The sequence below is a fragment of the Cypionkella sp. TWP1-2-1b2 genome (assembly GCF_049896245.1).
Taxonomy (GTDB): Bacteria; Pseudomonadota; Alphaproteobacteria; order Rhodobacterales; family Rhodobacteraceae; genus Cypionkella.
This window is the reverse complement of sequence record NZ_JAFCTX010000018.1, coordinates 1-55,403: the sequence shown is the minus strand read 5'-3', so window position 1 is coordinate 55,403 and position 55,403 is coordinate 1. Positions and strand designations below refer to the sequence as shown.

Annotated in this window: 54 protein-coding genes and 1 pseudogene (1 of these 55 running past the window's edge); 19 read left to right on the top strand and 36 right to left on the bottom strand. The window is 61.2% G+C overall.

Annotated features, from left to right (window positions below):
* Nucleotides 1-517 carry the 5' portion of a helix-turn-helix transcriptional regulator gene (locus ACP7AP_RS13290; protein ID WP_426034690.1) on the bottom strand. It extends 194 nt beyond the left edge of the window, so the window shows 517 of its 711 coding nt (coding positions 1-517); it begins with the start codon at nucleotides 515-517; its stop codon lies beyond the left edge, outside the window.
* A gap of 72 nt (nucleotides 518-589) precedes the next feature.
* On the opposite strand from ACP7AP_RS13290, the gene ACP7AP_RS13285 reads away from it, so the two are divergent.
* Nucleotides 590-1,204 (top strand): glutathione S-transferase family protein, encoded by a 615-nt coding sequence (locus ACP7AP_RS13285; protein ID WP_426034689.1) that lies wholly within the window; start codon nucleotides 590-592, stop codon nucleotides 1,202-1,204.
* Between the two features lie 105 nt (nucleotides 1,205-1,309).
* Here ACP7AP_RS13285 and ACP7AP_RS13280 read toward each other — a convergent pair whose 3' ends face one another.
* Together ACP7AP_RS13280 and ACP7AP_RS13275 are read right to left on the bottom strand one after the other, a co-directional pair.
* On the bottom strand, nucleotides 1,310-1,597 hold the full coding sequence (locus ACP7AP_RS13280; protein WP_426034688.1) for an HU family DNA-binding protein: 288 nt from the start codon (nucleotides 1,595-1,597) through the stop codon (nucleotides 1,310-1,312).
* Nucleotides 1,598-1,818: 221 nt separating this feature from the next.
* The gene (locus ACP7AP_RS13275; protein WP_426034687.1) at nucleotides 1,819-3,297 is read right to left on the bottom strand and encodes an AMP nucleosidase; all 1,479 of its coding nucleotides are present in this window, start codon (nucleotides 3,295-3,297) and stop codon (nucleotides 1,819-1,821) included.
* Nucleotides 3,298-3,429: 132 nt separating this feature from the next.
* Between ACP7AP_RS13275 and ACP7AP_RS13270 the strand changes: the two genes are divergently transcribed.
* The 4 genes from ACP7AP_RS13270 (at nucleotide 3,430) to ACP7AP_RS13255 (ending at nucleotide 6,694) form a co-directional block, all read left to right on the top strand.
* Nucleotides 3,430-4,260 carry an SDR family oxidoreductase gene (locus ACP7AP_RS13270; protein ID WP_426034686.1) on the top strand — a complete coding sequence of 277 codons (831 nt, stop codon included), beginning with the start codon at nucleotides 3,430-3,432 and terminating at the stop codon, nucleotides 4,258-4,260.
* Nucleotides 4,261-4,377: 117 nt separating this feature from the next.
* Nucleotides 4,378-4,944: a DUF1349 domain-containing protein gene (locus ACP7AP_RS13265; RefSeq protein ID WP_426034685.1), complete on the top strand. Its 567-nt coding sequence runs from the start codon at nucleotides 4,378-4,380 to the stop codon at nucleotides 4,942-4,944.
* A complete protein-coding gene (locus ACP7AP_RS13260) occupies nucleotides 4,945-5,559 on the top strand; it encodes a TetR family transcriptional regulator C-terminal domain-containing protein (RefSeq protein ID WP_426034684.1) in 615 nt (204 codons plus the stop codon).
* Nucleotides 5,560-5,731: 172 nt separating this feature from the next.
* Nucleotides 5,732-6,694 carry a TerC family protein gene (locus ACP7AP_RS13255; protein WP_426034683.1) on the top strand — a complete coding sequence of 321 codons (963 nt, stop codon included), beginning with the start codon at nucleotides 5,732-5,734 and terminating at the stop codon, nucleotides 6,692-6,694.
* Here the strand turns inward: ACP7AP_RS13255 and ACP7AP_RS13250 are convergent.
* The 8 genes and pseudogenes from ACP7AP_RS13250 to ACP7AP_RS13215 all read right to left on the bottom strand — a co-directional run.
* The gene (locus ACP7AP_RS13250; RefSeq protein ID WP_426034682.1) at nucleotides 6,691-7,188 is read right to left on the bottom strand and encodes a flavin reductase family protein; all 498 of its coding nucleotides are present in this window, start codon (nucleotides 7,186-7,188) and stop codon (nucleotides 6,691-6,693) included. The two genes, ACP7AP_RS13255 and ACP7AP_RS13250, sit on opposite strands and share 4 nt — an antisense overlap.
* A 3-nt stretch (nucleotides 7,189-7,191) precedes the next feature.
* Complete coding sequence (locus ACP7AP_RS13245; protein WP_426034681.1) at nucleotides 7,192-8,535, bottom strand: glutamine synthetase family protein; 1,344 nt, start codon at nucleotides 8,533-8,535, stop codon at nucleotides 7,192-7,194.
* Nucleotides 8,532-9,191, bottom strand: coding sequence for a TetR/AcrR family transcriptional regulator (locus ACP7AP_RS13240; protein WP_426034680.1), 660 nt, complete (start codon nucleotides 9,189-9,191; stop codon nucleotides 8,532-8,534). Before ACP7AP_RS13240 ends, ACP7AP_RS13245 begins: the two co-directional genes overlap by 4 nt.
* Nucleotides 9,188-10,468, bottom strand: coding sequence for an alpha/beta fold hydrolase (locus ACP7AP_RS13235; RefSeq protein ID WP_426034679.1), 1,281 nt, complete (start codon nucleotides 10,466-10,468; stop codon nucleotides 9,188-9,190). The genes ACP7AP_RS13240 and ACP7AP_RS13235 overlap by 4 nt, the downstream gene beginning before the upstream one ends.
* Nucleotide 10,469: 1 nt before the next feature.
* Nucleotides 10,470-11,777, bottom strand: coding sequence for an acyl-CoA dehydrogenase family protein (locus ACP7AP_RS13230; protein WP_426034678.1), 1,308 nt, complete (start codon nucleotides 11,775-11,777; stop codon nucleotides 10,470-10,472).
* Between the two features lie 113 nt (nucleotides 11,778-11,890).
* Complete coding sequence (locus ACP7AP_RS13225; protein WP_426034677.1) at nucleotides 11,891-12,943, bottom strand: peptidase M29; 1,053 nt, start codon at nucleotides 12,941-12,943, stop codon at nucleotides 11,891-11,893.
* A gap of 173 nt (nucleotides 12,944-13,116) precedes the next feature.
* Nucleotides 13,117-13,668, bottom strand: a complete 552-nt coding sequence (locus ACP7AP_RS13220) for a flavin reductase family protein (protein WP_426034676.1) — start codon at nucleotides 13,666-13,668, stop codon at nucleotides 13,117-13,119.
* Nucleotides 13,668-14,027 (bottom strand): annotated as a pseudogene (locus ACP7AP_RS13215) (nitrilase-related carbon-nitrogen hydrolase); the annotation flags it as partial. The gene ACP7AP_RS13220 and the pseudogene ACP7AP_RS13215, both read right to left, overlap by 1 nt.
* A gap of 494 nt (nucleotides 14,028-14,521) precedes the next feature.
* Here ACP7AP_RS13215 and ACP7AP_RS13210 point away from each other — a divergent pair.
* Nucleotides 14,522-15,199, top strand: a complete 678-nt coding sequence (locus tag ACP7AP_RS13210) for a GntR family transcriptional regulator (RefSeq protein WP_426034675.1) — start codon at nucleotides 14,522-14,524, stop codon at nucleotides 15,197-15,199.
* Between the two features lie 13 nt (nucleotides 15,200-15,212).
* Here ACP7AP_RS13210 and ACP7AP_RS13205 read toward each other — a convergent pair whose 3' ends face one another.
* From ACP7AP_RS13205 to ACP7AP_RS13190, 4 genes are all read right to left on the bottom strand, one after another.
* A complete protein-coding gene (locus ACP7AP_RS13205) occupies nucleotides 15,213-16,091 on the bottom strand; it encodes a transglutaminase family protein (RefSeq protein ID WP_426034674.1) in 879 nt (292 codons plus the stop codon).
* A gap of 110 nt (nucleotides 16,092-16,201) precedes the next feature.
* A complete protein-coding gene (locus ACP7AP_RS13200; protein ID WP_426034673.1) occupies nucleotides 16,202-18,598 on the bottom strand; it encodes a circularly permuted type 2 ATP-grasp protein in 2,397 nt (798 codons plus the stop codon).
* A complete protein-coding gene (locus tag ACP7AP_RS13195) occupies nucleotides 18,598-21,900 on the bottom strand; it encodes a DUF2126 domain-containing protein (RefSeq protein ID WP_426034672.1) in 3,303 nt (1,100 codons plus the stop codon). The genes ACP7AP_RS13200 and ACP7AP_RS13195 overlap by 1 nt, the downstream gene beginning before the upstream one ends.
* Before the next feature lie 130 nt (nucleotides 21,901-22,030).
* Entirely contained in the window at nucleotides 22,031-22,948 is a 918-nt protein-coding gene (locus ACP7AP_RS13190; RefSeq protein ID WP_426034671.1) for a LysR substrate-binding domain-containing protein, read from the bottom strand.
* A 125-nt stretch (nucleotides 22,949-23,073) separates the two neighbouring features.
* On the opposite strand from ACP7AP_RS13190, the gene katG reads away from it, so the two are divergent.
* Nucleotides 23,074-25,302 carry a catalase/peroxidase HPI gene (gene katG, locus ACP7AP_RS13185; RefSeq protein WP_426034670.1) on the top strand — a complete coding sequence of 743 codons (2,229 nt, stop codon included), beginning with the start codon at nucleotides 23,074-23,076 and terminating at the stop codon, nucleotides 25,300-25,302.
* 186 nt (nucleotides 25,303-25,488) lie between these two features.
* Here the strand turns inward: katG and ACP7AP_RS13180 are convergent, their stop codons facing one another.
* The 10 genes from ACP7AP_RS13180 to ACP7AP_RS13135 form a co-directional block, all read right to left on the bottom strand.
* Nucleotides 25,489-25,779, bottom strand: a complete 291-nt coding sequence (locus ACP7AP_RS13180; protein WP_426034669.1) for an HdeA/HdeB family chaperone — start codon at nucleotides 25,777-25,779, stop codon at nucleotides 25,489-25,491.
* Between the two features lie 322 nt (nucleotides 25,780-26,101).
* Nucleotides 26,102-28,015 (bottom strand): 1-deoxy-D-xylulose-5-phosphate synthase, encoded by a 1,914-nt coding sequence (gene dxs, locus ACP7AP_RS13175; protein WP_426034668.1) that lies wholly within the window; start codon nucleotides 28,013-28,015, stop codon nucleotides 26,102-26,104.
* Nucleotides 28,016-28,019: 4 nt separating this feature from the next.
* Nucleotides 28,020-28,889, bottom strand: coding sequence for a polyprenyl synthetase family protein (locus ACP7AP_RS13170; protein ID WP_426034667.1), 870 nt, complete (start codon nucleotides 28,887-28,889; stop codon nucleotides 28,020-28,022).
* Nucleotides 28,886-29,125 carry an exodeoxyribonuclease VII small subunit gene (locus ACP7AP_RS13165; protein ID WP_426034716.1) on the bottom strand — a complete coding sequence of 80 codons (240 nt, stop codon included), beginning with the start codon at nucleotides 29,123-29,125 and terminating at the stop codon, nucleotides 28,886-28,888. The genes ACP7AP_RS13170 and ACP7AP_RS13165 overlap by 4 nt, the downstream gene beginning before the upstream one ends.
* An 11-nt stretch (nucleotides 29,126-29,136) precedes the next feature.
* On the bottom strand, nucleotides 29,137-30,063 hold the full coding sequence (locus ACP7AP_RS13160) for a histone deacetylase family protein (protein WP_426034666.1): 927 nt from the start codon (nucleotides 30,061-30,063) through the stop codon (nucleotides 29,137-29,139).
* Nucleotides 30,064-30,228: 165 nt separating this feature from the next.
* A complete protein-coding gene (locus ACP7AP_RS13155; protein WP_426034665.1) occupies nucleotides 30,229-30,525 on the bottom strand; it encodes a PRC-barrel domain-containing protein in 297 nt (98 codons plus the stop codon).
* Between the two features lie 340 nt (nucleotides 30,526-30,865).
* Entirely contained in the window at nucleotides 30,866-31,276 is a 411-nt protein-coding gene (locus ACP7AP_RS13150; RefSeq protein ID WP_426034664.1) for a PaaI family thioesterase, read from the bottom strand.
* Nucleotides 31,277-31,373: 97 nt separating this feature from the next.
* On the bottom strand, nucleotides 31,374-31,871 hold the full coding sequence (locus tag ACP7AP_RS13145) for a hypothetical protein (RefSeq protein WP_426034663.1): 498 nt from the start codon (nucleotides 31,869-31,871) through the stop codon (nucleotides 31,374-31,376).
* A 68-nt stretch (nucleotides 31,872-31,939) separates the two neighbouring features.
* A complete protein-coding gene (locus ACP7AP_RS13140) occupies nucleotides 31,940-32,641 on the bottom strand; it encodes a response regulator (RefSeq protein ID WP_426034662.1) in 702 nt (233 codons plus the stop codon).
* Nucleotides 32,638-33,138 (bottom strand): MarR family winged helix-turn-helix transcriptional regulator, encoded by a 501-nt coding sequence (locus tag ACP7AP_RS13135; protein ID WP_426034661.1) that lies wholly within the window; start codon nucleotides 33,136-33,138, stop codon nucleotides 32,638-32,640. The genes ACP7AP_RS13140 and ACP7AP_RS13135 overlap by 4 nt, the downstream gene beginning before the upstream one ends.
* A gap of 138 nt (nucleotides 33,139-33,276) precedes the next feature.
* On the opposite strand from ACP7AP_RS13135, the gene ACP7AP_RS13130 reads away from it, so the two are divergent.
* Nucleotides 33,277-34,143 (top strand): branched-chain amino acid aminotransferase, encoded by an 867-nt coding sequence (locus ACP7AP_RS13130; protein WP_426034660.1) that lies wholly within the window; start codon nucleotides 33,277-33,279, stop codon nucleotides 34,141-34,143.
* Nucleotides 34,144-34,324: 181 nt separating this feature from the next.
* Here the strand turns inward: ACP7AP_RS13130 and ACP7AP_RS13125 are convergent, their stop codons facing one another.
* Nucleotides 34,325-34,969 carry an NYN domain-containing protein gene (locus tag ACP7AP_RS13125; protein ID WP_426034659.1) on the bottom strand — a complete coding sequence of 215 codons (645 nt, stop codon included), beginning with the start codon at nucleotides 34,967-34,969 and terminating at the stop codon, nucleotides 34,325-34,327.
* Between the two features lie 330 nt (nucleotides 34,970-35,299).
* Here ACP7AP_RS13125 and ACP7AP_RS13120 point away from each other — a divergent pair, with 330 nt between their 5' ends.
* Entirely contained in the window at nucleotides 35,300-36,358 is a 1,059-nt protein-coding gene (locus ACP7AP_RS13120; RefSeq protein WP_426034658.1) for a DMT family transporter, read from the top strand.
* Nucleotides 36,359-36,424: 66 nt separating this feature from the next.
* On the opposite strand, the gene ACP7AP_RS13115 is transcribed toward ACP7AP_RS13120, so the two are convergent.
* Complete coding sequence (locus tag ACP7AP_RS13115) at nucleotides 36,425-36,616, bottom strand: hypothetical protein (protein ID WP_426034657.1); 192 nt, start codon at nucleotides 36,614-36,616, stop codon at nucleotides 36,425-36,427.
* 250 nt (nucleotides 36,617-36,866) lie between these two features.
* On the opposite strand from ACP7AP_RS13115, the gene ACP7AP_RS13110 reads away from it, so the two are divergent.
* Nucleotides 36,867-37,361, top strand: a complete 495-nt coding sequence (locus tag ACP7AP_RS13110; RefSeq protein ID WP_426034656.1) for a hypothetical protein — start codon at nucleotides 36,867-36,869, stop codon at nucleotides 37,359-37,361.
* Between the two features lie 3 nt (nucleotides 37,362-37,364).
* On the opposite strand, the gene ACP7AP_RS13105 is transcribed toward ACP7AP_RS13110, so the two are convergent.
* The 4 genes from ACP7AP_RS13105 to ACP7AP_RS13090 form a co-directional block, all read right to left on the bottom strand.
* A complete protein-coding gene (locus ACP7AP_RS13105) occupies nucleotides 37,365-37,805 on the bottom strand; it encodes a DUF1294 domain-containing protein (protein WP_426034655.1) in 441 nt (146 codons plus the stop codon).
* Nucleotides 37,806-37,872: 67 nt separating this feature from the next.
* Entirely contained in the window at nucleotides 37,873-38,871 is a 999-nt protein-coding gene (locus ACP7AP_RS13100) for a dimethylarginine dimethylaminohydrolase family protein (protein WP_426034654.1), read from the bottom strand.
* A gap of 20 nt (nucleotides 38,872-38,891) precedes the next feature.
* Nucleotides 38,892-39,656, bottom strand: a complete 765-nt coding sequence (locus tag ACP7AP_RS13095; RefSeq protein ID WP_426034653.1) for an SDR family NAD(P)-dependent oxidoreductase — start codon at nucleotides 39,654-39,656, stop codon at nucleotides 38,892-38,894.
* A gap of 251 nt (nucleotides 39,657-39,907) precedes the next feature.
* Entirely contained in the window at nucleotides 39,908-40,336 is a 429-nt protein-coding gene (locus ACP7AP_RS13090) for an organic hydroperoxide resistance protein (RefSeq protein WP_426034652.1), read from the bottom strand.
* 170 nt (nucleotides 40,337-40,506) lie between these two features.
* Between ACP7AP_RS13090 and ACP7AP_RS13085 the strand changes: the two genes are divergently transcribed.
* Nucleotides 40,507-40,944 carry a MarR family winged helix-turn-helix transcriptional regulator gene (locus ACP7AP_RS13085; protein ID WP_426034651.1) on the top strand — a complete coding sequence of 146 codons (438 nt, stop codon included), beginning with the start codon at nucleotides 40,507-40,509 and terminating at the stop codon, nucleotides 40,942-40,944.
* Between the two features lie 140 nt (nucleotides 40,945-41,084).
* Here ACP7AP_RS13085 and hutU read toward each other — a convergent pair whose 3' ends face one another.
* The 3 genes from hutU to hutI are packed head-to-tail and all read right to left on the bottom strand — an operon-like array spanning nucleotide 41,085 to nucleotide 45,502.
* Nucleotides 41,085-42,782, bottom strand: coding sequence for a urocanate hydratase (gene hutU / locus ACP7AP_RS13080; protein WP_426034650.1), 1,698 nt, complete (start codon nucleotides 42,780-42,782; stop codon nucleotides 41,085-41,087).
* 12 nt (nucleotides 42,783-42,794) lie between these two features.
* On the bottom strand, nucleotides 42,795-44,327 hold the full coding sequence (gene hutH / locus ACP7AP_RS13075) for a histidine ammonia-lyase (protein WP_426034649.1): 1,533 nt from the start codon (nucleotides 44,325-44,327) through the stop codon (nucleotides 42,795-42,797).
* The gene (hutI, locus tag ACP7AP_RS13070) at nucleotides 44,324-45,502 is read right to left on the bottom strand and encodes an imidazolonepropionase (protein WP_426034715.1); all 1,179 of its coding nucleotides are present in this window, start codon (nucleotides 45,500-45,502) and stop codon (nucleotides 44,324-44,326) included. The genes hutH and hutI overlap by 4 nt, the downstream gene beginning before the upstream one ends.
* 126 nt (nucleotides 45,503-45,628) lie before the next feature.
* On the opposite strand from hutI, the gene ACP7AP_RS13065 reads away from it, so the two are divergent.
* Both ACP7AP_RS13065 and ACP7AP_RS13060 read left to right on the top strand, forming a co-directional pair.
* Nucleotides 45,629-46,987: a formimidoylglutamate deiminase gene (locus tag ACP7AP_RS13065; protein ID WP_426034648.1), complete on the top strand. Its 1,359-nt coding sequence runs from the start codon at nucleotides 45,629-45,631 to the stop codon at nucleotides 46,985-46,987.
* Nucleotides 46,988-47,005: 18 nt separating this feature from the next.
* Nucleotides 47,006-47,731 carry a UTRA domain-containing protein gene (locus tag ACP7AP_RS13060; RefSeq protein ID WP_426034647.1) on the top strand — a complete coding sequence of 242 codons (726 nt, stop codon included), beginning with the start codon at nucleotides 47,006-47,008 and terminating at the stop codon, nucleotides 47,729-47,731.
* Between the two features lie 145 nt (nucleotides 47,732-47,876).
* Here the strand turns inward: ACP7AP_RS13060 and ACP7AP_RS13055 are convergent, their stop codons facing one another.
* On the bottom strand, nucleotides 47,877-48,869 hold the full coding sequence (locus ACP7AP_RS13055) for an MDR family oxidoreductase (RefSeq protein ID WP_426034646.1): 993 nt from the start codon (nucleotides 48,867-48,869) through the stop codon (nucleotides 47,877-47,879).
* Between the two features lie 64 nt (nucleotides 48,870-48,933).
* Nucleotides 48,934-49,647 carry a GntR family transcriptional regulator gene (locus tag ACP7AP_RS13050; RefSeq protein WP_426034645.1) on the bottom strand — a complete coding sequence of 238 codons (714 nt, stop codon included), beginning with the start codon at nucleotides 49,645-49,647 and terminating at the stop codon, nucleotides 48,934-48,936.
* A 156-nt stretch (nucleotides 49,648-49,803) separates the two neighbouring features.
* Here ACP7AP_RS13050 and ACP7AP_RS13045 point away from each other — a divergent pair, with 156 nt between their 5' ends.
* Genes ACP7AP_RS13045 through ACP7AP_RS13020 form a run of 6 tightly spaced genes read left to right on the top strand, consistent with a single transcriptional unit; the run spans nucleotide 49,804 to nucleotide 55,289 of the window.
* Nucleotides 49,804-50,688 (top strand): dihydrodipicolinate synthase family protein, encoded by an 885-nt coding sequence (locus ACP7AP_RS13045; protein WP_426034644.1) that lies wholly within the window; start codon nucleotides 49,804-49,806, stop codon nucleotides 50,686-50,688.
* 3 nt (nucleotides 50,689-50,691) lie between these two features.
* Nucleotides 50,692-51,924 (top strand): NAD(P)/FAD-dependent oxidoreductase, encoded by a 1,233-nt coding sequence (locus tag ACP7AP_RS13040; RefSeq protein ID WP_426034643.1) that lies wholly within the window; start codon nucleotides 50,692-50,694, stop codon nucleotides 51,922-51,924.
* A gap of 10 nt (nucleotides 51,925-51,934) precedes the next feature.
* Nucleotides 51,935-52,966 carry a proline racemase family protein gene (locus ACP7AP_RS13035; protein WP_426034642.1) on the top strand — a complete coding sequence of 344 codons (1,032 nt, stop codon included), beginning with the start codon at nucleotides 51,935-51,937 and terminating at the stop codon, nucleotides 52,964-52,966.
* Nucleotides 52,963-53,745: an SDR family NAD(P)-dependent oxidoreductase gene (locus ACP7AP_RS13030; RefSeq protein ID WP_426034641.1), complete on the top strand. Its 783-nt coding sequence runs from the start codon at nucleotides 52,963-52,965 to the stop codon at nucleotides 53,743-53,745. Before ACP7AP_RS13035 ends, ACP7AP_RS13030 begins: the two co-directional genes overlap by 4 nt.
* 10 nt (nucleotides 53,746-53,755) lie before the next feature.
* A complete protein-coding gene (locus ACP7AP_RS13025) occupies nucleotides 53,756-54,508 on the top strand; it encodes an SDR family NAD(P)-dependent oxidoreductase (RefSeq protein WP_426034640.1) in 753 nt (250 codons plus the stop codon).
* A 22-nt stretch (nucleotides 54,509-54,530) separates the two neighbouring features.
* Nucleotides 54,531-55,289, top strand: coding sequence for a pyrroline-5-carboxylate reductase (locus ACP7AP_RS13020; protein WP_426034639.1), 759 nt, complete (start codon nucleotides 54,531-54,533; stop codon nucleotides 55,287-55,289).
* Nucleotides 55,290-55,403 lie beyond the last annotated feature (114 nt).

Below are 55,403 nucleotides of genomic sequence, written 5' to 3'. Positions count from 1 at the left end.
CAATCGACAGCGGCCAAATCCGCCGCTCGGTCTGCGTGCCATTCATATCAAGATAGCGCAAGCTGACCTCTTGCTCGGCCCAAGACGCTTCACGCAACAAAGCCACATGCGCGGGCGGTGCTGTGCGGGTTTGAAACTTGATCGAGCGTGACACCGCATGAACTGCATGCCGCTGCACCCGTTCCGGCAGGGTGGCGACGATCTTCGCCATCGCCACTTCTGCCGCCTTTGCCATCGCCGGATCACCCATCTGCCGCACCTCGGCCAGACCCAGCACCAGCGCCTCGACCTCAAGCCGAGTGAACATCTGCGGCGGCAGCGCGGGGTCTTCGGTCAGCGTATAGCCCACACCCGCTTCACCGTTGATCAGTGCGCCGCCCGCCCGCAAGCTGTCCATGTCACGATAAATCGTACGCTCGGATACAGACATTTCCTCGGCCAATCGCGCAGCCGTCACTGGCTGCGGCAACATGCGCAGCGCGGTCAACAGGCGAAACAGGCGATCAGACTTGGCCATACCATCCTGACGGTTTCTGGCAGTAGGGGTATAGCATAAAGAGCCCATCGCAAAACACAACGGAGACGAAAAATGCTGACCCTGTTCCACGCCCCGCAGTCGCGCTCATCCGCCATCGTAACCCTGCTTGATGAGATGGGCATCACCGACAAGGTCGAGATCCGTCACGTCAACATCCTGCGCATGGATGGTTCTGGTGGTGTCGATCCGGCCAATCCGCACCCCGAAGGCAAGACTCCGGCGCTTCTGCACGACGGCCATCTGATCACCGAGCGCGGCGCGATCATGCTGCATCTGACCACGCTGTTCCCCGAAGCGGGGCTGGCACCCGCCGTTGGCTCGCCGTTGTGGGGCGCGTATCTGACATGGCTGTCGTGGTATCAGGGCGTGTTAGAGCCTGTTTTGGTGATCGGCGCGCTTGGCCTTGACCATCCCGGCATCCCGCGCACCTTCCGGGGCCATGCCGAGGCTGCTGCCCGGATCAGCAGCGCGCTGCAGAAAGGTCCGTGGCTGCTGGGCGAGAATTTTTCGGCCGCTGACCTGCTGGTCCATTCGCCCTACGCCTGGTTCCAGGATGTCACGCCCGACGATCCCCTGATCCGCGATTGGGTGGCACGCTGCATGGCCCGCCCCGCGCGGCTGCGGGTGTTGGCTGCGGATGCGACGGCGATGGCGAAAGCCGCCTGAGGCCAATCAGCCAAAATGCAAAAGGGCCGCCCAAGTGGACGACCCTTTCCAAATCTAACCGCAGCCTGAATCAAACTGCAATCCAAATCAAACCGCAGTCTGAATTCAAGCGTTGACGCTGTCTTTCAGTGCCTTGGCGATGGCGAATTTCACTTGCTTGTCGGCGGCTTTGGTCACGGTCTCACCGGTTGCCGGGTTGCGAACCTGACGCTCGGGGCGCTCACGGCAAGCCATCTTGCCCAGACCCGGCAGCATCACCGAACCACCAGCCGCAACTTCGCGCGCAACAACAGCCGCGACGGCGTCCAGTGCTGCTGCCGCGGTTTTCTTGTCCGCACCCATTTCGTCCGAGATCGCGGCAAGCAGTTGCGTTTTGGTCATGGCTTTGTTCATCGTGTTGTCCTTGTTTCCGGCCCTCATGCTTCAGGGGCCCTGATATGGCGGATATAGCGGCTTCTCATGATTTTGCGCCCTATGGCAAGCCCTTTCGGCCTAAAATAAGGGATTTCCTTACATCGGTTCAGGTTTTTACGGCAGCATGGGCATCGGAAAACGCCTTCGAGAGACGCGCGAGGCAGCGATTTCCGATACTTTGTAAACCGGAACCGCTGTGGTCACAGGAAGGCCGTCTCTTCAAAGCTGCGCAACTTGCGGCTGTGTATCCGCTCGATCGGCATGTCGCGCAGGCGTTCCATCGCGCGGATGCCGATTTGCAGATGACGCGAAACTTGGGTCTTGTAGAACTCGCTTGCCATGCCGGGCAGCTTCAACTCGCCATGCAAGGGTTTGTCGGAAACGCACAGCAAGGTGCCGTAGGGGACGCGAAAGCGGAAGCCGTTGGCGGCGATGGTGGCGCTTTCCATATCCAACGCAATCGCGCGGGATTGGGACAGGCGTTGCACCGGGCCGGATTTGTCGCGCAGTTCCCAATTCCGATTGTCGATGGTGGCGACGGTGCCGGTGCGCATGATGCGTTTCAGCTCGTAGCCTTCCAGCTGGGTGACTTCGGCCACCGCCTCTTGCAGCGCGATTTGAATCTCGGCCAGCGCGGGGATCGGCACCCAGACCGGCAGGTCGTCATCCAACACATGATCTTCGCGCAGATAGGCATGGGCGAGACAGAAATCGCCCAAGGACTGAGAGTTGCGCAGGCCGGCGCAATGACCGACCATCAGCCAGGCGTGGGGACGCAGTACCGCGATATGATCGGTCGCGGTTTTGGCGTTGGATGGGCCGACGCCGATATTCACCAAGGTGATGCCGTTGCCGTCGGCGCGTTTGAGGTGATACGTCGGCATCTGCGGCGTTTTGGTCGAGGGCATAATCACCCCATCCGGTGTGGTGATTTCCTGATTTCCGGTGGCGACAAAGCTGGTGTAGCCCGAGTCTTCATCGGCCAGGGTGATGCGGGCATAAGCCTCAAACTCATCAACGTAGAACTGGTAGTTGGTGAACAGCACATGGTTCTGAAAATGCGTCGGATCGGTCGCGGTGTAGTGGGACAGTCGCGCAAGGCTGTAATCCACCCTTTGCGCCGTAAACGGGGCAAGCGGCTGCGAGCCATCGGCGTTATGGGTGCGGGTGCCGTTGACGATATCATCATTGGTGGTGGCGAGGTCAGGCACGTCAAAGACATCGCGCAGGCTGAATTCCAGCACACCCTCTTGCGGCACCGACACCGCCGGGTTGCCTGCCACCGCGAAATGCACCGGGATCGGCGTGTCGGAATAGCCGATCTGTACCGAAACACCGTGGTTTTGCATCAACAGGCTGATCTGCTGGATCAGATAGTTGCGGAACAAATCAGGCCGGGTGATCGTGGTGGCATAGGTGCCGGGGCTGGCGACATGGCCAAAGGCGAGGCGGCTGTCGGTCTTGATATGGCTGCTGACGGTCAACCGGATTTCGGGATAAAACGCGCGGATACGGGTGGCGGGCTTGGCACCTGTGACCGAGGCACTGAAATGCTGGGATAGGAAACTTGTGGCATCATTGTAAAGCACCTCAAGCCGATCTACGGCTTCAGCGGCATCGGTGTAGGAGACTGGGGCGGTGAAATCAGGGATCAGGATCAGAGCGGGTTCGTCGTTCATGGCATTATCTTCTTCTTTTTGATCGGGCATCTAAGGCCGAAGCGGGCGGTTTCGCAAGTGAAGTCTTGATGACGCAGGCCTGCCCGCATCTGGGGTCTTGCGAAGCAGCAGGAGGGCGGGAATAAAGGCGCGATGAAAACCTTGCTTTCCCTTGGACACGGCTATTCTGCGGCGGCTTTGACGGCATTGCTGATCCCGCTGGGCTGGCGGGTGATCGGCACCACGCAAACGCCGGACCGGATTGCCGCTTTGCAGGTTCAGGGGGTGGAGCCGCTGTTGTGGCCTTGCGATATTGGCCCGGCACTGGAACAGGCGACGCATATCTTGGCCTCGGCTGCCCCTGATGGTTCTGGCGATCCATTCCTGCACGCAGCCCGCGATCAGATCATCGCCGCGCGGCCCGAATGGGTGGGCTATCTTTCCACCACGGCGGTGTATGGCGACCATCAGGGTGGCTGGGTGGATGAGGATACCCCGGTCAACCCGCAATCGGCGCGGGCGGTGCAGCGGGTGCTGGCAGAGCGGCAATGGTTGGCCACGGGGTTGCCGGTGCAGGTGTTTCGCCTGGCCGGGATCTACGGGCCGGGACGGGGACCGTTTGAGAAAGTGCGCGATGGCTCGGCGCGGCGGGTGATCAAGGCAAACCAGGTGTTCAGCCGCATCCATGTTGAGGATATTGCCGCGACGTTGCTGGGCTCGATCCGGCATCCTGATCCGGGGGCGATCTATAATGTCTGCGATGATAATCCCGCGCCGCCCGAAGATGTGCTGTCTTATGCGGCGGCTTTGTTGGGCTATCCTGAACCGCCGACGGTGCGGTTTGACGAGGCGGAGATGACGCCGATGCAGGTGAGTTTCTATTCAGAATCAAAGCGGGTTCGGAATGATCGGATCAAGCGGGATTTGGGGGTCAGGCTGGCTTATCCGACCTATCAGGACGGGCTTAGGGGGCTTTTGAAGTGAGGGGCCCGCGTTGGAACCAACCGTTAAGCACTTGATTTAGATATACTCCCTGTTTTCCGTTAAGGGAAAATTTACACTTTTCAGCCGCCTGTTCGCCACAAATCAGAGGAGACTGCCGTGGACTGGAGCGCGATGGATTGGCTTAACCCGCCTGCCAAGGCCAGCCATGATGCGGCGGGGCTGCATGTGACAACGGGGGATCAAACCGATTTCTGGCACGGCACCTACTATGGCTTTCACCACGATAACGGCCATTTCCTGCACCAGCCTGCCAACGGCGATTTCAGTGTCGAAACGGCGTTTAGAGCCGCTTTTTCGCAGCAATATGACCAAGCCGGATTGATGATTCGCGCCGACGCTGTGCATTGGGTGAAATGCGGGATTGAGTATGTTGATGGCACCGCGTTTTTGGCGGTGGTGGTGACGCATGGCATGTCGGATTGGTCGCAAACACCTTTGCCAGAGTATGACGGCCAGTTGCGCCTGCGGCTGACGCGGGTGGGCGATGCGGTTTGGGTGCAATATCTGGCGGGGGAGGTTTGGAAGATGCTGCGACTGGCGTATTTCCCGCCCGATCTGGCTGTTGATGCCGGAGTGATGTGTTGCTCGCCTTCGCGCGCGGGGCTGGAGGTTTTGTTTGAACAAATGGCTCTGACACCGCCGATTTCAACGGAAGCTTATTGAATGACCAAACCGAAGCCACCCCGCAAACTGTCGCGTGAGGCGCGGCGCGGACAGTTGATCGAGGCCACCATCGCAGTGCTGGCGATCAAGGGCTATGCCCGCATCACCATGAGCGATGTGGCCAATCAGGCCGGGCTGTCGCATGGGCTGGTGAATTTTCATTTTCAATCGAAAGACCTGCTGCTGGCGGAAACGCTGACCTATCTGGCCGATGAATATGTGCAGAACTGGCAAAGCGCGCTGGCAGCGGCCCCGCCCGAGCCCAGCGCGCAGTTGGATGCGCTGATCCGCGCCGATTTTCTCCCCGAACTTTGCACCCCGCAACGCTTGGCGGCGTGGTGCGCGTTCTGGGGCGAGGCGCAAAGTCGGCCGCTGTATCAAGAGAAATGCGGCTCTAACAACGCGGAATACGTCACCAAATTAGAGAACTTATGCGCGGCACTGCTCGGGCCCACGGGCAATGCCGAGCGGGTGGCGCGGGCGATCCGGGTGGCCAGTGAGGGGCTTTGGATGGACCTTGTGACGCAAGCCGAGCCCTACACTGTCGATGAGGCGTTGCAGACTTTGCTGGCCGTTGCTGCGGCATTTTTCCCGCAGGCCTTCACACGGGCGTGAGAAATTTCGACCACAGGGGGTTGAAGTGCTGCAATCGCGCCCCATCTACGGGATGCGAGACGGGCCCCTCTGACGATGTTATATCGTGATGTCGGATCGCATCGAGTGCGCTCGATGTCATGCCCGTAGACCTTGGCTGACCTCTGGCGCGATATGCAAAACAGAGGACAGTATGGACATTCTTACTTCAATTTTTTTGGGCACCCCGATCTGGATGTGGCTGACTTTCATCACCATCGTGTTGGTGCTGCTGGCCGTCGATCTGGGGCTGGTCAATAACGGCGATCAAGAGATTGGCGTGTCGAAAAGCCTGCGCTTGTCGGCGGTGTATATCACTTTGGGCATGGCGTTTTCGGGCTTTGTCTATTGGCAGATGGGCTCGGAAGCCACGGCGCAGTATCTGACAGCGTTTGTGGTGGAAAAAACCCTTGCGATGGACAACGTGTTCGTAATCGCGTTGATTTTCAGCAGCTTTGCCATTCCGCGCATGTATCAGCACAGGGTGCTGTTCTGGGGCATTCTGGGCGTGATCGTGCTGCGCGGTATCATGATCGGGCTAGGGGCCACTTTGGTCGCGGAATATGCTTGGTTGCTCTATGTCTTTGCCGCCTTTCTGATCTTTACGGGCGTGCGGATGTTGTTTATCGACGAGAGCAAACACTCGGTCGATGGCCCGGTGCTGCGGTTTCTGAAGAAGCGGATGCGGGTGACGGAAGGACTTGAGGGCAACTCGTTTTTCGTCAAACGCGACGGGTTGCGCTATGTGACACCGCTGTTTCTGGCGCTGGTGCTGATTGAGATCGCCGATCTGGTGTTCGCGGTGGATTCGGTGCCTGCGGTGTTTGCGATCACCACGGACCCGTTCATCGTTTATACGTCGAACATCTTTGCGATTTTGGGTCTGCGGGCTTTGTATTTCGCTTTGTCTGCGATCTTGCACCGCTTTGCCTATCTGAAATACGCGCTGTCGCTGCTGTTGGTGTTCATCGGATCGAAAGTGTTTGTGGCCGACTGGATGGATCTGGAGAAGTTCCCGCCAAGCTGGTCGCTGGGCATAACCTTTGCGATCTTGGCCGCTGGCGTGGGGTTCAGCCTGTATAAGACGCGCGGGCAGGCAAAGGTCGAACAGCACTAAGGAATATGGACAGCGCGTTTATAGGCGCGCTGTCCGTAAAGCAAAGCATCATGGTTGTCGGTCAGCGCTACGGCGGTGACTTCGCCGACAAGGATATAGTGCGTTTCCCAAAGCAGTGCTGTCTTCAGGCTACATTCAAAGCTGGCGGAAGCCTCGGTCAAGATCGGCTGACCCGCCTGCCCCGCGTGCCATTTCACCGCATCGAAACGGTCGCCTTGTGGCTTTTGGCGGCCTGAGAACAGATCAGAGGTGCCGTGTTGCGACGCACTCAGCAGGTTGGCGCAGAAGGCGCGGTTGCGCAGGATGGCTGTTGCCGCTGGCGACAGGTGGTGGACGCAGACCAATAGCGACGGGCCTGCGCCATCGGCAGAAACCGAGGTCATCGACGAGACGGTGACGCCGAAGCGGCCCGCCTCGCCATCGGTGGTGAGGATGGACACGAAGGTCGCGGCGCGGCTCATGCCTTCGATGAAGTCGTGGCGCAGGTCGGTCATGGTCTACCCCAGATCAAAGAAGCGTTGCAGTTCGACATCGGGGACTTTCTTGCGGAATTGGTCGTATTGGCTTTGGCGGGTGGCAGAGAAAGCCTCGACAAAGCGCGGGCCGAGCCAGTCTTTCGCGAAGGCCGAGTTGCGCAGGCGGGTTATGGCCTCGGGCATCGAGCGGGCGAAATCGGGGCGATCACCGGTTAAGGCATGGCCGTTGCCGATGACCTCGGGTTCGGGTTCGATCTGTTCGATGATACCCGCGATGCCCGCGGCGATGGTGGCGGCGGCGGTCAGGTAGGGGTTGGTGTCGGCACCCGGCAGGCGGTTTTCAACGCGCAGGCTTCCGGCATCATGACCTACGACGCGGAAGCAGGTGGTGCGGTTCTCGTAACCCCAGGTCAGGCCGGGGGGTGCGAAGGTGCCGGGGGCAAAGCGGCGGTAGGAATTGACGGTGGGCTGGCAGATCAGGGTCATGTCGCTGATGTAGCGCTGCAAGCCGCCGATGAAATGGCGGAAGGTTTGGGAGATGCCGTTTTTCTCGCCGTCTTGGTAGAACAACGGCTTACCCGCGCGGTCTTTCAGCGAGATATGGACGTGGATCGACTGGCTGTCGGCGTCTTCTGTCCAGCGCGGCATGAAGGTGACGCAGCGGCCTTGACGCATGGCGAGCGCGCGGATGAAATTTTTCAAGAGCATCAGTTGATCGGCAGGCTCCAGACCTTCACCCGCACCGATGCAGGCCTCCATAAAGCCGCCGCCGATTTCTTCGTGCATTTTGGCAAGGTCGATGCGGAGCGGGCCGCACATGTCTGACACCGCCTCGTACCATTCCTGCTGCACGGTTTGATACAGGATCAGATCGTGACTGGGGTGCATCGTTGCGGTTTTCAGGTTGCGATAGCCTTTGTCGCGGGCGGATTCGGGGGACTCGTCGAACAGGGTGTATTCCAGTTCCATGCCGTATTTCGGGGTGAAACCCGCAGCGGTGGCACGGTCCAGCACCGATTTCAGGATCGAACGCGGGCAAAGGGCGGCGGTGTCGCCGGAGTATTGGGTGAGCAGCAGCAGGTCATGGCCGGGACGCGCCCAAGGGATGCGACGGGCGGAAGTGGGATCGACGATCAGCGGGTCGTCGTGGAAGTCCGAAGTGCCATCGGTGACGCCGGGCATTTCCAACATCTGGTCGGTGGGGTCCAGCGCCAGCTGCGCCGGGGCCATGCCCATACCGGATTTCAGGATGCCGTTCAGGCTGCGGGTAGAGACCATTTGGCCACGGAGCAGGCCGTTGGTATCGACGAGGGCGACGGTGGCGAAGCGGCTGTTTTCGTCATCAAGGAAGGCTTGCAGGCTCATAATGTCCCCGTGGTGATATGAAGTTGGGCCAGGTCGCGCGCCGGATCGGTGGAATAGGCTTTCAGGAAAACCTGCAGGCCGTTGTTGATATAGCGGGCCAGTTGCGCGCGATTTGGGATGCGGTCGGGCAGGTGCAGGGCTTGGTTGCGCGGGGCCGACAGGATCAGGCCCCAGAGGTCTTCGGCGGCGAGTTCAGCATCATCGAAGGTGAGTTTCCCGGCGTCGCGCTGCCGCGTCAGGTAGGTGATCATGCCCGCCAAAACGCGATCAGGGCCAGCGGCTTGATAGGCGCGACCGATCTCGGGGAAACGCTGGGCTTCGCCGATGATCAGGCGGGCGAGCGACAGGAATTCGGGGCGCATTACGGTGTCAGCATAGTGCCATGCGAAGTGGTGCAACTCTGCTACCATATCGGTGCCGGGGTGATCGAAGGCCAGCAGCATGGTGTTGCGCTCGGCCAGCATGATTTCGGTGAACAGCTGTTCTTTGGTGCCAAAGTATTGATAGAGCGTGGGTTTTGAGACGGCAGCTTTGGCGGCGATGGCATCCATCGAGGTGCCGGAATAGCCTTCGGCGGCGAAGACCGTCAAGGCGGCGTCAAGGATGCGGCGTTGTTTGGCGAGGCGGTTGAGTTCGCGTTGTGGGATGGCTGTCATGCGATGATCCGGGTCAGGAATTGCAGCAGCGGGCGGTTGTAGGCGCTTGGTTGCGCGACGTTGCAGACATGGCCCGCGTCGGCGATCACCTCAAACCTTACATCGGGGCGCGGGGCGGCATCGGTGATGCGGCCTGCGACGGTGCGGATTTCAGTTGGGGGCGCCAGGCGGTCGTGTTCGCCTGTCATCAACAGGACAGGCATGGTGAGTTTGGCGAAATCGAAGCGCTCTAGTGGGTTGGTGAAGCAGCGCAAAGCGTCACGGTAGGTGGCGGCGGGGATGGCGGACATGGATGCGAGGAGGTCGGCGCGGATGGCGTCGGAGGCGTTGGGGCCTGCGATGACATTGACCACGGCGGGGGCGAAATCTGCCGGGGTTTGGCCTGCGTCGAGGGGGACTTCGCTGCTGACGCGGAAGGCTTCGCGTTCTTCGGGGCCTGCTTCGGACATGCCAGTGCAACCGCCGGAGAGCACGAGGCCCGCGAGTTTGTCGGGGTGGCGCATGGCGAAAGATGTGGCGATCCAAGAGCCGTAGGACAGGCCGCAGAGGATGACTTTCTTGGCATTGAAGGCGGCCATGACGCGGAGAATGTCTTCGCAATAGTCGTCGATGGTGGATTGCCGGAAACCGAGGGTGCTGTCGCCGTAGCCGCGTAAGTCTAGAGCGGCGGCTTGGGTGAAGTTGCCTGCGGCTCGCAGTTGGGCGTTCCAGTTAGTGCGTGCGCCGCCGATGCCATGCAGGAACAGGATCAAGGGGCCGGGTTTGGCGGGCGTGTGGGTCAGGGCGAGTTGCGGGGTGCCTGCGAGGATGCGGGTTTCTAGGGGCGCGTTTGCCAGCGGGGGTTCGGCTTTGCAGCTCTGCGCTGTGGCGGTAGAAAGCGCGTCGATCCCGGCTTCAAAGATCGGTTTTGTGCCGTTGGCGATCTCAGAAGCGCGGGCCGGGGGGGCCACGATTTCCGCGCTCCAGTTGATCACAGAGCCTGCGGGTGAGGCGGAAATCGTCAAGCGGGCGGTGTAGCGATCTGCGCCGTGGATGCCTTCTAGGTGGATATAGGCGATGGTGCGGTCGCTGTCTGATCGGTAGATCAGTTGCTCACGATACACCGTGTCCTCGCCATGGGCGGTGAAGCGGCGGATTTCGGCACCTGTCGGGCTGCGCTCTGCCGTGATGGTGGCAAGGCCGGGGTGCCATGCGCCGCAGAAGTCGCGGGCGATGGCCCAGACGGCATCGGGGGCGGCGGTGGTGCGGCCCATGACATGGACGGTTTCGCGGGCCATGTTAGCGTAGGCCTTTCAGGCTGCCCGCGTCACCGCGCCAAAGCGAGGAACGCGCGCCGCCTTCGTCGCCGGGGGCTTTGTCGAGCTCATCTGTGTCATAAAGCGTGAGGACGGATAGATAATCCTCCATGATTTCAGAGGTATATGGCAACATCAACGCACCACAGCGGCTGTCGCGATACATCCGCTCTAGGGGCATGGATTTCAGCATTGACAGGCCGCCGCAGGTGCGGATCGCCAAAGCGGCGATTTCCTGCACACCTTCCATGACGTTATACTGGGCGGCATACATTCGCAGCACTTGCGCTTTCGACGGCATCCCCTGCGCCTCCATGAACGCCTGCCACCACAGGGCGCGCATCGACGCCAGACGCGCATACATCCGGCCCACGGCGATGCGTTTGGTGCCGAACATGCGGCGGTCAGCGGCGGGCTGGCCTTCGACCTCACCGCGCAGATAGGCGACGGTGAAATCATAGGCACCTTGGGCGAGACCCATGTAGGTGGGGGACAGCGTCGCCATCATATGCGGCCAATGCGGCAGGGTTTTGATGAACAACCCGCGCGGCATCATCAGATCATCTTCGTTGACGAACACATCTTTCAGCACCAGATCGCGGGAATTGGTGCCGCGCATTCCGAGCGGGTCCCATGTGCCTTGCACAGACAGCCCCTTGGCTTCTTTCGGGACGACGAAGATCATGGTGTCTTCGTGGCGGGGTTCCACACCGTCAAAATGTTCGGTGCAGACGATGGAGTAATAGTCGCAATAGCCTGCGAGGCTGGCGAATTTCTTGAAGCCGTTGATCAGCCAGCCGCCATCCACCTTGCGGCAGTTGGTTTGGGCGGGCTTGCTGGTCCAGTTCTGGCCAGCTTCGGAAATGGGTTGTGAATAGATGCCTTGCTCGGCCACCGCGCGGCGGAATTGGCGCGCGCGCAGAGGGGCGAAGGCGGCGCGGTCGGCGTCGGTGAGGTTTGGCAGTTCATACATGAAGCGCGACCACATCATGGATGAGTTGTGCATGTTGAAGGTCAGCGCGGTGGCGCCGCAGTATTTGCCGATCTCGGCGCCGCACATCGCGTATTCGCCTAAGGAGAAACCGTGGCCGCCGAATTCGGTGGGAACCGTGAGGGTCAGGAAACCTTCGGCGGCGAGGTCTTTGTAGTTTTCCACCGGGAACGTGGCATCGACGTCAATGCCTTTGGCGCGGGCGGCGAAGTTGGGGCCGAGTTCGTTGAGGCGGTTCAGCACCGCCTGGACTTCGGGGCGGATGCGGGAAAGGTCGTAGTAATCGGCAATCGTGCTCATGGTGTTCTCCGGGGCGCTAAGGCATGTCAGGTTTGGATGAATCGAACATCGCTGCCGCTCGCAGGGCTCGGACGCGTTTTTCGATGCCGTTTTTTGTCAAAACCTGACACCCTCTAAAGCGCCAGTTCGCCTTGAAGGACGCCCGCTTTGACGACGATGTGGCCGTCAAGGGCAATGGTGCAGTTGCGCATCGGCAGATCAAAATGGCCAAGGGTGTAGCGGCCTGCGTATTGGTTGGCTCCGGTGGACCACAGGAAAGACCCGGCAAGGGCGCGGAATTCGACCGCCTGCATGTCACGCTTGTCGTACATGGCGGCGCTGATCCAATGCGCGTTCGGGTTCATGCCCCAGCCGACATGGCTGAGGCCGTAGGCATTTGGATCGTCCCAAGCGGCCATGTATTCGCGGAAATGCAGGGCGTCTATGCCGTCGCCTTTAATGGCGGTGACGAAATCATTGTCGATAGTGCAGTCGATGCGGCTGGTGAGGTAGGTCTTGAACGTCAGGTTCATGTCGCCGACATCCATCACGATCCGGCCATTCACCGCATCTTTGCCGGGGAAAGCGAGGCAGAGGCCGCCCGGCCAATGTGCTACATCGCCGGGCTTGATGCCGAAGCCTGCGGTGCCGCCACAGGGCGCGCCGCGCAGGTTGATCGTCAGGTCGGTGCCAGCGTCAGAGGTGACGCGCATTTCCGAGGCTTCGCGCAGCATCTGGCTGCCAAGCGCGACCTTGGGGCCGTGTTCGGCGCGTGGTTCGGTGCGTTCCAGAATCTCGGGGTGTTCGTTGGTGATCACCAGCAGGCGGGTGCGGCCTGCGGACTCAATCTCGGGCCATTCGGGGGCATGGATCAGGCCCTCTACCGTGCAATCGACGATGACTTCGACCAGTTTTAGGGCTTCGATCACGGCGCGGTTTTGCTGGATCGCCCAGCTTGTGCCAGTGGATTTGACGGGCACGGGGGCGTTGAGCGGCGGGGTGGGCATGGTGATGATGCAGAATTCCGCACCAAGATCGTAGGCGGCGAGTTCGCAGAGGTGGATCAGCACCGGGCGGGATTGGGTTTCGGCGAGGATGGCGATGGGGGTGCCTTTGCCGATACCGTTCAGCGCCAACACGCGGCGGAAGGCGGCAAGCCATTTGCCCTCAATCCGTTCTTGCATCATCGCGGCTTCTCCTTTGACCCATGGTTCCCGAGTCTAAATATTTTACTGATCGGTTTAGTAATTATCAGACTCATCTTTATGTCAACAGATTTTCGAAAACCCTGCAAAACTGCGATTATTTTAGGTTTTGCGTGGACCACTCGGCCCATTTCGGGCGATCCAACTCGAATGTGTCACGGCTGCGGGCAACGAGGCTCAGGGCGGGTGTCGATATGCGCGCGCTCGGGGTTCAGGATGAAGCGGTCGTCGATATGCACGGCGAGCACGCGGCCAATGACGATGCTTTGATGCGGGCCAGTGACCACCGAGGACAGCATCCGACAGTCAAACGCCACCAGTCTGGCGGTGATGCGCGGCGGGCGGATATGCACCGAAGCCTCGGTTTCCAGGCCCGCGAGGTTAAGTTCACTCATCCTGGTTGGGGCATCAACCGAGGTGGTGTTCATCTGCTGCACGAGGGACTCAGACACCAGATTGACCGCAAATTCCCCGGTGGCGAGGATGTTCGTCGCCGTATCTTTGAAGCCGCGTTTCGGGTCGGCCATCAGGCCCAGCACAAGGGTCGGCGGGGCGGAGCCCATGACGTTGAAAAAGCTGTAGGGCGCGGCGTTGAGCGTGCCATCGGGGCTTTGCGTCACCACCCAAGCAATCGGGCGCGGCATCACGGTGGCGGAGAGCAGTTTGTGGGCGATGGGCTCGGCCACCCTGTCCCGATCCCAGCGCATCAGATCTCTTTCACGGCGCGTTTGGCGCGGGTATCGACGGTCAACTCGAACACATCGGGGCGGGCGTAATGGCCCGTCACGTCGAAATCATACTTGGCGCGCATTACTTCTGTCGGGTCGATTTCGGCGTAGAGGATGGTTTCACCGCTGAAATCAGGGCCAGCGAGGACTTTGCCCAAGGGGCCGATGATGGCAGAGCCGCCGCGCATCATCACTGTATCGGGGGCATCGCCCAAAGCACTTTCGTGGTCGGGGCCGTAAGCGGCGCGGGTGATGTATTGGCAGGCAGTGAACACAAAGATGCGTCCCTCTAGCGCGATATGCTGCATGGTGGGAAGCCACGTGTCGCGGTCATCGGCGGTGGGCCGAGGCGACCTTGCCGGGGTTCATCACTTGCAGGCCGGCATAGATCCAGCCCACCGCTGCGGCAACATCGGTGCGGCCGGGGATGTGAGATAGATCACCCGCCGTCCGGCTTTTTCCGGCGTCACCAGTTGCACCGAGCGCAACACTTTCGCGCGCAGATCACGGTAGCGCCAGACCACGGGAACCGATTGGCTTTTCGGCTGCACAGGGCTCGATCTTGTTAGCCACCGTCCACAAAGCGCCGGTGCTGAGCTTTTCGAGCTGGTCGTAATAGGCCAGCAGTTCCGGTGTGTCTTCGACATTGGCGCGACCGGCCACGTCCTTGCGGTGATTTTCGCTCTGATTGCGTATCGCTGCCCCCAGATGCCGACTCTGTTCGCGTAAAATGTCAGATTTATTTTCGCAAGAAATTCATATTTTCGAGAATGATGAAATTGCCGTCTGATCTGCCTTGCGCCATACTGAAGGCAGCAGAAAGAGGCCCCGGATGACTTTGGCAGAAACCGCCTATGACGCGTTGCGGCGAGACATTGTGCGTGGCGTGCTGGCTCCGGGCAAACCGTTGCGGATGGCGCAGTTATCCGAGCGCTATGGCATGGGGTTTTCACCGCTGCGCGAGGCGTTGAACCGCTTGCAGGCCGAGCGGTTGGTGACCTCGATTGCCCTGCGCGGGTTTTCGGTGGCACCGCTGTCGATGGCGGAAATGTGGGATACCATCAACACCCGCGTGCTGATCGAACAGCGCGCGCTGCGGCTTTCCATCGAACAGGGCGGCGATGACTGGGAGGCCGGGATTGTCGGCGCCCTGCATAGCCTGATGCTGCAATCGGCACGCATGGCTGAGGCAAACGCCGATGAGCAAAAGCTGCTGGAGGACCGCCATCGCGGCTTTCATCTGGCGCTGATCGCGGGCTGTGGATCAGGCTGGTTGTTGGAGTTTTTCCAGCGGCTGTATGTCGAGGCCGAGCGCTATCGCTATCCGATGCTGCAACAGCGCAGTGTCGAGCATCACCGCGATATTCAGGCCGAACATGACGCGCTGTCGCAGGCGGCACTGGCGCGGGATGCCAATTTGGCCTGCGATCTGTTGGCCGAACATTATCTGCGCACCGCGCGGTTCATCGAGGCGCAGATGGCGGCGCCGCCGCAGGTGCAAACCGCATAACAGTTGGCTTGGTCTACCCCGCCAGCGGGATCACATCGACAGCTTGTTTGCTTTTCTGCCCGCCCGAGATTCGCATCGTGCCTTTGATCGGCGAGACATCGGCGTAATCGCGGCCCCGCGCCACGACGATGTGATCTTCGCCTGCCAGCTTGTCGTTGGTGGGATCGAACTCGATCCAGCCCGCCTCTGGGCCACACCAAGCGCGCACCCAAGCGTGCATCGCATCGGCCCCCTCCAGTCGCGGTTTTCCGGGCGGGGGCAGAGTGCGCAGAAAGCCACTGACATAGCCTGCGGGGATACCCACGCCGCGCAGGCAGGCGATCATGATATGCGAGAAATCCTGACAGACACCGTGGCGCTTGGCAAAAGCCTCGGTTGCAGGCGTGTCAACGGTGGTGGCTTTCGGATCAAATTTCAGATGCCGATACAAAGCGCTGCCGATGGCGACAACGGCTTCGCCTACATGCGTGTCGGGGTGCAAAGCGCCATGGGCAAAGGCGGCCATCGCGCGGTCACGCGGGACACGGACCGAGGGCGACAGGAAATGCAGCGGTGAATTCGGACCAAGATCGCGCTCGGCGGCCAAAGCGGCGGGCATGGCGGCCAAAGCGATGGCATTGGCGGGCAGGCTGGGGGTGATCAGCCGCTCGATCCGGGCTTTCATGGTGAACGCCACCGAATCATGCGGGCCGCGAAAGCTGAACTCGGTGATGCGGTTGCCGAAGAAATCCACCCGGTCCAAGCGTTCTTCCGGGCGCGGCGTGATGTCGAGCAAGCTTGCCATCACGCGCTGACCGGGCATGTCGAGCGGCATCACGCAAACCACATGCCGCCCGCCCACTGCCGGATTGGCATATTGATAGGCGATTTGCAGCTTGATGTCGTAGATCATCGCCTGCCCCTCGTGCCTGTCAGGTTCACTTTGAATCGCAAATCGCTGGCTTTTGCATACGCTCGAATGGGTCTTTCGATAAGACTATTTTTATCGAAACGGGGCATGTTTTAATGCATGAACGCGGCGCTGAGCGCGGTGGACAGATCATAGATTTGACCACGGGCTTTCAGCAGCGCTTCGGTGTTCAGGGTTTCGACGGTGTGGACGATGACAGAGGTTTGCAGCAGTCGCACGTTGCGTTCAAACTCGGTCATCTGGCCATGTGGGCCTGTGCTGTGCAACTCATCGACGCATTTGGCGATCACATCGAGATGGAAGCGCACCGAGCGCGGGTTGGATTCGTCAAGGCCCAGCAGGTCAACGACGCTTTCGCGGCTGGTGAACACGGCGTAGCGCTGGCGGTGGACCATGATGCTGTCACCAACCTCAATCGCCATATCGAGGCCGCCGGGCAGAGAAACGGGGCCTGTCACCGCAGCCAACAGATCGGTCATCATCGCGGCACGCTCTAAGGACCGGCCAATCGACAGAAAATGCCAACCCGTCGCGCGATACATGTTTTCATGCACAAGGCCGGAAAAGCCCGCGATTTTGCGCAGCATCACGCTCATCACCTGCGCCGCATCACCGCCGGTTTCGGTGGTTTTGGCGATGCGGGTCATGGATTTCTCGATATCCTGCAAGGCGGACCAGCCATCGACGCTGAAGCGGTCGCGGATTTGGCTGGCGCTGTAGACCGCGGAGCTGAGGGTGCTCAGCACGCCTGCCGGGAAGGCTTCGGTTGCATCGACGCCGTAGGATTTCAGCCGGGCGCGGATGGTGGCAAGCAGGGCTGTGTTGCCCGCCTCATTCACCCTGCCGTTGTAGGCGCGGACGAGGCGCAGCAGACCCTCGGTGCGCTCGACATAGCGGCCGAGCCAGAACAGATTGTCAGCGGCGCGGCTGGGCAAGGGGCCGGGCTGGGCGCGGATGAAGGGGGTGGATTTGGGGGTGCGCAGGGTGACGGGTTCGACGGGCGTGTCGCTGACCACCCAGACATCGGCGACCGAGCCGCCGTTGCGCATAGAAATCGCGGTGGTGTCGGTGCCTGCGCCAATGCGGGCAAAGCCGCCGGGCATGACTTGCCAGCCTTGTTCGGTGCGGGCAAGGAAGACGCGCAGTGACATCGGCCGAGGCACCAAAGCGCCGTTTTCATAGAACGGCGTGGTCGAGAGGGTGACGAGTTCTTTGCCAACCAAGCCGCCTGCGTTGTCGGTCAGCCAGTCGTGCAGATCAGCGTCGTCCTCGCTGCCGCGCATCTGGCCGCCAACGGCATGCGGGGCGGTGGATTCAAAGGCAATGCGGGTGGCCATGGCCGGGCCGATCAGCATCCGGTCGGCATGGGCGCGGACATGGGCAAGCTCTTTGGCCTGACCGCACCACCATGTGGCCACATTAGAGATTTGCAGCGGCTGCCCGGTCAGCACTTTGCAGATTTTGGGCAGAAAGGCCATCAGCGCCTGAGTTTCCAGCACGCCGACTCCCAAAGCGTTCACCATAGTGACATGGCCTTGCCGCACCGCCGACATCAGGCCGGGGGTGCCGAGATGGCTGTCGCCGCGCAGTTCCAGCGGATCAGCCCAGATGCCATCCATCCGCCGCCACAGCACATCGACCGGGGCGAGGCCTTCGACGGTGCGGACATAAAGCTGGCCGTTTTCAACGGTAAGGTCTTCGCCTTCGAGCAAAGCCATGCCGAGATAGCGGGCGATATAGGCCTGCTCGTAATAGGTATCGGTCAAGGGGCCGGGGGTCAGGATGCCGACGCGAGAGGTCGGATCGCTGCGCAGGTTTTCAAGCGCATCGCGGAAGGCGCGGAAGAAGCCTGCGAGGCGATGGACGTTGGTATTGCGGTACAGGTCGGGGAACACGCGGCTGGCTGCCACGCGGTTTTCCAGCGCAAAGCCCGCACCAGAGGGCGCGTCGGTGCGGTCAGACAGTACCCACCAACTGCCATCTGGGCCTCGGCCAATCTCAAACGCCATGAAATGCAGGAAGTGGCCCGAGCGGGGTTTCACTCCCACCATGGGCCGCAGCCATTCGGGGTTCTCGGCGATCAGGCTGGCAGGCAGATGGCCCTCGGTCACCAGTCGGTTTTCGCCGTAAAGGTCGGCTGCCAGCATCTCCATCAGATCGGCGCGTTGGATCAGCCCTGCCTGAATGCCGCGCCAATCGGCTTCGGGCAGCAGGATCGGCACGGCTGAGAACGGCCAGTCGCGGCCCGCGCTGGATTTGTCGCCATATTTTCGGAAGAACACGCCGGTATCGGCGAGATGCTGTTCACCGCGCGCGAAGGCATCCTGCACCCCTGCTGCCGACAGCCCCGACATATGCGCGATCAGGCCAGCCCAAACCGGACGCATCGCGCCTTGCGCGTCCACCAGTTCATCCGGCACGCCGGGAAGGGGCTGATACCGGGCGAAAAGCTGGGTATCGACCGGCTTTGCTGTGGCCTTGCGTGCCATCAGTGCCGGGGTGCGCGGCGCAGATCGAGGGTCATCGGGAACTCGGGGTGCGGGGTTTCGGCTGTGGGTTCATATTGGCCGCCAGTATGCCCGTGTGGTTCAAACCGGGCAAGCCTGCGCGCTTCGGCCTCGTTGCTGTTCACCGGGAACGTATCATAATTGCGCCCGCCGGGGTGGGCGACGTGATAGGTGCAGCCGCCCAAAGCGCGACCTGTCCAAGTGTCGTAGACATCGAAGGTCAGCGGCGCGTTGACGGGGAGGACCGGGTGCAAGGCCAAAGGCGGCTGCCATGCTTTGAACCGGACCGCGGCGACCGAGACGCCCGCGCCTACCGTCTGCATCGGCATTTGGCGCTGGTTGCAGGTGACGGTATAGCGGCCCGGATCACCGCCTGTCAGTTTGGCTTGCAGACGCTCAACGGAACTGTCGGTGTAGCGCACGGTGCCGCCAATCGCCCCGGTTTCACCCATGACGTGCCACGGCTCCAGCGCTTGGCGGATTTCCAAGGTGACGCCTTCGAACGTCGCTTCACCACAGAACGGGAAGCGGAACTCGGCTTGGGCCTTGAACCAGTCGGGGTTGAAATCAAAGCCCTGCTGGCGCAGGTCGGCCAGCACATCAAGGAAATCGGCCCAGACGAAATGCGGCAGCATGAAGCGGTCGGCCAGATTGGTGCCCCAGCGGGTGAGATTGCCTTTGATCGGGCTGGCCCACATGCGGGCGATCAGGGCGCGGATCAGCAGTTGTTGCGCGAGGCTCATGCGCGGGTTTGGTGGCATCTCAAAGCCACGGAATTCGACGAGGCCGAGGCGGCCGGTGGGGCCATCGGGGGAGTAGAGTTTGTCGATGCAAATCTCGGCGCGGTGGGTGTTGCCTGTGACATCGACCAGCAGGTTGCGCAAAAGGCGGTCGATCAGCCACGGCGGGGGGGCTGCCCCCTGCCCCGGCGTCGGGATTTGGGCTAAGGCGATTTCCAACTCATACAGCGCATCCATCCGCGCTTCGTCGATGCGGGGAGCTTGCGAGGTGGGGCCGATGAACAGGCCCGAGAACATATAGGACAGCGACGGGTGGCGTTGCCAATGCAGGATCAGGCTGGCCAGCAGATCAGGGCGGCGCAGGAACGGGCTGTCGGACGGGGTGACGCCGCCGACAACGACATGGTTGCCGCCGCCTGTCCCGGTATGCTTGCCGTCGATCATGAATTTATCGGCACCAAGACGCAGCTGGCGGGCTTCTTCATAGACGATTTCGGTGGTGAGGACAGTTTCGGCCCAGTTGTGCGAGGGGTGAATGTTGACCTCAATCACGCCCGGATCGGGGGCGACGCGGATCACGTTCAGGCGCGGATCATTGGGCGGGCCGTAGCCTTCGATATGCACCGGAAGGCCGAGTTTCTTGGCGGCGGCTTCGGCGGCGGCGATCAGTTCGAGGTAGTCTTCGACCTTTTCCACCGGGGGCATGAACACACACAGCCGACCATCGCGGGGTTCCACCGAAATCGCGGTGCGGACCGAGCCTGCAAGGTCGGAAATCACCTGCTCGCGGCGGTCTTGGGTAGCCTCGGACGCGGTAAAACTGGCGACGGCTTGGGCGGGTTCTGGCGTGAAGTCGGGCAGCGGGCCACGGGTATCGAACGGGTCAGACGGGTGGATATGGGGATAGTCGGCGGGCTTGACATAAGGCAGCGAGCCCAGTGGCAGGCGGTAGCCGACGGGGCTGTCGCCCGGCACAAGAAACAGATGGCCACGCCGCAACGCCCATTTTTCCGACACCCAAGTTTGCGCCGCGCGGGATTGCCAGCGTTGCGCGGGGAGAACAAAGCCAGAGGGTTCGGTCAGGCCGCGCGAGAACACGCGGGCGATGCGGTTGCGTTCTTCGGGGTCTTTCAGCTGCGAGTTTTCGGGGGTGACGTTTTCCGGCAGATTGCCTTCCTTGACGATCCATTCGGCGGGGTCTTCAAAGGCGGGGGTGACGTTTTCGGTCGGCAGGCCAAGCGTTTCCGCGATGTTTTGCAGAAGGGTGCTGGCCTGTTCCGGCGTCGCCCCTTCCAAGACCTCATGCGCGATCAGATCGGGGTTCGCCCAAATCGGTTTGCCATCGCGGCGCCAGTACAGGCTGAACGTCCAGCGCGGCAGGGTTTCGCCGGGATACCATTTGCCTTGACCGTAATGCAGGAAACCGCCCGGCGCGAATTTGGCTTGCAGGCGGCGGATCAGGGCATCGGCGAACACGCGTTTTGTAGGGCCGACGGCATCGGTGTTCCACTCGCCCGCCTCAAAGTCGTCTGTTGAGACGAAAGTCGGCTCGCCGCCCATGGTCAGGCGCACATCGCCTGCGGCGAGGGCTGCATCAACCTTATGACCCAAGGCATTCAGATCATCCCAAGCGGCATCCGAGAACGGCATGGTGATGCGCGGATGTTCGGCGGTGCGGGTGACGGTCATGTCGAAGTCAAACGCGACCTCGGCGTAGCTGGCCATGCCGGAAATTGGGGCGGCGTTGGCGTAATGCGGCGTGGCCGACAGCGGGATATGGCTTTCGCCGGTCAGCAGGCCAGAGGTGGGGTCGAGGCCGATCCAGCCAGCGCCGGGAAGGTAGACCTCGCACCACGCGTGCAGGTCGGTGAAATCTTTGTCGGTGCCTTGGGGGCCGTCAACCGCCGTCAGATCGGGTTTCAGCTGGATCAGATAGCCCGAGACAAACCGCGCGGCAAAACCCAAGTGCCGCAGCGACTGCACCAGCAGCCATGAGGTATCGCGGCAAGATCCAAGCGCCAGTCCGAGGGTTTCTTCCGGCGTCTGCACCCCCGGCTCCATCCGAATGACATAGCCGATTTCCTGCGCAATCTGCGCGTTCAGCCGCACGATAAAGTCGATGGTGCGGAGGGGATCACGGGGCACGCGGTCGAGGAAGGCTTGCAGCAAGGGGCCGGGGGCGTCGCAGCTGCGGTAGATCACCAGATCTTCGGCGATCTCGGCGGGGTAGTTGAACGGCCAGGTTTCGGCGCTGGCCTCAACGAAGAAATCGAACGGGTTATAGACGGTCATATCGGCGGTCAGATCGACCTCGATTTTGAGTTCCGTCACCGGATCGGGGAAGACATAGCGGGCCAGCCAGTTGCCGTATAAATCCTGCTGATAGTTCACGAAATGGTTGGCGGGGGTGACTTTCAGCGCGTGCGACACCACCCGCGTGCGGCTGTGCGGAGCGGGGCGCAGGCGGATGATCTGCGGACCCAAAGTGACCGGGCGGTCGTATTTGTAATGGGTCAGATGGTAGATGCTGGCGAGGATGGACATGATATTTTCTTTCAGGGATGGATAGGTTTTTTCACAGCCAGCGGTGATCCTCTAACACTTTGTGCATCAGGGGGCGGTTTCGGCGCAAGTGATGAAGATTTCCGCGAAAGCCGCCTAAAAAACAAGCAGATCATCGGGCGGCCCCATGTTGGGCGCGCAGAGACTCGGCCGAGAACCGCACCAGTTCAGCCACTTGGCTTAGTTGCTTGGCCAGGGGCGAGGTTTTGCGCCAAACCATGCCAACCACACGCTGCGGTTTCGGATCACCGAAGCGCGCCACCGAAACCGAGGCCGAGCGGGTTTCCACCGCCATCGCCATCTCGGGAATCAGCGTCACGCCGATGCCTGCGCTGACCATTTGCACCAAGGTGGACAGCGAGCTGCCATCCAGAAGCTCGCGCGGTGGGGCGGCGGACATGTTACAAAACGACAGGGCTTGATCGCGGAAACAGTGGCCTTCCTCTAGTAACAACAGCCGCATTTCGCGCAGGCGTTCGCGGCTGGGCACCGGTTTTCCTTCATCCTCGGCAGGGCGGATCAGCACGAAATCTTCGGAAAACAGGGGTACTTCGGTGAGCGAAGGTTCCGAGATTGGCAGCGCCACGATGGCTGTGTCCAAGCGGCCCTCTGCCAGTTCAGTCAGCAGCTTGGGCGTGATGGTTTCGCGCAGTTGCAAATCGAGATCGGCGTTCAGCCGCATCAGATTGCCGATGATGGTGGGCAGCAGATAGGGCGCTACGGTGGGAATCACCCCGATCCGCAGCCGCCCCACCAGTTGCGTCTGCGCCGCCCGCGCAATGTCAGCCAATTCATCGACCGAGCGCAGAATGTCGCGCACCCTGACCGCAAACGCCTCGCCAAAGCTCGTCAGCCGCACCTGCCGCGCGCCACGTTCAAACAGATTGGTGCCCAGCGCGGCTTCCAATTCTTTGATTTGCATCGACAGCGCGGGTTGCGAGATGGCGCAGACCTCTGCCGCGCGCCCGAAATGGCCGTGGCGCGCCAAAGCCTCAAAATAGCGGAACTGTTTCAGGGTAAAATTTATCATAAGGACAGCTTATCGGAACAATCAGTATATTCAACTTAAACTAATGCCACGCAGTTGTTATAGAGGTGCAAGCAAATAGCAAAAGGCCGCTCTAGGGGCGGTTTTCAGCAGAATCGGGGAAAGCTATGGACGGAAACGACAGTGCAAGCGGCGGCAAATGCCCGGTGATGCATGGCGGTGGTCAGCACACCACGCACAAAGCACGCTCCAACCGCGATTGGTGGCCGAACCAGCTTAACCTGCGGATTTTGCACCAGAATGCACCCAGCGCCAGCCCGATGCTGACAGAGTTTGATTATCCCGCAGCGTTCAAGGCGCTGGATTTGGCAGCGGTGAAGCAAGACCTTGTCGCATTGATGACCGATAGCCAGCCGTGGTGGCCTGCCGATTGGGGCCATTACGGCCCGTTCTTCATCCGCATGGCGTGGCACAGTGCAGGCACCTACCGCACCGGCGATGGCCGTGGCGGTGCGGGGTCTGGCACGCAGCGGTTCGCGCCACTGAATTCGTGGCCGGATAACGTCAGCTTGGACAAGGCGCGTCGCCTGTTGTGGCCGATCAAGCAGAAATACGGCAACTCGATTTCCTGGGCCGATCTGATCGTTTTGACCGGCAATGTGGCGCTGGAGTCGATGGGCTTCAAGACCTTCGGTTTCGGTGGTGGACGGGTGGATGTGTGGGAGCCGCCAGAGGATATCTATTGGGGTTCGGAGGACACCTGGTTGATCGCGTCTAACGATCCTGCCAACAAAAACAGCCGCTATTCGGGCGAGCGTGATCTGGAAAACCCGCTTGCCGCCGTGCAGATGGGCCTGATCTACGTCAACCCCGAAGGCCCGGATGGCGTGGCTGATCCGGTGGCGTCTGGCCGCGATATTCGTGAGACGTTTGCGCGGATGGCGATGGATGATGAAGAAACCGTGGCCTTGGTTGCGGGCGGCCATACGTTCGGCAAAGCCCATGGCGCGGGCGATGCGGCTTTGGTTGGCGTTGATCCTGAAGGTGCTTCGATGGCGCAGCAGGGTTTGGGCTGGCAGAATGGGTTTGAGTCCGGCGTGGGGGTTCACACCACCAGCAGCGGCATTGAGGGCGCTTGGAAGCCGAACCCGACCACTTGGGACAACGGCTATTTCAACATGCTGTTCAAGTATGAATGGGAGCTGACCAAAAGCCCCGCAGGCGCGCAGATTTTCCTCGCTCGCGATGTCGAGCCGCAGGACATGATCCCCGACGCACATGATCCGGCGATCACCCATCGCCCGATGATGACGACGGCTGACCTTGCGATGCGGTTTGACCCGATCTATGGGCCGATCTCGCGCCGCTTCCACGACGATCAGGCAGCGTTTGCCGATGCGTTTGCACGGGCTTGGTTCAAGCTGACCCACCGCGATATGGGACCGAAAGTGCTGTATTTGGGGCCGGAAGTGCCTGCGGAAGAACTGATCTGGCAAGATCCGGTGCCGGATGCCACTGGCACGCCGATTGATGCGGCAGATGTGGCCGCGTTGAAGGCGCAGATTTTGGGATCGGCGCTGACGGTTTCGGAACTGGTTTCGGTTGCTTGGGGCTCGGCCTCGACCTTCCGGGGTTCTGATAAACGTGGCGGTGCGAATGGTGCGCGTGTTCGTCTGGCTCCGCAGAAGGATTGGGCAGTGAACCAGCCGGAACAGCTGGCGAAAGTGCTGGCGGTTCTGGAAGGCGTGCAGGCTTCTTTCAACGCGACTTCGGGCAAAACCGTGTCGCTGGCCGATCTGATCGTTCTCGGCGGCTCGGCTGCTGTTGAAAACGCAGCGGCGGCGGCTGGGTATCCGGTTGCGGTGCCGTTTGCGCCGGGACGGACGGATGCTTCGCAGGAACAGACGGACGTGGAAAGCTTTGCGGTGCTGGAGCCGGTGGCGGACGGGTTCCGCAACTATATGAAGGTACAGTATTCGATTTCGGCAGAGGAATTGCTGCTGGATCGGGCGCAACTGCTGACCCTGACCGGGCCGGAGATGACGGTTCTGGTTGGTGGCCTGCGGGTTCTCGATGCCAATGCGGGGCATTCCCAGCATGGTGTGTTCACGGCCCGTCCGGGCGTTTTGAGCAACGATTTCTTCGTTAACCTGCTGGATATGGACACAGTCTGGAAGGCCACATCCCCGGCAGAGACAGAGTTTGAGGGCCGGGATCGTGCCACGGGGGCGTTGAAGTGGACGGCGACGCGGAATGATCTGGTGTTCGGATCGAACTCGCAACTGCGGGCCTTGGCCGAGGTTTACGGGCAGAGTGACGGGCAGGCGGCGTTTGTGCGCGACTTTGTGAAAGCTTGGGTCAAGGTGATGAACGCGGATCGGTTTGATCTGGCGTAACGCTGGTTTGAGAGTTGAAAACGCGCGTGGGTTTTCTCCCGCGCGCGTTTTTATTATAGCTTGTCCACGCGTGGACAGGCTTGCGGTTTACATGATTTCAACGGGTTAAAGCAGTCTCGTTAACCTTGTGTAAAGGTCTGCCGCACGGCAGTGACGCCGATCAATCGCCCTATACCCTGCTGAAAATCACATCTTCAGTGCGTCAGCAACTTTGCCATCGGGATGGGCCTTGCAGGCATCCGCCGCTGCGGTGGCCATGTCTTCATCGCTGAGAGCACTGTATTTCGTGTTCATCGCGGCATCATCCTTCATCGATTCTTTCATCGCGATGCCAACAGCGGTCATGTTCTGCATGTCCATCAGCGCGAAATCGTTGCAGGTGACGGTCGAAGGGTCAACTTTGATATCGGCCTCGGTTTGAGCGAAAGCCGGGGCGGCCAGCAGAGCAACGGCGGCAAAAGCATAGGAAAGTTTCATGGTGTGGTCCTCCTCTAACGCCCGGCATCTTTGCGGGCATTGCAGAGGTAAGCCCGACGCGCAGGCAATCTAGTCTAACACGCCGGATTCACAGCCGGGCGCAACGAGTCAAGCGAAGTTGCGCTGGCGAAAATAAGCTTTTGCGCAGAAACACGCTTGAAGAATTCGTCGGGTGTGTCGCAACACTTTTTTGGCGTCAATTAGCGCAACTGAATAGCGCCGCACGCGTTGACTCGCCCCTCTGAAAAGTGATTTATCGTTTTCTGCTATGGAAAGTGCTTTGCACAAAAATTTATGATTGCCACTCCGGCTTGATCGCCAGCTAAGCCCCCTTGCCCACCACCGCCACGCCCAAGGTTTCCAGCACTTTCGCCTCGATCTGCGCCGGATCCATCCCGGCGCTGCGGTACATCGCTTCGGGGCTGGCGTGGTCGATGAAGGTGTCTGGCAGGACCATGCTGCGGAATTTCAGGCCGTGGTCGAAGATGCCCTCATCGGCCAGCAGTTGTGCTACATGGCTGCCGAAGCCGCCGATAGCACCTTCTTCGATGGTTATTAGCGCCTCGTGGGTGCGGGCGAGGTTCAGGATCAGGTCGCGGTCTAGCGGTTTGGCGAAGCGGGCGTCGGCTATGGTGGGGGTTAAGCCTTTGGCGGTGAGGCTTTCGGCGGCTTTTTGGACTTCGCTTAGGCGGGTGCCGAAGGACAGCAGGGCGACGCGCGCGCCTTGTTGGATTAGGCGGCCTTTGCCGATTTCTAGGGGGATGCCGCGCGCTGGCATCTCAACCCCGGTGCCTTCGCCGCGCGGATAGCGGAAGGCGATGGGGCCGGAATTATGAGCGGCGGCGGTGGCGACCATGTGGACGAGTTCGGCCTCATCGGCTGCGGCCATGACGACGAAACCGGGGAGGTTGGACAGGAAAGCTATGTCAAAGCTGCCTGCATGGGTCGCGCCGTCTGCGCCGACCAATCCGGCGCGGTCGATGGCGAAACGGACGGGGAGGCGTTGGATGGCGACATCGTGGACGACCTGATCGTAACCGCGTTGCAGGAAGGTGGAGTAGATCGTGCAAAACGGCTTCATGCCGCCTGCGGCGAGGCCCGCCGAGAAGGTTACAGCGTGTTGCTCAGCGATGCCGACGTCGAATGTGCGTTTGGGGAAGCGGGCGGCGAACAGATCCAGCCCGGTGCCGTCTGGCATCGCGGCGGTGATGGCGACGATTTTGTCATCGGTTTCGGCTTCGCGGAGCAGGGCTTGGGCGAAGACCTTAGTGTAGCTGGGGGCGTTGGAGGCGGCTTTTTGCTGCACGCCGGTGAGGACATCGAATTTGGCGGTGGCGTGGCCTTTGTCGCGGGCGGCTTCGGCGGGGGCGTAGCCTTTGCCCTTTTTGGTCAGCACATGGATCAGCATCGGGCCGGTGGCGCGGGCTGCCGCCGTGCGCAGGACGGGCAGCAGTTGGTCGAGGTCGTGGCCGTCGATGGGGCCGATGTAGGAGAAGCCGAGTTCCTCGAACAAGGTGCCGCCGACGGCCATGCCTTTCAGCATTTCCTTGGCACGGCGCGCGCCTTCTTGCAGGGGTTCGGGCAGCAGCGACACCATGCCTTTGGCAGCGGATTTCAGGTCTTGGAACGGCTCGCCTGCATACATGCGGCTGAGGTAGGCGGAGAGCGCGCCGACCGGGGGGGCGATAGACATTTCATTGTCGTTCAGGATGACAAACAGACGTTTTTTCAGATGGCCCGCGTTGTTCATCGCCTCAAACGCCAAGCCTGCGGACATCGAACCATCGCCGATCACCGCGATGGCGTCACCAGGATCGCCGCCTAATTCAGCAGCCATTGCAAAGCCCAAGGCGGCAGAGATCGAGGTGGAGGAATGGGCCGCGCCGAACGGATCATAGGGGGATTCGCTGCGTTTGGTGAAACCGGAGAGGCCACCTTCGGAGCGTAAGGTGCGGATGCGGTCGCGGCGTCCGGTGAGGATTTTATGCGGATAGCATTGGTGGCCGACATCCCAGATGATCTTGTCGCGCGGCGCGTGGAAGGTGGCGTGCAGGGCGACGGTGAGTTCCACGACGCCGAGGCCCGCGCCAAGGTGGCCGCCGGTGACGGAAACCGCAGAAATGGTTTCGGCGCGGAGTTCATCGGCGAGTTGTTTTAACTCGCGATCTGACAGCGCCTTCATATCCGAGGGCAGATGCACGCGGTCTAGCAGCGGAGTTTTGGGGCGGTCGGTCATATGTTCAGCTTTCCCGCGCGATGGTGAAACGGGCGCAGTCGATCAGGTTTTGCGCGGATGCGCCGTAGGGGGCGAGGTGGTCGCAGGCCTCTGATACCAAAGATTTGGCGCGGGCGCGTGCGGCATCAAGCCCCAGCAATGACACGAAGGTGGCTTTGCCTGCGGCGGCGTCTTTTTGCAGGCGCTTTCCGGCTTTTGTCGCGTCTCCGGTGACATCGAGAATATCGTCGGCGATCTGGAAGGCGAGTCCGAGAGCGGTGGCATAGGCGCGCAACGGCCTTGGGTTTTGCTGCGCAAGGATGGCACCGGATTCGGCGGCGAAGCGGATCAGCGCGCCGGTTTTGCCAGCTTGAAGGGCGGTGATTTCTTCTAGCGTCAGCGGGCTGGCGGCGGATTCGGCGGCGATGTCCAAGGCTTGGCCCAGCACCATGCCTTGCGCGCCAGAGGCTTTTGCGAGGCCCGCGATCAGTTTCAGCCGCATCTCGGCAGGGCCAAGCGCGGGGTCGGTCAGCAATTCAAAGGCGAGGGTTTGCAGGGCGTCTCCGGCGAGGATGGCGGTGGCTTCGTCCCATTTTATGTGAACGGTGGGCAGGCCCCGGCGCAGGGCATCGTTGTCCATTGCGGGTAGGTCGTCGTGAACCAGGCTGTAGGCGTGAAGCGACTCGACGGCGGCTGCGGCAGAGATGGAGACGATGGGAGAGATGCCCAGCATCCGGGCGGATTCCAAGGTGAGGAACCCGCGCAGGCGTTTGCCTCCGGCGCTGGCATAGGCCATGGCGTAGATTACGGGTTGGTCGGGCAGTTCGGCAAAAGCGGCCTTCAGGCGGGCTTGGATCAGGCCAGCATCGGCGGCGAGAAGGGTGGGGAAGCTCACATCCCCTCCACCGGGGTTACACCAACGGCGCGGCCTTCGGCGGCGCGGATCAATTCGACCTTTTCCTCGGCGGATTTCAACTTGGCGGCGCAGTGAGCTTTCAGCTTTGCGCCTGTTTCGTAAAGCGCGATGCTTTGTTCCAAGGCGACTTCGCCGCGTTCCAACTGGGTGACGACTGATTCGAGGGCCGCCATGGCTTCCTCAAAGGACATATCCGCTACGGCCTTAGATTTCATAGTCGGCTCGGTCATTTCCCGCGCTCCTGCAAAACACCCACATGTGCGCGTACCGAAGCGGTCAGCGCGGGCAGATCATAGCCGCCCTCAAGGCAGGATACCACCCGGCCCGCGCAATGGGCATCAGCCAAATCGCAGATGCGCTGGGTGAGCCATGCATAGTCTTCGGTCTGCCATTCCAAGCCCGCGAGCGGGTCGGCGGCATGGGCATCAAAGCCTGCCGAGATCAGGATAAGATCGGGCTGCCACGCCGCAATGCGAGGGAAGATGAGGGACTCGTAAGCCTCTTGCATCGGGCCGGAACCTGTGTGTTCGCTGAGCGGGACGTTCAAGATTTGGCCATGCGCGCCTGTTTCCGTAGGGCTACCAGTACCGGGATAAAGCGGCATCTGGTGGCTGGAACAAAACAGCGCGCGGGGTTCGTTCCACAGCAAATCTTGCGTGCCGTTGCCGTGATGCACGTCAAAATCGACCACGGCTATACGGCCGAGGTTGTGATGATTTAAGGCTCTAAGTGCTGCGATAGAGACTGTTCCAAAGACGCAGAACCCCATAGCGGTTTCAGATTCGGCGTGATGGCCGGGGGGACGTGCGGCGAGGAAAGCGTTGGTGGCTTCGCCAGCCAGCACGGTGTCAACCGCAGCGCAGGCCCCGCCAACCGCATGCAGGGCGGCGGTAACCGAGCCGGGGGACAGATAGGTGTCGCCGTCAAGTTGCGCCCATCCAGTGACAGGCGATGCGGCGCGGACCTTGGCTAGATAGCGCGCGGGATGCGCGCGCAGGATGTCTGTATCCTCGGCCAATGGCGCACCGCGGTAGAGCAGATCAACGCCCTTGAGACCAGACTGCACAGCGGCGTAACGCGCGACCTGCTCGGGGTGGCCGGGGGGTGTCAGGTGGTTTTCGGACTGGGGGGAGTTGATGAGAAGGGTGGTCACAAGATCGGCCTTTTGCACTTTGGCCAGAATACTATTGCAGTTGTGCCGAAATCGGAACCGCCGATTATGGCCACATTTCCGTGCAAAACCCGGACTCACTCATGGCGAGTCCGGGTTTGCGATAGTGCGGGTCAATGATCAATCATGCGGTCACATCCGCTGCGATCAATGCTGATGTTCTGGCAGTTCTTGCAGTTGCTCTTTCGTCCAAGAGGTGACGCCATGGATGTTGCCATCCTCATCCCGCATCAGATTAAGCTGATCAACGCTGACCAACACGGGTTTCGAGCCGATGCCGAGAAATCCACCGACATCCAGCACAACATCGGTGACGGCACCTGCGCCATGCACATGCGAGATCGTGCCGATTTTGTGGTCATCCGCCCCATAGACGGGGGCGTTTTCCAACAACGCCGTGTTGAATTCGGTGCGGTCCAGCGGGGTATGGTTGCTGTGGTCCATCTTGCTTGTCCTCCAGAGTTATGGGCAAAGTTGCGGGCGCTGATACGGTGAAAACGCTGTCCACAAACGGGATAGAAGCTCGACTGCCATTGCGTTGGCCAAGGTGGGAGATCGGGAAAACCACCCTGTTCTTCATGCCGTTATGCCCGATTGACATGCGGGCCGCGCTTTCATGGTAAAAACACGTAAGGACCGCTACGGTTCCGCCTGCGGATTGTAATGTAAGGCGTCGGCAGGAACGCGCCGAAAGCGAGATGAGGTCGAGCAGTTTTCCAGCTTAACAGCAGGGGCAAAGCGGAGAGCCTTGGCTGGCTGGGCGCGACTCACCGCACGGGTGGCGTCAGAACTTCGGATCGCGCAGCACGATCTGGGTTTGCGTCACCATGGCGGCCATCTTGCCATCGCTGCGGGTCAACGTGGTCTGCCACACCATGGTCTGGCGCCCGCCATGCAACAGCACAGCGACCCCGTGCAGCAGATCGCCCGCCGGAATGGCGCGGAAGAAGTTGGTTTTGCTTTCCACCGTGGCGGTGCTCTCAGTAGGGCCGATGTTCATAAAGGCCCCAAGCCCGCCAAGATGATCGGCCATCCCCATCACGGCACCGCCATGCAGCGTGCCGTTGCGGTTGATCAGCTGCGGCGAGGCCAGCATTTCAGCCTCAATCCGGTCAGGCTGGGCGGACAGGATGCGCAGACCAAGGTGATCGGCAAATGGCGGCTGGACGCCCAGCAGGGGATGGTGCGTGGTCATCGGATGCTCGGATCTCGCGGGCGGCTGTCAGGCGGCTTTACCGCGTTCTGACGATGATACGGGGGTCCGGGGGGTGGCAACCCCCCGGCGTGTTGGCTTAGCCTTTTTCTTGTTCGTCTTGGCAGGCGATGGTTTCGGTGATCGCCTCATCGCTGCCGGAAAGGTCGATCAACATCACATCGGCACCTTCGCTTTGCAGCGTCATAGTGGTTTTCGCGGCAAGGTCAGTCAGGAAATCGACGCTGTCAAAAGTGACCATGACGCCGGGCAGATCATCCAGATGCAGACCCTTGGCGCTGCCGTCGTATTTCTGATCATCCAGCATGAAGCTGATCGGATAATCGGTGCCATCGGTGATCTCGCCCCAAGCGGTGTTGGCGGCGATGACATAGCCATTGCCTGCGGTGCGGTCAAAACCGATGCGGACATGAGAGCCGTCTTCAAAATCCGACGACAGCAGGCAGCCATTGCCCAAAGTCGGATCAACCTGCACATCCCAGCCACCGGCGTCGGAATAGGGTACGAGGTCTTGTGCAAAAGCCGTGGTGGACAGCAAAGCAAAGCCGCAGGCAGCGGCGTATTTCAGCAAGGTCATGGTCTCTCCCAAAGATTGTTATTTGGCCAAACTGGCAGGAAATTGTGAAGGAACTGTGGCTGGCTGCGTTAATCGGTTTGCAGCATGTAGCCCTCACCGCGCACGGTTTGCAGGTAGCGTGGCGATTTCGGATCGTCTTCGATCTTGCGACGCAGACGGGTGATTTGCACATCAACCGCACGTTCCTGGCCCGCACTGTCGTCGCGCGGCATATCGCCGACAAGTTTGTCGCGCGACATCGGCGTGCCGGGTTGCGCCGAGAAGATCCGCATCAGCGCCGCCTCGGTTGAGGTCAGGCGGATCAGATCTTGGCCGCGCCACAGTTCACCCCGATCCATGTCGTAGCGGACGGGGCCCATGTGCAGGATTTTCGGCGCAGGGCTGGAGGCTTTGACGGCAGGCACACGGCGCAGGATGGCATTGATGCGCAGCAGCAGTTCTTTGGGTTCAAACGGCTTGATCAGGTAATCATCGGCCCCCGCCTCAAAGCCTTCGATGCGGTTGTTGGTCTCGCCTTTGGCGGTCAAAAGCAAGATCGGCACGGTGAGAGTGGCGCGTAAGGCACGGGTCAGGCTGATGCCGTCTTCGCCGGGCATCATCACATCCAGCACCAGCAGGTCGAATTCCAGCCCGGCCAGCAGGCGGCGGGCTTGGGCGGCATCGCGGGCGGTCGAGACGAGGAAGCCGTTGCGGATCAGGAATTTCTGCAACAGTCCGCGAATGCGTTCGTCGTCGTCGACGACCAGCAGGTGAGCGGGTAATTCGATCATGTGCTGCCCTCTTTCAGGCCTTGATACTGGCGGCGTTGCTCGGCGTCCATCATTGCCTCTAGCACGGTGCGGAAGCCCTGCACGGCGCTAGGGCCCGCAGCACGGTAAGCGGCGCGCATTCTTGCGCGTTGGGCGTCGGATAAGGCGCGCTCCAGGCTGTGGCCCTTGTCGGTGAGATACAGGTGCCGCTCGCGTTTGTCTTGCTTGCCGACGCGGGCCTCAACCAGGCCATCGTCGAACAGAGTGCGAAGCACGCGGTTCAGCGATTGTTTGGTGACGCCGAGGATGGTCAGCAGATTGCCCACGGTGGTGCCCGGAGAGCGGTTGATGAAATGCACAGCGCGGTGATGGGCGCGGCCATAATCCATGTTTTCAAGGATGCGATCGGGGTCAGCCGTGAAGCCGCGATAGGCGAAGAACATCGCCTCAATGCCCTTGCGCAGGTTCTCATCGGTCAGGAACAGCAGGCTTTCGCCACCGGTACTTTGTTCGGCCATGGAAGTCTCCTCGCTGTGTAAGATACGTCAGGGTTGTTGACATTCCAAGACATAAGGTTTAGCGATTCTTCGATTTCACGCAATATTATGTCCGAATTGGACCTATATAGCGCAACATTCGCAAATATGGAGGCTGCGATGGCTGGGTATGACGATCGGGACGGGTTCATCTGGATGGATGGCAAGCTGGTGGAATGGCGTTCAGCCAATGTGCATATCCTGACCCACGCGCTGCATTATGCGAGTTCGGTGTTTGAGGGGGAGCGGTGCTACAACGGCAAGATCTTCAAATCGGTGCAACATTCGGAGCGGCTGCGGAAGTCGGGTGCTTTGTTGGATATGGAATTGCCGTTCTCGGTGGCCGAGATTGAAGCGGCCAAGGATGCCACGCTGAAGGCCAACGGGTTGACCGACGCTTATGTGCGCGCCTTGGCTTGGCGCGGGGCTGGGGAAGATATGGGCGTGGCCTCAAAACGCAACCCGATCCGGATGGCGGTGGCGGTGTGGTCCTGGGGCAATTACTACGGCGATGCCAAGACCAAGGGGGCGAAGCTGGACATTGCCAAGTGGAAGCGGCCCAGCCCTGAAACCATCCCGCATGAAGCCAAAGCGGCGGGGCTTTATATGATCTGCACGATGTCGAAACATGCAGCCGAAGCGAAGGGCTGTTCGGATGCGATGATGTTCGACTATCGCGGCTACGTGGCCGAGGCGACCGGGGCGAATATCTTCTTTGTGAAGGATGGCGAGGTTCATACGCCGAAGCCGGATGCCTTCCTGAACGGCATCACCCGGCAGACGGTGATCGGGATGCTGCGCGAACAGGGCGTGACGGTGCATGAGCGGCACATCCTGCCCGCCGAGTTGGAGGGGTTCCAGCAGTGCTGGCTGACCGGGACGGCGGCGGAGGTTACTCCGGTGGGGCAGATTGGGGATTATAGTTTTGAGGTTGGAGCGCTGACTTTGGGGATCTCGGATCAATATGAAAAGCTGGTGCGGGCCTGAGGGGTTCGGGTTCCGGGTTTTGGAGAGAAGGAAGGAGGTCCCAACTCGGGACCTTTTTTATGTGTTTGGAGTCAGGGAGTTAGGGGTGGGGATTTAAGGATTTGTTAAGGATTGGGGTATCGGCATGGTTGGATGGGATATCGCGCGCGCACAAGAAAATACTACGATGCAAATCCTATGCCTATGCCTTGACCTTGGGTGCCGCCTCAAATTTTGGCATCAGGGCGCTTACGTCAAGAACACCCCAGCAGTGGCGAGCAAGGTCCTGACCAGCGCCGTTGATCTGCGCATGAATGACCTTGAAGCCGCGCTTTTGTAACTCCTCAGCAACTGGAACGAAGTCGCGGTCGGCTGAGACAAGAACTGCAACGTCATAGCCGCCTGACCACGCAAGGCTCATCATATCCGTCACGATCCGGGTATCGACGCCCTTCTCCTCGGTGCCGCGCATGTCCGCACCACATGACGCGCAGTTAGTTGCAGCCTCGTAGCACTTTGGACATTTGGGCGGTGATTTCTTGAGTTTCCGTTCAACAGCCTCAACTACCACACCGGGCTGCTTGTCGAGAACGCTGGTCAGCCAGTGTTTAAACTTCATATCAACTCCCTGATGCGGCGAGTATGAACTGTAAACATGCATGGCCTCGTAGCTATGGGGAATAGCTTTGTTGACCATCTTGGCAGCTTCTTCGGCAAAGAGCGGCCCTATGTTCGACCAGTCAAATCTGAAATCATTTTTCAGTCCCTTGCAGGCCAGCGTAAAATTCCAATAATCAACGAAGATGCGAACTTTTAGCAAGAGAGCAGGTGCTGCTGGATCAGTCACGGAGTAATCCTGATGGTTTAAACAGAAACGGGGTGCTACTTGAGCACCCCGCAGCCGTATATAATGATACTCGATTCCTGGGTCCACATGCGAGGTGGTCAGTCCACGAGGGGTTTCTATATTCGTTCATATGGAAGCCCAAGCGTTTCGTGTCAAGTAAAAGTTGATTAGAGTTGCAACGTACGGAACCGAGCCGTTACTCTAAAGAGGGCTTAGGGGTCTCTTGACCGCCTACTCAAACTGACCTTTCGAGAGCTTCGTCGCTCCGTTCAAGGCAACTATGGGTGAACCCTGCTTGCAAGCTTGCATCCCCGTGCTAAACTTCACCCCATGACCAAACCTAATTCCCATCTGTGGCCCGGCGTGCCTTTGGCGCTTGGGGCGGCTGTTTTGTTTGGGGCTTCGGCTCCGGTGTCGAAACTGCTGATGGGGGCGGTGGACCCTTGGTTACTGGCGGGGATTTTGTATCTCGGTGCCGGGGTGGGGTTGGCTTTGGTGACCTTTGCGCGGGCTTGGGTTGGTTTGCCGAGTGCTGAGGCCAGTTTGCGGCGGGGGGATTTGCCTTGGCTGGCGGCGGTGGTGTTGTTTGGCGGGATGTTGGGGCCGTTGTTGTTGATGCTGGGGTTGGCGCGCAGCTCGGCGGCCTCGGGGGCGCTCTTGTTGAACCTTGAGGGTTTGGCGACGATGGCGATTGCTTGGCTGGTTTTCCGCGAGAATGTGGATCGGCGCTTGCTGCTGGGTGCTGCGGCGATCCTGTGCGGGGCGGTTTTGTTGTCTTGGAATGGGCAGGGTTTTCGGCTGGATCGTGGCGGGCTGTTGATCGCTGCGGCCTGTCTGTGTTGGGGGATTGACAACAATCTGACGCGCAAGTTGTCGGCGGCGGACCCGGTGCAGATTGCGATGATTAAGGGGCTGATGGCGGGTTGCGTGAACTTTGCGCTGGCGCTGTGGCTGGGGGCGGCGCTGCCGGATGCAAGGTTTTTGGTGGCGGGGGCGGTTGTGGGGTTTCTGGGCGTTGGGGTCAGTCTGGTGCTGTTCATGCTGGGCTTGCGGCATTTGGGGACCGCGCGGACGGGGGCTTATTTCTCACTAGCGCCGTTCATAGGGGCGGTGCTTGCACTGGTGCTTTTCAATGAGGCGCTGACGGTGTCGCTGCTGGCGGCGGGCGGGCTGATGGCTTTGGGGTTGTGGCTTCACCTTTCGGAACGCCATGACCATTTCCATGAACACGACGCGTTGGAGCATGATCATTTGCACAGTCACGATGCGCATCATCAGCATGCGCATGACGGCGTGGTTACCGAGCCACATTCACATTGGCACCGGCATGAACCGCTGCGGCACAAACATCCGCATTATCCGGATTTGCACCATCGGCATGGGCATTAGGATACTGCAGTTTAGGGCAATGCGCGGGCGGTGCGTGAACCCTGCTTTCAGCAGGAACCACACACCCTACTCTGGGTCGGATAGGCCGCGTTCGATGCGCAGGTAATGTTGCAGGCGGGGGTTGTCGTCGCTGCGCAGATGGGGGCGCTGGTGCAGGCTGCGCGGGGCGGTGGCGGATTGGCTGCGCTCAAGGCGCAGGAAGTTTTGCAAACGGCCGCCCTCGGATGCGGTGCGGTGATCGGCGAGGTGTTTGGTCATCGGGGCCTCCTGTTGCGCTGTGACTCGGGTGGGCGGAGTGTAGCACGGATCGTTGGGCGGCCCTAGCGCTTGGGCGGAGGGGGGCGGGGATTGGCCTATGGCGCGGTGGGGTGGAACCTCAACCTACGCTTGCCGATGCTTGATCCGCCCGATTCTGAACGCGCGCGCTGCGGGCGAGGTGGGATGCCTCCGGCGGGGATATTTTTGCCAAGATGAAAGCCGGGGGCCGCGCGGAGGATTGGCGGGGCCGATGAGTTGGCGTGCGCTGGGGCTGAATATGGAGATTTCGCATCCGCTGCCGCGGATCGGGCAGAACACCGGGATGACCTGTTGGGTGGTGGCGGGGGGCTTGGCCTCGGGGCGGATGACCAGCGCCATTCCGGGGCAGGCGCAGTTTGATCCGGGCGACATTCCGAATGGCGGCGGGTTGGGGCCAAGCCGGGCCAATCTGGATCTTTACGCGCAGTCTTTGGGGATGCGATTGCTGGGCAACGTGCCCGCCAATCTGGATGCTTTGGCACCGCATCTGAATCGCGGGCCAGTCATTCTGGTCGATGATTGGGTGAACGGCGGCAAGCATGCGGTGGTCGGTAGCGGTTTGTTTTCGGCGGGCGAGCCTTATCGGCAGATGCTGCGGGTGAACAATTCGCTGCCGCAGGGGGTGGGGAGCATCGAGCTGACGGCTTATCCACTGATGGATCTGCAGGGGGTCGGCTATGATCCCTATGCGGTGATCGTGCGATAGGTTTTAGGGCGCTGCCGTGTCGCTGCCGGGGCCGAAGCGGTGCGGCAGGGCTGGGGCTTCGGCAGTTGTGCTGGTGGTCAGCAGGCTTTGCGCGGTGGTGCTGGCTTGGGTGGTCAGCTTATCCCATGTCAGGTCAGATTGCAGGATGATGGCGGTGGCGCATAGGCCGGGGATGATCAGCACGGACAGGTTCAGCAGAAAGCCGAACGGCTGTTTGCGGGTTTTGTGGCGCAGGCGGTGTTGGGCTATTTTCGCCCCGATCCAGCCACCCAAGGTGGCGAGGATCAGCAGGCTGCGCTCGGGGATGCGGCGTTCGGCGTTTATGGCGCGGGATTTGTCGATGGCGAAGGCGGTGTAGGCGAGGGTATTGGCCAAGAGGATATAGGCTGCGAGGCAGAGGGCTGCAAAGGCGGTGGTGCCGGGGGTGATGAAGTTTGTGATCATGGCGCTGGTGTAGCGGGGGATCGTGGCAGGAATTCGGCGATCTGGGGCCGAAATCCTGCCAGTTGGGTTAAAGAGGATCGCGGCGCAAGGGGGTGGTGGAGCAATGCAACCCGCCGCCGTTTTTGTGCAGGGCGGCGTAGGGGATGGTTGTCCAGCTGACGCCATGGGCGGCGAGGCGGTCTAGGGTGCGGTTGCTGGCGCCTTCGGGCATCAGCAGTTTTCCGGGGGCGATGGCGAGCGAGTTGTTGATCCAGGGATCATCGGCGGGGTCGATCTCGATGTATCTGATGCCACGGGCGGTGAGTTGTTGCAGGAAGCTGAACGGCAGGCCCATCGGGTTCAGCAGCGCAAGGTCGCGGTCGATCATCAGGAAGGACACGTCGAGGTGGATGTCGTAGCCGGAGAGTTCCACGATCAGCAGTTCGACACCTTGGCGACGCAGGACTTCGCCGACCTGTTCCGCGCCTTCGCGGTTGACGCGCACGCCGATGCCAATGGCGCAGGTTTTGGCGTTCAGCCATGCAAAGCTGCCGCCTTCCATCACACCTGTGCCCGAGATGGTGCGCAGGATGGGGACGCCGATGCGGGCCAAGGTGCGGGTGGTGGCGAGTTCTTCGCCGCGGCGGATGCGGGCACCCATCCGGCAGATGATTGCGCCGCCTTTGACCATGATGAATGGGTCGCGGGTGTAGACTTGTTTCAGCCGGATGCCTGCGTCGCCGTCTAGGTAGTGGATGTCCACGCCCTCGGCTTGCAGTTTGGCCACGAAGGCGTCGTGCTGTTGTTGCATCAGTGGCAGGTCGGGGAGAGAGTCGGATTGGAAATACCACCCCGTCACGGGGTCGCCGTAAGAGCCGATCTCGGGCAGGCGTTTGGCAGGATCGACGACGTTCATTTCCGGGCCCGGGCGGTGCATCAGGATCGAGCGGATGCGGCCCACGTCATTGTCGAGGCCCCAGACCGCGCCCCAGCTTGCCATCAATTCCGTCGGGTCTTCGAACGGCGGCTCAGCCCCGGCGGCGAAATGTTTGACGGTTTGGGTGTAGATCCAGTGCGGGTTTGACATGCAGGGGGCCTTTGCGAGGGTCAGACGGCGGAAAAGCCGCCATCGACGAACAGTTGCGTGCCGGTGACGAATTCGGCGTCGTCGGAGGCGAGATAGAGGGCGGCGCGGGCGATGTCTTCGGGTTGGCCGAAGCGGCCTTGCGCGGCTTTGATCGCGGATTCTGAGGCATCGACACCCAGCGCGTTCAGTTCTTGCACTTCGCGCAGGCCGTGTGGGGTTTCGATAAAGCCGGGGCAGACGGCGTTGCAGCGGATGCCTTTGTCGCGGAATTCCACCGCGATGGCGCGGGCGAACATGTGGCACGCGCCCTTGGTGGCGTCGTAAAGGACTTCCATCGGGGTGGCGTAGACGGCGGAGATGGACGAGGTGCAGACGATGGAGCCTTTGCCTTGGGCGAGCATCATCGGAAGCACGGCGCGGGTCATCAGATACATGCTTTTGACGTTCACATCGAACAGCATGTCCCAATCCGCCTCCTCGGTCTCTAAGAAGGGTTTGATGACGATGGTGCCGGCGTGGTTGAACAGCACGTTGACCGGGCCAAGTTGCGCCTTGACCAAGGCGACGGCGGCATCGACTTGAGATTTTTGGCTGACATCGGCGGTTGCAAACATGGCGCGGTGGCCTTGTTGCACCAGATCAAAGGCGAGGGCTTGGCCTGCATCTACGTTGCGGTCGATGATACCTACCGCAGCGCCTTCGGCGGCGAACAGGCGGGCGGCGGCGGCGCCTATTCCGGTCGCCCCGCCCGAGATGATCGCGGTTTTGCCTTTTAGCCGATCCATGAAAGCCCCCTGCCCTGTTGCAGGCAGACTATTGCACGCGACTGACGCTTGAAACTGCTTTTCCGACTTATGAAAATTTAGCCAAGATACGAGGGGAAGCGTCCTGCCAGAGCGCCTCCCCTCGACTTGCTGACCTTCACTGCTTGGGTGCGGCAAAGTGCAGTTCTTCACAACAGATTGCGCCGAATGTTGGCGCGATACACAAAACGATATGCGCCAACATTCGGCGCGGCACACACTAAAACAGCGTGTCAGACCACGGTGGTGGTGACTTCGATATTGCCCTTGGTGGCGTTCGAATAGGGGCAGATGAAATGGCCACGCTCGGCAATTTTCTCGGCGACGGCGCGCTCTACGCCCGGCATGAACACTTTCAGCTCGACCTGCAGGCCGAAGCCGCCGTCGGCGCGGGGGCCGATGCCGACGGTGGACGTAACTGATGCGTCAGCGGGGACAGTTCCCAGCTTCTCACTGCTGGCGGCAAAGCGCATCGCACCAAGGTAGCAAGCGGCATAGCCGACGGCGAACAACTGCTCGGGGTTGTTGCCCGCACCATTGCCGCCCATTTCTTTCGGCACCGCCAAGGTGACAGCGAGTGCGCCGTCTGTGGTGGCCGATTTGCCATCACGGCCGCCACCCGATGCGGTGGCTTCGGTGGAGTAGACTACTTTCGTCGGCATTATGTATCCTTTACGATTAAATCGTGTGCGATAGGTTTAACGCGAGTCGGTGTTTGCGTCAACCCCCTTAGTCTTGCCTTTTTTCAATAATGCTTTTGTGTCGATCCGATTCGCATGCAGCTTGCGATTTAATCGCGTGCGATATACTTTGAGGTAAAGGAGTTTTCCTGATGGATGCCAAGACCGCCCTGCCGATTGCTGAGATGATCTGCTTCTCGCTGTACTCGGCCACGCATGCGATGCAGCACGCCTATAAGCCGCTGTTGGAGGCTTTGGGGCTGACCTATCCGCAATATCTGGCACTGGTGGCTTTGTGGGGCGCAGATGGGCAGACCGTTGGGCAGTTGGGACAAGCGTTGCAGTTGGAGAGCAACACTTTGACGCCACTGTTGAAACGGCTGGAGGTGCAGGGGTTGGTGGCGCGGGCGCGCGATGCCAAGGATGAACGGCAGGTGCGGGTGACGTTGACCGAGGCCGGGCGCGATATGCAAATTAGGGCGACTGCGATTCCGGGCTGTATTCTGGAGAAATCCGGGATGAGCTTGGCGGCGCTGACGGCGCTGCGCGATCAGGTAAATATGCTGCGGGATCAGTTGCGCGGGGCGTGAGGGGTTGGGTTTGCGGGGCAAGCGCCGGGGGTTTCACACCCCCGGACCCCGGTGGGATATTTAGGAACAGATGAAACAATTTTAGTCAAATTGTGTGGATCGGAGGATTGCGCCTCCGATCCTTTGATGCGTGTTTGCGCTTAGTTGCCCAAGATCGTTGGCAGGCGCAGGCCTTGGGCTTTGGCATGCTCGATGGCGGACTCGTAGCCCGCGTCAGCGTGACGCCAGACACCGGAAGCCGGGTCGTTCCAGAGGACGCGTTCGAGGCGTTTGGCGGCATCATCGGTGCCATCGGCGACGATGACCACGCCGGAATGTTGCGAAAAGCCCATGCCGACACCGCCGCCGTGATGCAGGGAGACCCATGTTGCGCCGGAAGCGGTGTTAACAAGCGCGTTCAGCAGCGGCCAGTCGGAGACGGCATCGGAGCCGTCCATCATGCTTTCGGTTTCCCGATTGGGCGAGGCGACGGAGCCCGCATCGAGGTGATCGCGGCCGATGACGATGGGGGCTTTCAGCTCGCCCGATTTGACCATCTCGTTGAACATCAGGCCTGCACGGTGGCGGTCGCCAAGGCCGATCCAGCAGATGCGGGCGGGCAGGCCCTGGAAGGCGATGCGGTCGGCGGCCATGTCCAGCCAGCGGTGCAGGTGGACGTTTTCCGGGAACAGTTTCTTCATCGCGGCGTCGGTTTTGTAGATATCTTCCGGGTCACCGCTGAGGGCCACCCAGCGGAACGGGCCGATGCCTTTGCAGAACAGTGGGCGGATATAGGCGGGCACAAAACCGGGGAAGGCGAAGGCGTTTTCCAAGCCTTCTTCAAGGGCGACTTGGCGGATGTTGTTGCCGTAATCCAAGGTCGGAACACCTGCGTTCCAGAAATCGACCATCGCCGCGACATGGGTGCGCATCGAGGCGCGGGCGGCTGTTTGCACCGCTGCCGGGTCGGATTCCTGTTTCGCGCGCCATTCGGCGACGCCCCATCCCTGCGGCAGATAGCCGTGCAACGGGTCGTGGGCCGAGGTTTGGTCGGTGACGATATCGGGGCGCGCGGTGCCTGCCTTCATGCGGCGGACGAGTTCGGGGAAGATATCGGCAGCGTTGCCCAGAAGACCGACCGATTTGGCTTCGCCCTTGGCCGTCCATTCGGCGATCATCGCGAGGGCTTCGTCGAGCGTATGCGCTTTGGCGTCGACGTAGCGGGTGCGCAGGCGGAAGTCGATGCGGGTTTCGTCACACTCCACCGCCAGACAGCAGGCGCCTGCCATCACGGCGGCGAGGGGTTGTGCGCCGCCCATACCGCCAAGGCCGCCGGTCAGAATCCATTTGCCCTTGAGCGAGCCGCCGAAATGCTGACGGCCAGCTTCGGCGAAGGTCTCATAGGTGCCTTGCACGATGCCTTGGGTGCCGATGTAGATCCACGAGCCAGCGGTCATCTGGCCGTACATCATCAGGCCCTTTTTATCGAGCGCGTTGAAATGGTCCCATGTCGCCCAATGCGGCACCAGATTCGAGTTGGCGATCAGCACGCGGGGGGCGTCTTTGTGGGTGCGGACGACGGCGACGGGGCGGCCGGATTGCACCACCAGCGTCTCATCATCTTCCAGCGTTTTCAGCGTGGCGACGATGCGGTCGAAATCGCCCCAAGTGCGGGTGGCGCGGCCGATCCCGCCGTAGACCACCAGCTCATGCGGGTTCTCAGCCACATCGGGGTGCAGGTTGTTCATCAGCATCCGCATCGCGGCTTCGGTCTGCCAGCTTTTCGCGGTGATCTCGGTGCCGGTGGCGGGGTAAATGTCGCGCATATTGTGGCGGGAGTTGTCGAGCGGTTTGGTCATATCAGCCTCGGGTTACAAGGTGGGAAGGGTGAGGGCGGAGGCTTGGGCCAAGGCTCCGGTGGCGATCAGGTGGGCGGCGGCGGCAAGGTCGGGGGCCATGTACCGATCATCGCCCATGGTCGCCACGTCTTGGCGCAGGCGGGCGACGACGGCTTGCAAGGGCGTGGAGGTTTGCAGTGGCGCGCGGAAATCGACGCCTTGGGCGGCGCAGATCGCCTCTACGCCGAGGATGACGTTGAGGTTTTGCACCATCTTGCCGAGGCGGACGGCTCCGTGGGCGGCCATGCTGACGTGGTCTTCCTGGTTGGCCGAGGTGGGGGTGGAGTCGGTCACACAGGGCATGGCGATGTGTTTGTTTTCGGACATCAGCGCTGCGGTGGTGACTTCGGCGATCATCAGGCCGGAGTTCAGGCCGGGGCGCGGGGTCAGGAAGGGGGGGAGGTTGAAGGACAAGACTGGATCGACCATCAGGGCGACTCGGCGTTGCGCGATGGCTCCGATTTCTGCGAGGGCTAGGGCGATCATGTCGGCGGCGAAGCCCACGGGTTCGGCGTGGAAGTTGCCGCCCGAGACGATCAGGCCCGCTTCGGTCAAGACAAGGGGGTTGTCGGTGGCGGCGTTGGCTTCGATTTCCAGCGTGGTGGCAGCTTGGCGCAGCACGTCCATTGCGGCCCCGGTGACTTGGGGCTGGCAGCGGATACAATAGGGGTCTTGCACGCGGGCGTCGCCGGTCATGTGGCTTTCGCGGATTTCCGAACCTGCGAGCAGCGCGCGCATGAAGGCGGCGGCTTCGATCTGGCCCGCGTGGCCGCGCAGGGAGTGGATTTCGGGTTGCAAGGGAGCGGTGGAACCCATGATGGCGTCGGTGGAGAGGGCCGAAGTCACCAGTGCGGATTGGGCGGCGTTCCAGCCGTCGAACAGGCCAGCCAGCGCAAAAGCGGTGGAGAATTGCGTGCCGTTGATGAAGGCGAGGCCTTCTTTTGGGCCGAGTTGCAGGGGGTTGAGGCCAGCGGCGGCGAGGGCTTTGGCTCCGGGCAGGATCTGGCCTTGGTATTCGGCCTCGCCTTCGCCGATGATCACGGCGGTCATATGGGCCAAGGGGGCGAGATCGCCGGAGGCACCGACAGAGCCTTGGGCGGGGATTTGCGGGGTAACGCCTGTGGCCAGCATGGATTCGAGAAGTTCGATGAATTCCCAACGGATGCCGGATGCGCCCCGCCCGAAGGACAGCAGTTTGAGGACCATCAGCAGGCGGGCGTGGCGGCGGGGGATGGCTTCGCCGACGCCGCAGCAATGCGACAGGATCAGGTTGCGTTGCAGGGTGGCGGTGTCGGCGGGGGCGATGCGCATGCTGGCGAGTTTGCCGAAGCCAGTGTTGACGCCGTAGACCGGGGCATCGCCTGCGGCGGCGGTTTTGATCGCGGCGGCGGCGCGGATGATGCCGGGTTTTGCCGTGCGGTCGAGGCTGACGGGCAATTCCTCGCGGTAGATGCGGACCAGTTGTGCGAGGGTGGTTTGGCCGGGAGTTAAGATGAGTGCGGTCAAAGCGCGCCTCCGATGATGCGTTGATGAAGGGGGTTGAAGCCGATGCGATAGGCGAGTTCGGCGGGGTGGCTGGCGTTCCAGATGGCGAGGTCGGCGACCTGACCTGCGGCTAAGGTGCCGTGAGTGGGCAGGTTTAGCGCGCGGGCGGCATTTAGGGTGGCCCCGGCGAGGGCCTCGGCGGGGGTCATGCGGAACAGGGTGCAGGCCATGTTCATCGCTAATAGGAGGGACGACATGGGGGAGGAGCCGGGGTTCATGTCGGTGGCGACGGCCATCGGGACGTTGTGTTTGCGCAACAGGGCGATGGGCGGCATTTGGGTTTCGCGCAGGGTGTAGAACGCGCCGGGCAGGATGACGGCGACGGTGCCGGATTGGGCCATGGCGATGACTCCGGCTTCGTCGAGGTATTCGAGGTGGTCGGCGGAGATGGCGTTGAAGCGGGCGGCGAGGGCTGCGCCACCGAGGTTGGAGAGTTGCTCGGCGTGGAGTTTTACCGGGATGTTTAGTTGGGCGGCCACGGTGAACAGGCGCTCGATTTGGGTCGGCGAGAAGGCGATGCCTTCGCAGAAACCGTCCACGGCATCAACGAGGCCCTCGGTATGGGCGGCGTGCAGGGCGGGGATGGCGACCTCGGCGATATAGGCGTCGGCGCGGTCTTTGTATTCGGGTGGGATGGCGTGGGCGGCAAGGTAGCTGGTTTTGACGGTGATCGGGCGCAAGGTGGCGATGGCGCGGGCGGCGCGCAGCATGCGCAGTTCGGTGTCTTGGTTCAGGCCGTAGCCGGATTTGATCTCGATAACGGCGACGCCCTCGGCAATCATCGCATCGACGAAGGGGAGTGCTGCCGCGACCAGATCGGCTTGGCTGGCGGTGCGGGTGGCTTTGACGGTGGAGATGATGCCACCGCCGGCGCGGGCGACTTCTTCGTAGCTGGTCCCTTGCAGACGCATTTCAAATTCTGTGGCGCGGTTGCCGCCGTGGACGACGTGGGTGTGGCAGTCGATCAGGGCGGGGGTGATCAGGCGACCGCCCATGTCTTTCTGCGGCAGGCGGGCATGCTCGGCGGGAAGGTCGGTGCGGGGGCCGATCCAAGCGATTCGGCCCTCGGCCAGCACCAAGGCCGCATCTTGGATCAGGCCGTAGGGGTCTGATTTTCCCTGCCCAGATGCCAACATCGTGGCGGCTTGCAGGCCAATCAGGGTGATCGGGGAAGGATGCATGGGATGCCTCGTCAAAAGCTATTGCCTGAATGCTGTTTATGCGAGTATGTTTATTATGTCTACACATAAGGAGTCGCCATTGTGATTTTTGCTCAACGTGCTTTGCTGCCCCAAGGTTGGGCCGAGAATGTCAGGATCACTGTGGCGGATGGCCATATCAGTGCCATATCCGTTGGGGCCAAGGCGCAGGCGGGCGATGTGCTGGTGTCGGCTTTGCTGCCTGCGCTGGCGAACCTGCACAGCCATGCGTTTCAGCGCGCGATGGCGGGGATGACCGAGCACCGCATCGCCGGGCGGGACAGTTTCTGGACGTGGCGTGATCTGATGTATCGGTTTCTGGATCGTCTGACACCTGAACAGATGCAGGCGATTGCGGCGCTGGTGTTTATGGAGATGCAGGAGGCCGGGTATGCCTCGGTCGGCGAGTTCCATTATGTGCATCATCAGCCGGGGGGGGCTGTCTATGCGGATATTGCCGAGTTGTCGGGGCGGATTTTTGCGGCGGCTGATCTGACCGGGATTGGGCTGACGCATTTGCCAGTTTTGTATTCCTATGGCGGGGCGGGAGAGCAGCCGTTGGCAGCAGGGCAGTTGCGGTTTGGCAATGATGTGGATCGGTTTGCGCGGCTGGTTGAAGCGGCGCGGGCTTTGGCGCGGGCTTTGCCGAGTGATACGCGGGTGGGGATTGCGCCACATTCGTTGCGGGCGACCAATCCGGGGGATTTGCTGCGGGCTTTGCCGATTGCGGCGGGGAATCCGGTGCATATTCATGTGGCGGAGCAGCCGAAAGAGGTCGCGGATATTTCGGCTTGGCTGGGGGCGCGTCCGGTGGAGTGGTTGCTGGCGAATACGCCGATTGGGGCGGATTGGTGCGCCATTCATGCGACGCATATGACGGAGGATGAGACTGTGCGGCTGGCGCAATCGGGCGCAGTCGCGGGGTTGTGCCCGATCACCGAAGCCAATCTGGGCGATGGGCCGTTCAATGGGCCGGGGTGGTTGGCGGCGGGTGGGGCTTTTGGGATTGGGTCGGACAGCAATGTGCGGATTTCGTTGACCGAGGAATTGCGAACGTTGGAATACAGCCAGCGGCTGCGGGATATTGCGCGCAATGTGATGGTTGTGGGCGAAGGCTCGGTTGGGCAGGCGATTTATCTGGGGGCGGCGAAGGGTGGCGCGCAGGCTTTGGGGCGGAAGTCTGGAGCGATTGCGCTGGGGATGCTGGCGGATGTGGTGGCGATTGATCTGTCGCATCCGTCGCTGTGTGCTTTGCGGAATGATCAGATTCTGGATGGGCTGGCGTTTGCAGCCTCGGATGCGGTGATCACTGACCTGTGGTCGGCGGGGCGGCATCAGGTGCGCGGCGGGCGGCACATCCAGCGCGACCAGATCATCGCGGGATGGCGTGTGACTGTGCAGGGGCTGGTGGACGCGCTATAGGGCGCTGAGGGGGCCACGATGCCAGACACTGTCAGGATTGAGACTGCAAAGGCCGAGACGACGACCTTCCGCGAGGTGATGGCCGAGATATTGCAGCGTATCACCGAGGGGCCTTGGGGGCCGGGGACTTTGCTGCCCGGAGAGGTGGAACTGGCGGAACAGTTCGGCGTCTCGCGCACCACGATGAACCGGGCGTTGCGGGAAGTGTCGGAACTGGGGTTTCTGGACCGCAAGCGCAAGGCGGGGACACGGGTGCGGATGGCACCGATCAGGCAAGCCCGGTTTGAAATGCCAGTGGTGCGGGCCGAGATTGAGAAAACCGGGGCGGTTTATGGCTATCAGATGGTCAGCCATGAGGTCGTAGTTGCCCCGGACTGGCTGCAGGTTCGGATGGGGCTGAAGGCGCGCGCGCGCGTGGTGCATCTGCTGTGTTTGCACTTCGCCGATGGCGTGGCGTTTCAGCTGGAGGATCGTTGGATCAATGCCGGGGCTTTGCCGCAGGCGGAGGAGCAGGATTTCTCGGAAGTTGGGCCGAATGAATGGCTGGTCGCCACGGTGCCGTTTTCGGAAGTGGCGATCAGCTTTCTGGCGGCGGCGGCGGATGCGGGGATGGTGGCGCATCTGGATCATGCTTTGGGCGATCCGGTGTTTTGTGTCGAGCGCGCGACATGGTGGCAGAATACCGCCGTGACACTGGTGACGCTGGCGCATCGGCGCGGCTACCGGATGACGACGCGGTATTGAGAACGGCCCAAAAGCACACTACGACCGTCCTTTCGTGGGGTGGTCTGCTTGGTCAATTTCTTCCCCGCTGGGAGTGACTTGTGTTTTTGGCGGCGCGATTGCAGATTTTCTACCATATATAGTAGATTTCGTGACTAGATTTGATTCATGCGTTCACGTCGATCACGCAGCGGCCCTTGATCTGGCCTGCCAAAATCTCGACACCAAGGCGCGGCAGGTCGGCGAGAGTCGCCATGGTCAGCATCGACTCCAGTTTGTCTTGCGGCAGGTCGCTGGCGATGCGGGCCCAAGCGGCTTGGCGGTTGGCGTAGGGCTGCAACACGGAATCAATGCCCAGCAGGTTGACGCCGCGCAGCAGGAACGGGATCACCGAGGCCGGGAGTTGCGACCCACCTGCGAGGCCCACAGCGGCGACCGAAGCACCATATTTCAACTGGCCCAAAACGCGGGCGAGCATCGCACCGCCGACGGCATCAATGCAGCCGGACCATAGGTCGCTTTCCAACGGGCGCTTGACGGTCTCGTTGATCTGATCGCGCGCGACGATCTGGGCAGCACCCAAGTCGCGCAGATAGGCTTCGGTCTCGGGCCGCCCGGTGACAGCTGCCACCTCATAGCCCATATGCGCAAGGATGGTGACAGCGACCGAGCCGACGCCGCCCGCAGCCCCGGTGACCAGCACAGGCCCCTGCCCCGGCTTTAGCCCATGCGCTTCCAAAGCCATCACCGCCAGCATCGCGGTCAGGCCCGCCGTGCCGACAGCCATCGCCGCCCGCGTGGTCAGGCCCTGCGGCAAGGGCACCAGCCAATCGGCTTTGACCCGGGCTTTTTGGGCATAGCCGCCCCAATAGGTTTCGCCCACCCGCCAGCCGGTCAGCACCACTTTGTCGCCGGGTTTGTAGCGGGCATCCTCCGAGGCCTCGACCGTGCCCGCAAAATCAATCCCCGGCACATGCGGATAGGCGCGCACCATGCCGCCGCCCGCACCCATGCAAAGACCGTCTTTGTAGTTCACGGTGGAATACTCGACAGCCACCAACACCTCGCCGCCGGGCAGATCGGCCAAAGTCAGATCTTTCACGGCGGCATGGGTGGCCCCTGCGGCGTCTTTGTCGACAACCAGTGCTTTGAACGTCATCTGCGGTCCTTTCCTGCGGCACCTTGGCCCTTGGCCGGGATGCGACACCATGCGGGCGCTGGCGTCAAGCCGCGTTGGGCGCGCCCAGCGGCATTGGGGCCGAGTAGTTCTCTTGCATGAAGGTCAGAAAATTATCGCGATATTGCCTTGTGTGGGCGGCGGCCAAGGCATCGGCGCGGTTGATGTCGCGGGCGCGGATGGCGTCGAGCATTTCGACATGCTCATCGGTCAACAAATAGCCGTCATGGGTGCGCTCAATATATTGAAAATGCAGGTGCAACATGCGGCGGCCTTGGTCGAGCAGGCGTTCGTAAAAGGCGGTTAAGTAAGGGTTTTTGCCCGCCTCGGCGATCGCCATGTGGAATTGCTTATTGCCCTCGGACATCGCCAGATGATCGCCCGTCTTCACCGCCGCGACAAATTCCTTTTGGCGCTGGGCGATGGCTTTCAGATCGGAATCGGTGCGCAATTCAGCCGCCAAACGGGTGTTTATCCGCTGGGCAATATCCAGCGCTTCGATGTATTTTGGAAAGCTTGTCACATCAATCGGGGCGACGATGGTGGAGCGGTTGGCGAGCATCACCACCAGATCTTCGCCCGCCAGCTTGATCAAGGCTTCACGCACCGGCGAGCGTGACATGGTGAAGCGTTCGGCCAGTGAGGTTTCATCCAGCAAAGCACCGGGCCGCAGCGCCAGCGACAGGATTTCATCGCGGATCGTCTCATAGGCGAATTTCGCGCCGGTGCCCTTGGCGCGTTTGATCTCTATTTCATCCATTGGGGCAGCCTCCGGTGGTTTGTTTAGCGATAGCGTTTCAGGGGTGTTGTGTCGACACAGATTATTTTTGATTTGACGTGTCGGCACGCTGTCGCCATGAATTGGGACAACGCCACGCTGGTTGTGTGGCTTCGATTCGTTTGCAAAGGATGCCCCATGCTGAAACTCTCTGGCGTCATGCCTGCCTTGGTCACGCCATTTGATGCGGCGGGGCAGATCGACTTCGCCGCGTTCAAGACCCATCTGGAGGGCTTGCGCGCAGCGGGGGTGACGGGCTGGGTGCCGTGTGGGTCGTCGGGCGAGTATAACCTGATGTCGGATGCCGAACGGGAAAGCGTGCTGGCGTTTGTGAAGGCGTTTGCGCAGCCAGATGAGACACTGATTGCAGGCACCAATGCGCCGCATACAGCGGGGGTGATTGCCAATTCCAAGCGGGCCAAAGAGTTGGGCTATGACACGGTGCTGCTGGCGACGCCGTTCTATACCAAGCCGACGCAGGCCGAGTTGATCAAGCATTTCAAGGCTGTGCTGGATGCGGTGGATGTAAATATCGTGCTGTATTCTTATCCCGACAAGGATGGCGTTGAACTGGGCTGGGAGGTGCTGGATGCGCTGGCGGATCATCCGCGGGTGATCGGGATCAAGGAAAGCTCTGGCTCTTTGCAACGCGCGATTGGGATCGCGACGCGTTATGCCGGGCAGATTCAACTGGTGTCGGGATCGGATGATATTGCGCTGGACTTCATGTTCTGGGGCGCGGATTCTTGGATTTGCGGGCCGGCGAATTGCATGGCACAGGCGGTTTGTGATCTGGACCGCAGCTATCGCTCGGGCGATTTGATCAAGGCCCGCGCACAGATGGCGACGCTTTATACCGCGATGAATATTCTGGAATCCGGCAAGTTTGTGCAGAAGCTGAAATATGGCTGCGAATTGCAGGGGACGCCCGTGGGCGAGTGCCGGATGCCGTTGGGGCCGCTGACCGCCGCCGAAAAGGCGGATTTCGCGGCGGCGATGCAGCCGATTATCGACTGGAAATAGACCATGGTCACCATTGTCATCGGCGCGGGGATCATCGGCACCGCGATTGCGCATGATCTGCAAAAACGCGGTCGGTCGGTGGTTTTGCTGGACCGCGATGCGCCGGGGCGGGGGGCGTCATTTGGCAACATGGCCTCGATTGCGGTGACAGAGTTCATGCCCGCCTCGCGGCCTTCGGTCTGGCGGCAAATTCCGGGCTGGATGCTGGACCCGGAAGGCCCGGTGCGGGTGCGGCCCGGTTACATGCCGCGTTTGGTGCCGTGGTTCTTGCGGTTTATTGCGGCCTCGCGGCCTTCCAAACTGCGGGAGCTTGAGGCGCAGGGGGCGGCTTTGTGTGGACGGGCGTTGGCGGATACGCAGGCTTTGCTGCGCGAGACGGGGCTTGAGGATCAGATTTCGGAAGCGGGCTGTTTGTCGCTGTATAGTGACGAGGCGGAGTTTCGGGCGGATCGCGCGCATATTGAAATTCTGGAGCGGTTTGGCTTTGCGCATGAGGTCTTGGATGGCCGTGCTGCGCGGGCGCTGGAGCCTGCGCTGTCGGAAAAGATCGGCATGGCGGTGCGGTTTCCAGACAACCGTTCGATGAAAGATCCCTATAAGCTGGTGTTGGCTTTGGCGGAGCGGTTTGTCGCTTGGGGTGGCCGGATTGAGACGGGTGCTGTGGTGGGGTTTACGCGCAGTGATAGGATCACCGGCGTCAGGCTGGCGGATGGGCGCGAGATTGCGGCGGATGCGGTGGTGATCTGCGCCGGGGCGTTCTCGGCGCGGTTGTCGAAGCTTCTGGACGAGCCGATCCCGCTGGAGACCGAGCGGGGATATCACACCCAGATCATGGCGCCGGGCATCACGATGCAGCACTCGATCATCTGGCCCGCGCGGGCGTTCATGGTGACGCCGACGGCTGGTGGTATTCGCGTGGGCGGCACGGTGGAAATGGCGGGCTTGGATGCGCCGCCGGATTATAGACGCGCAAAAGTGACGGTGCGGCGGGCGCAAGTGGCTTTGCCGGGGCTGCGCCGCGAGGCGTTCACCGAATGGATGGGGCATCGCCCTGCCCTGCCGGATACGGTGCCGATTATCTCGGCCTCGGCCAAGACGCGGGGGGTATTTTATGCCACCGGGCATGGCCATTTGGGGCTGACTTATGCCGCGACCACCGCCAAGCTGATGGGCGATCTGATCACCGGGGCCAAGCCTGCGATTGACCTGCACCCCTATCGCGTTGACCGCTTTTGAAAGGCTGAATATGCAGTTTGAAACTACGCTTGATCTGCTGCTGGTCCATGCTCAGGGTGAAATCGGCAAGGTGATTGTTGGCGGTGCGCCAGATATTCCAGGGGCGACGATCTTGGATAAGATGAACCATATCAACATGGTGGATGACAGTCTGCGCCGCTTTGTCACCTTCGAGCCGCGTGCAGGCGTCGCGATGAGCGCCAATCTGCTGTTGCCGCCGACCCGCCCCGACGCCGATGCTGCGTTCATCGTGCTGCAACCGGATCGGGCACATCCAATGTCGGGGTCGAACTGCATTTGCGTGGTCACGGCATTGCTGGAAAGCGGGCGGGTGGCGATGGTGGAGCCGGAAACCACGGTGCGGCTGGATACGGCGGCGGGGCTGATTGTGGCGCGGGCGACGTGCAAGGATGGGCACTGTGTGTCGGTGAGTTTGGACAATGTGCCGGCCTTTGTGCTGGTTTTGGATGCAGAGGTGCGGAGCAAAGATTTCGGGGTGATCCGCGCTGATATTGCCTTCGGCGGCGTGTTCTATGCTTTGGTTGATGTCGATCAGATCGGGCTGTCGATTGTGCCGGAAAACGCCCGCGCTTTGGCCGAGGCGGGGATCGCGATCAAGGCGGACTTGCAGGGGCAGATCGCGGTCAGCCATCCCGATATTTCGGGGTTGAATGATGTGGCCTATGTGATGTTTCGCAGCCGTGAAGCTGATGGCGCGATCCGCACTTGCACCACGTTGAAGCCGGGGCGGGTGGATCGCTCGCCTTGTGGCACGGGGTCTTCGGCCAATCTGGCGGTGATGTTTGCGCGCGGCGAGGTGGCGGTGGGCGATGTGCGGGTATCCCGCTCGATCATCGGCGGGACGTTCACAGCGGAAGCGATTGGTGAGGCGGTGGTGGGGAACCGTCGCGCCGTGTTGCCGCGCATCACCGGGCAGGGCTGGATCTATGGCCGCGAGCAGTTGCGGATCAGCCCGGATGATCCTTTTGCGCGCGGCTTTGCGCTGTCGGATACTTGGGGCTCGCAGGTGGGCGAGCTATGACTTTGGCGGGGCAGGGTCTGGCGGGGCAGAGTCTGACGGGGCGCAATGTGCTGGTAACGGGCGCTACGGGTGCGATTGGGCAGGCGATTTGCGTGGCTTTGGCCGCCGAGGGCGCGCGGGTGGTGATCCACTACGGGCGCAATGGGGCGGCGGCTGAGGCGCTGTTGGCGCAGATCGGTGGGGCGGGGTGGTGCGTGGGGGCCGATTTGGCGACGGCTGACGGGGCGACGGCTTTATGGACTGAGGCCGAGGCTTTGGCGGGACGTTTGCATGGTTTGGTGAACAACGCGGGCATCCGGTCAGAGGTGGCGGTGGATGCGCCGCTGGATCAGTGGCAGGCGGTATGGGAGCGGGAATTTCGGGTGAATTTCCTGTCGGCGGTTGATCTGACGAAAGCGGCGATCCTGCACTTTCGGCGGAATGGCGGCGGGCGGATTGTAAATATGGCCAGTCGGGCCGGGCAGCGCGGCTATGCCTCTGACGCGATGGCTTACGGGGCGAGCAAGGCGGCGCTGATCAACCTGACGAAATCAGTGGCGCAGAGCCATGGCGCAGAGGGGATTTCGGCGGTTGCCATCGCTCCGGGTTGGGTGCGCACCGAGATGGCCGAGGCGTTTATCGCGCAGCATGGGCAGGCCGCAGCGCTGACGGGCATCCCGATTGGCGCGATGGCCGAGGCGGCGGAAATTGGCGAGTTGGTGGCCTTTGCTTTGCGGCCCTCGCAGGCGTCGCTGAATGGGGCGGTACTGGATGTGAACGGCGGCAGTTATTTGCGCTAAGGGGGGCGGGATGCGGTTTCAGGATAAAGTGGTGGTGGTGACGGGTGCTGCGGGCGGCATTGGCGGTGCAATTTGCCAGCGATTTGCGTCTGAAGGCGCGCTGGTGGTGGTGACGGATGTGAACGCCGAGGGGGCAGAGACGACGGCTGCGGGTATTCGCGCGGCGGGCGGTCGGGCGCGCAGCTTTGCGGCTGATATTGGTACGGCGGAGGGCTGTCGCGCAGTGATCGCCGATGTGATCGCGGTGGAGGGGCGGATTGACGTTTTGTGCAACAATGCCGGGATCAATCGGCGCGGAAACCTGTTGGCTTTGACGACTGCGGATTGGGATTTGTCCTTTGCGATCAATATCGACGCGATGTTCCATCTGTGCCAGGCGGCGTTGCCGCATATGATCGCGGCAGGGGGTGGCGCGATTGTGAACACCGCTTCACAATGGGGTTTGCACCCCGCGCCGAACCACATCGCCTATAACGTCACCAAGGCGGCGGTTGCGAGTTTCACGCAGAACCTTGCCCGCGATTATGCTGCGCAGAAAGTGCGGGTCAATGCGGTCTGTCCCGGTGAGATTCACACGCCGATGCTGGAGGCCGGGGTGAAACGATCCGGTCGCACGATTGCCGATCTGGACCGCATGGTGCCTTATGGCCGGATTGGGCGGCCTGAGGAAGTCGCGGCCTTGGTGGCGTTTCTGGCCTCGGATGAGGCGGCATTCATGTGCGGGTCTTTGGTGGAAATCACCGGGGCGCAGGCAGTCGCGTAAGATTGGGGCTTATGGGGGAATGATGCGGTTAGGGTTTATTGGCACCGGCACGATCACCGCGCATATGGTGCGGGGGCTGAAAGCCTCGGCGCTGGCAGACTGGCCGATTGTGCTGTCAGCGCGCAATGAGGCGGTGGCGGCGGCACTGGCTTTGTTGCCGGGAGTGACGGTGGCTGCGCGCAATCAGGCGGTGGTCGAGGCTTGTGATCTGCTGATCCTCGCCGTGCGTCCGCAGGTGGCCAAGGCGGTGATTGGGCGTTTGGTTATCCCGCCTTCGCGTCCGGTGATCAGCCTGATCGCGGGGCTGCATATCGCGACCGTGGCCGATTGGACCGGGGCGCAGGATATCTGCCGCGCTATACCTTTGCCGTTTGTCGAGCGGCATCAGGGTGTTACCCCGGTGTTTCCACCACAGCCCGCCGCGATGCAGATTTTCGCGGCTTTGGGCACGGCGCTGCCGGTCGATGATCTGGCCGCCTATGATGCCTATGCTGCGGCAAGCGCCTTGATGGGCAGCTATTTCGGTTTGCTGGAAACTGCCGCAGGTTGGATGGTGGCGCAGGGCCATTCTGCACCGGATGCAGCCCAGTATTTGCGCGGATTGTTCGGCAGTTTGGGCGATGTTCTGCGCGAGAAGCCAGTGTCGTTTGAACAGTTGCGAGAGGATCATTCGACCAAGGGTGGGCTGAATGAAATGATTTTTTACCGCTTTGTGCAAGGCGGCGGCAGCGATGCGATGCAGGCGGCTTTGACCGCCGCTTTCAGGCGCGTGCAAGGCTAGAGCAAGTCGCCGTTCATATGATTCAGGCTTCCCATCTTGGACGGTTTCTGATTCCCTGATCTTTCCAGATATAGGGGATCGAGATGGGCAAATCACATCCTATGGAGCTTCGCA

Bases quoted from the DNA above. Each gene is read 5' to 3' on its own strand.
- ACP7AP_RS13285 (WP_426034689.1), top strand. From the start codon at position 590: ATGCTGACCCTGTTCCACGCCCCGCAGTCGCGCTCATCCGCCATCGTA.
- ACP7AP_RS13280 (WP_426034688.1), bottom strand. From the start codon at position 1,597: ATGAACAAAGCCATGACCAAAACGCAACTGCTTGCCGCGATCTCGGAC.
- ACP7AP_RS13275 (WP_426034687.1), bottom strand. From the start codon at position 3,297: ATGAACGACGAACCCGCTCTGATCCTGATCCCTGATTTCACCGCCCCA.
- ACP7AP_RS13270 (WP_426034686.1), top strand. From the start codon at position 3,430: ATGAAAACCTTGCTTTCCCTTGGACACGGCTATTCTGCGGCGGCTTTG.
- ACP7AP_RS13260 (WP_426034684.1), top strand. From the start codon at position 4,945: ATGACCAAACCGAAGCCACCCCGCAAACTGTCGCGTGAGGCGCGGCGC.
- ACP7AP_RS13255 (WP_426034683.1), top strand. From the start codon at position 5,732: ATGGACATTCTTACTTCAATTTTTTTGGGCACCCCGATCTGGATGTGG.
- ACP7AP_RS13250 (WP_426034682.1), bottom strand. From the start codon at position 7,188: ATGACCGACCTGCGCCACGACTTCATCGAAGGCATGAGCCGCGCCGCG.
- ACP7AP_RS13245 (WP_426034681.1), bottom strand. From the start codon at position 8,535: ATGAGCCTGCAAGCCTTCCTTGATGACGAAAACAGCCGCTTCGCCACC.
- ACP7AP_RS13240 (WP_426034680.1), bottom strand. From the start codon at position 9,191: ATGACAGCCATCCCACAACGCGAACTCAACCGCCTCGCCAAACAACGC.
- ACP7AP_RS13235 (WP_426034679.1), bottom strand. From the start codon at position 10,468: ATGGCCCGCGAAACCGTCCATGTCATGGGCCGCACCACCGCCGCCCCC.
- ACP7AP_RS13230 (WP_426034678.1), bottom strand. From the start codon at position 11,777: ATGAGCACGATTGCCGATTACTACGACCTTTCCCGCATCCGCCCCGAA.
- ACP7AP_RS13225 (WP_426034677.1), bottom strand. From the start codon at position 12,943: ATGATGCAAGAACGGATTGAGGGCAAATGGCTTGCCGCCTTCCGCCGC.
- ACP7AP_RS13220 (WP_426034676.1), bottom strand. From the start codon at position 13,668: ATGCGCTGGGATCGGGACAGGGTGGCCGAGCCCATCGCCCACAAACTG.
- ACP7AP_RS13210 (WP_426034675.1), top strand. From the start codon at position 14,522: ATGACTTTGGCAGAAACCGCCTATGACGCGTTGCGGCGAGACATTGTG.
- ACP7AP_RS13205 (WP_426034674.1), bottom strand. From the start codon at position 16,091: ATGATCTACGACATCAAGCTGCAAATCGCCTATCAATATGCCAATCCG.
- ACP7AP_RS13200 (WP_426034673.1), bottom strand. From the start codon at position 18,598: ATGGCACGCAAGGCCACAGCAAAGCCGGTCGATACCCAGCTTTTCGCC.
- ACP7AP_RS13195 (WP_426034672.1), bottom strand. From the start codon at position 21,900: ATGTCCATCCTCGCCAGCATCTACCATCTGACCCATTACAAATACGAC.
- ACP7AP_RS13190 (WP_426034671.1), bottom strand. From the start codon at position 22,948: ATGATAAATTTTACCCTGAAACAGTTCCGCTATTTTGAGGCTTTGGCG.
- katG (WP_426034670.1), top strand. From the start codon at position 23,074: ATGGACGGAAACGACAGTGCAAGCGGCGGCAAATGCCCGGTGATGCAT.
- ACP7AP_RS13180 (WP_426034669.1), bottom strand. From the start codon at position 25,779: ATGAAACTTTCCTATGCTTTTGCCGCCGTTGCTCTGCTGGCCGCCCCG.
- dxs (WP_426034668.1), bottom strand. From the start codon at position 28,015: ATGACCGACCGCCCCAAAACTCCGCTGCTAGACCGCGTGCATCTGCCC.
- ACP7AP_RS13165 (WP_426034716.1), bottom strand. From the start codon at position 29,125: ATGAAATCTAAGGCCGTAGCGGATATGTCCTTTGAGGAAGCCATGGCG.
- ACP7AP_RS13155 (WP_426034665.1), bottom strand. From the start codon at position 30,525: ATGGACCACAGCAACCATACCCCGCTGGACCGCACCGAATTCAACACG.
- ACP7AP_RS13150 (WP_426034664.1), bottom strand. From the start codon at position 31,276: ATGACCACGCACCATCCCCTGCTGGGCGTCCAGCCGCCATTTGCCGAT.
- ACP7AP_RS13145 (WP_426034663.1), bottom strand. From the start codon at position 31,871: ATGACCTTGCTGAAATACGCCGCTGCCTGCGGCTTTGCTTTGCTGTCC.
- ACP7AP_RS13140 (WP_426034662.1), bottom strand. From the start codon at position 32,641: ATGATCGAATTACCCGCTCACCTGCTGGTCGTCGACGACGACGAACGC.
- ACP7AP_RS13135 (WP_426034661.1), bottom strand. From the start codon at position 33,138: ATGGCCGAACAAAGTACCGGTGGCGAAAGCCTGCTGTTCCTGACCGAT.
- ACP7AP_RS13130 (WP_426034660.1), top strand. From the start codon at position 33,277: ATGGCTGGGTATGACGATCGGGACGGGTTCATCTGGATGGATGGCAAG.
- ACP7AP_RS13120 (WP_426034658.1), top strand. From the start codon at position 35,300: ATGACCAAACCTAATTCCCATCTGTGGCCCGGCGTGCCTTTGGCGCTT.
- ACP7AP_RS13115 (WP_426034657.1), bottom strand. From the start codon at position 36,616: ATGACCAAACACCTCGCCGATCACCGCACCGCATCCGAGGGCGGCCGT.
- ACP7AP_RS13110 (WP_426034656.1), top strand. From the start codon at position 36,867: ATGAGTTGGCGTGCGCTGGGGCTGAATATGGAGATTTCGCATCCGCTG.
- ACP7AP_RS13105 (WP_426034655.1), bottom strand. From the start codon at position 37,805: ATGATCACAAACTTCATCACCCCCGGCACCACCGCCTTTGCAGCCCTC.
- ACP7AP_RS13100 (WP_426034654.1), bottom strand. From the start codon at position 38,871: ATGTCAAACCCGCACTGGATCTACACCCAAACCGTCAAACATTTCGCC.
- ACP7AP_RS13095 (WP_426034653.1), bottom strand. From the start codon at position 39,656: ATGGATCGGCTAAAAGGCAAAACCGCGATCATCTCGGGCGGGGCGACC.
- ACP7AP_RS13090 (WP_426034652.1), bottom strand. From the start codon at position 40,336: ATGCCGACGAAAGTAGTCTACTCCACCGAAGCCACCGCATCGGGTGGC.
- ACP7AP_RS13085 (WP_426034651.1), top strand. From the start codon at position 40,507: ATGGATGCCAAGACCGCCCTGCCGATTGCTGAGATGATCTGCTTCTCG.
- hutU (WP_426034650.1), bottom strand. From the start codon at position 42,782: ATGACCAAACCGCTCGACAACTCCCGCCACAATATGCGCGACATTTAC.
- hutI (WP_426034715.1), bottom strand. From the start codon at position 45,502: ATGTTGGCATCTGGGCAGGGAAAATCAGACCCCTACGGCCTGATCCAA.
- ACP7AP_RS13060 (WP_426034647.1), top strand. From the start codon at position 47,006: ATGCCAGACACTGTCAGGATTGAGACTGCAAAGGCCGAGACGACGACC.
- ACP7AP_RS13055 (WP_426034646.1), bottom strand. From the start codon at position 48,869: ATGACGTTCAAAGCACTGGTTGTCGACAAAGACGCCGCAGGGGCCACC.
- ACP7AP_RS13050 (WP_426034645.1), bottom strand. From the start codon at position 49,647: ATGGATGAAATAGAGATCAAACGCGCCAAGGGCACCGGCGCGAAATTC.
- ACP7AP_RS13045 (WP_426034644.1), top strand. From the start codon at position 49,804: ATGCTGAAACTCTCTGGCGTCATGCCTGCCTTGGTCACGCCATTTGAT.
- ACP7AP_RS13040 (WP_426034643.1), top strand. From the start codon at position 50,692: ATGGTCACCATTGTCATCGGCGCGGGGATCATCGGCACCGCGATTGCG.
- ACP7AP_RS13035 (WP_426034642.1), top strand. From the start codon at position 51,935: ATGCAGTTTGAAACTACGCTTGATCTGCTGCTGGTCCATGCTCAGGGT.
- ACP7AP_RS13030 (WP_426034641.1), top strand. From the start codon at position 52,963: ATGACTTTGGCGGGGCAGGGTCTGGCGGGGCAGAGTCTGACGGGGCGC.
- ACP7AP_RS13025 (WP_426034640.1), top strand. From the start codon at position 53,756: ATGCGGTTTCAGGATAAAGTGGTGGTGGTGACGGGTGCTGCGGGCGGC.
- ACP7AP_RS13020 (WP_426034639.1), top strand. From the start codon at position 54,531: ATGCGGTTAGGGTTTATTGGCACCGGCACGATCACCGCGCATATGGTG.